At 64.4% G+C, this 56172-nt stretch carries 58 protein-coding genes, 1 tRNA gene and 4 pseudogenes (2 of these 63 running past the window's edge); 24 read left to right on the plus strand and 39 right to left on the minus strand.

Features of this window, described 5'->3' with window-relative positions; genetic code table 11:
• The 4 genes and pseudogenes from DC31_RS02615 to coaBC form a co-directional block, all read right to left on the minus strand.
• Positions 1-811, minus strand: partial view of a Re/Si-specific NAD(P)(+) transhydrogenase subunit alpha gene (locus tag DC31_RS02615; RefSeq protein ID WP_036276612.1) — the 5' portion only. It extends 761 nt beyond the left edge of the window; only the first 811 of its 1572 coding nucleotides appear in the window; it begins with the start codon at positions 809-811; its stop codon lies off the left edge, out of view.
• A 196-nt stretch (positions 812-1007) separates the two neighbouring features.
• On the minus strand, positions 1008-1466 hold the full coding sequence (locus DC31_RS02620) for a hypothetical protein (protein WP_036276614.1): 459 nt from the start codon (positions 1464-1466) through the stop codon (positions 1008-1010).
• Positions 1467-1488: 22 nt separating this feature from the next.
• A pseudogene (locus DC31_RS20115) lies at positions 1489-3640 on the minus strand (ATP-dependent Clp protease ATP-binding subunit).
• 175 nt (positions 3641-3815) lie between these two features.
• Complete coding sequence (gene coaBC, locus DC31_RS02630; protein ID WP_036276616.1) at positions 3816-5036, minus strand: bifunctional phosphopantothenoylcysteine decarboxylase/phosphopantothenate--cysteine ligase CoaBC; 1221 nt, start codon at positions 5034-5036, stop codon at positions 3816-3818.
• Between the two features lie 52 nt (positions 5037-5088).
• Between coaBC and DC31_RS02635 the strand changes: the two genes are divergently transcribed.
• Together DC31_RS02635 and DC31_RS02640 are read left to right on the plus strand one after the other, a co-directional pair.
• The gene (locus tag DC31_RS02635; RefSeq protein WP_036276619.1) at positions 5089-5799 is read left to right on the plus strand and encodes an NRDE family protein; all 711 of its coding nucleotides are present in this window, start codon (positions 5089-5091) and stop codon (positions 5797-5799) included.
• A gap of 17 nt (positions 5800-5816) precedes the next feature.
• Entirely contained in the window at positions 5817-6269 is a 453-nt protein-coding gene (locus DC31_RS02640) for a hypothetical protein (RefSeq protein ID WP_036276623.1), read from the plus strand.
• Positions 6270-6289: 20 nt separating this feature from the next.
• Here DC31_RS02640 and DC31_RS02645 read toward each other — a convergent pair whose 3' ends face one another.
• Both DC31_RS02645 and DC31_RS02650 read right to left on the minus strand, forming a co-directional pair.
• Positions 6290-7561, minus strand: a complete 1272-nt coding sequence (locus tag DC31_RS02645) for a glycosyltransferase family 4 protein (RefSeq protein WP_036276626.1) — start codon at positions 7559-7561, stop codon at positions 6290-6292.
• Positions 7562-7563: 2 nt separating this feature from the next.
• On the minus strand, positions 7564-8823 hold the full coding sequence (locus DC31_RS02650; protein ID WP_036276628.1) for a glycosyltransferase: 1260 nt from the start codon (positions 8821-8823) through the stop codon (positions 7564-7566).
• Positions 8824-8946: 123 nt separating this feature from the next.
• On the opposite strand from DC31_RS02650, the gene DC31_RS02655 reads away from it, so the two are divergent.
• From DC31_RS02655 to DC31_RS18000, 3 genes are read left to right on the plus strand one after another with little or no spacing between them, the layout of a single operon-like run.
• Positions 8947-9534: a hypothetical protein gene (locus tag DC31_RS02655; RefSeq protein ID WP_036276630.1), complete on the plus strand. Its 588-nt coding sequence runs from the start codon at positions 8947-8949 to the stop codon at positions 9532-9534.
• Between the two features lie 49 nt (positions 9535-9583).
• Positions 9584-10942 carry a DUF2252 domain-containing protein gene (locus DC31_RS02660; protein WP_051606339.1) on the plus strand — a complete coding sequence of 453 codons (1359 nt, stop codon included), beginning with the start codon at positions 9584-9586 and terminating at the stop codon, positions 10940-10942.
• A 48-nt stretch (positions 10943-10990) separates the two neighbouring features.
• Positions 10991-11644: a Pr6Pr family membrane protein gene (locus DC31_RS18000; protein ID WP_152545315.1), complete on the plus strand. Its 654-nt coding sequence runs from the start codon at positions 10991-10993 to the stop codon at positions 11642-11644.
• A 213-nt stretch (positions 11645-11857) separates the two neighbouring features.
• Here the strand turns inward: DC31_RS18000 and DC31_RS19020 are convergent.
• From DC31_RS19020 to DC31_RS19030, 4 genes and pseudogenes are all read right to left on the minus strand, one after another.
• A pseudogene (locus tag DC31_RS19020) lies at positions 11858-12034 on the minus strand (FAD-dependent oxidoreductase); the annotation flags it as partial.
• A 329-nt stretch (positions 12035-12363) separates the two neighbouring features.
• A complete protein-coding gene (locus DC31_RS02675; protein ID WP_081813691.1) occupies positions 12364-13008 on the minus strand; it encodes an FAD-dependent oxidoreductase in 645 nt (214 codons plus the stop codon).
• Between the two features lie 161 nt (positions 13009-13169).
• The gene (locus DC31_RS19025) at positions 13170-14066 is read right to left on the minus strand and encodes a hypothetical protein (RefSeq protein WP_235201281.1); all 897 of its coding nucleotides are present in this window, start codon (positions 14064-14066) and stop codon (positions 13170-13172) included.
• Positions 14054-14800, minus strand: a complete 747-nt coding sequence (locus tag DC31_RS19030) for a hypothetical protein (protein ID WP_235201282.1) — start codon at positions 14798-14800, stop codon at positions 14054-14056. Before DC31_RS19030 ends, DC31_RS19025 begins: the two co-directional genes overlap by 13 nt.
• 237 nt (positions 14801-15037) lie before the next feature.
• Between DC31_RS19030 and DC31_RS02685 the strand changes: the two genes are divergently transcribed.
• Positions 15038-15256, plus strand: coding sequence for a hypothetical protein (locus DC31_RS02685; RefSeq protein WP_235201283.1), 219 nt, complete (start codon positions 15038-15040; stop codon positions 15254-15256).
• Position 15257: 1 nt separating this feature from the next.
• Here the strand turns inward: DC31_RS02685 and DC31_RS02690 are convergent, their stop codons facing one another.
• The 5 genes from DC31_RS02690 to DC31_RS02710 all read right to left on the minus strand — a co-directional run bounded on the left by DC31_RS02690 (position 15258) and on the right by DC31_RS02710 (position 20745).
• Positions 15258-16238, minus strand: coding sequence for a LacI family DNA-binding transcriptional regulator (locus DC31_RS02690; protein WP_036276636.1), 981 nt, complete (start codon positions 16236-16238; stop codon positions 15258-15260).
• 76 nt (positions 16239-16314) lie between these two features.
• Positions 16315-17316 (minus strand): ABC transporter permease, encoded by a 1002-nt coding sequence (locus DC31_RS02695; protein ID WP_200872856.1) that lies wholly within the window; start codon positions 17314-17316, stop codon positions 16315-16317.
• Positions 17294-18850 (minus strand): sugar ABC transporter ATP-binding protein, encoded by a 1557-nt coding sequence (locus DC31_RS02700; RefSeq protein WP_036276922.1) that lies wholly within the window; start codon positions 18848-18850, stop codon positions 17294-17296. Before DC31_RS02700 ends, DC31_RS02695 begins: the two co-directional genes overlap by 23 nt.
• A gap of 29 nt (positions 18851-18879) precedes the next feature.
• Positions 18880-19869 (minus strand): sugar ABC transporter substrate-binding protein, encoded by a 990-nt coding sequence (locus DC31_RS02705; protein ID WP_036276638.1) that lies wholly within the window; start codon positions 19867-19869, stop codon positions 18880-18882.
• 6 nt (positions 19870-19875) lie between these two features.
• Positions 19876-20745 (minus strand): MBL fold metallo-hydrolase, encoded by an 870-nt coding sequence (locus DC31_RS02710; protein ID WP_036276641.1) that lies wholly within the window; start codon positions 20743-20745, stop codon positions 19876-19878.
• Positions 20746-20944: 199 nt separating this feature from the next.
• Between DC31_RS02710 and DC31_RS02715 the strand changes: the two genes are divergently transcribed.
• Positions 20945-22135 (plus strand): Fic family protein, encoded by a 1191-nt coding sequence (locus tag DC31_RS02715; RefSeq protein WP_036276643.1) that lies wholly within the window; start codon positions 20945-20947, stop codon positions 22133-22135.
• A 39-nt stretch (positions 22136-22174) separates the two neighbouring features.
• Here the strand turns inward: DC31_RS02715 and DC31_RS02720 are convergent, their stop codons facing one another.
• Complete coding sequence (locus tag DC31_RS02720) at positions 22175-22663, minus strand: nucleotidyltransferase family protein (protein ID WP_051606343.1); 489 nt, start codon at positions 22661-22663, stop codon at positions 22175-22177.
• A gap of 50 nt (positions 22664-22713) precedes the next feature.
• Between DC31_RS02720 and DC31_RS02725 the strand changes: the two genes are divergently transcribed.
• Complete coding sequence (locus DC31_RS02725; protein WP_036276646.1) at positions 22714-23742, plus strand: lactonase family protein; 1029 nt, start codon at positions 22714-22716, stop codon at positions 23740-23742.
• A 46-nt stretch (positions 23743-23788) separates the two neighbouring features.
• Here DC31_RS02725 and DC31_RS02730 read toward each other — a convergent pair whose 3' ends face one another.
• The 12 genes and pseudogenes from DC31_RS02730 to DC31_RS02775 form a co-directional block, all read right to left on the minus strand.
• Positions 23789-24658 carry a dihydrodipicolinate synthase family protein gene (locus DC31_RS02730; RefSeq protein ID WP_036276649.1) on the minus strand — a complete coding sequence of 290 codons (870 nt, stop codon included), beginning with the start codon at positions 24656-24658 and terminating at the stop codon, positions 23789-23791.
• A complete protein-coding gene (locus DC31_RS02735) occupies positions 24655-26304 on the minus strand; it encodes a tripartite tricarboxylate transporter permease (RefSeq protein ID WP_036276652.1) in 1650 nt (549 codons plus the stop codon). The genes DC31_RS02730 and DC31_RS02735 overlap by 4 nt, the downstream gene beginning before the upstream one ends.
• A complete protein-coding gene (locus DC31_RS19035) occupies positions 26301-26621 on the minus strand; it encodes a tripartite tricarboxylate transporter TctB family protein (protein WP_327036796.1) in 321 nt (106 codons plus the stop codon). The genes DC31_RS02735 and DC31_RS19035 overlap by 4 nt, the downstream gene beginning before the upstream one ends.
• A complete protein-coding gene (locus DC31_RS19040) occupies positions 26522-26827 on the minus strand; it encodes a hypothetical protein (RefSeq protein ID WP_235201284.1) in 306 nt (101 codons plus the stop codon). Before DC31_RS19040 ends, DC31_RS19035 begins: the two co-directional genes overlap by 100 nt.
• Positions 26828-26881: 54 nt before the next feature.
• Positions 26882-27850 (minus strand): tripartite tricarboxylate transporter substrate binding protein, encoded by a 969-nt coding sequence (locus DC31_RS02745; protein WP_036276655.1) that lies wholly within the window; start codon positions 27848-27850, stop codon positions 26882-26884.
• 133 nt (positions 27851-27983) lie between these two features.
• On the minus strand, positions 27984-28649 hold the full coding sequence (locus tag DC31_RS02750; protein WP_036276658.1) for a GntR family transcriptional regulator: 666 nt from the start codon (positions 28647-28649) through the stop codon (positions 27984-27986).
• Between the two features lie 62 nt (positions 28650-28711).
• Positions 28712-29137, minus strand: coding sequence for a heat shock protein transcriptional repressor HspR (locus DC31_RS02755; protein WP_036276927.1), 426 nt, complete (start codon positions 29135-29137; stop codon positions 28712-28714).
• A gap of 37 nt (positions 29138-29174) precedes the next feature.
• Positions 29175-30167, minus strand: coding sequence for a DnaJ C-terminal domain-containing protein (locus tag DC31_RS02760; RefSeq protein ID WP_036276661.1), 993 nt, complete (start codon positions 30165-30167; stop codon positions 29175-29177).
• Between the two features lie 11 nt (positions 30168-30178).
• Entirely contained in the window at positions 30179-30802 is a 624-nt protein-coding gene (locus tag DC31_RS02765; RefSeq protein WP_036276664.1) for a nucleotide exchange factor GrpE, read from the minus strand.
• A 2-nt stretch (positions 30803-30804) separates the two neighbouring features.
• A pseudogene (dnaK, locus tag DC31_RS02770) lies at positions 30805-32672 on the minus strand (molecular chaperone DnaK).
• Between the two features lie 134 nt (positions 32673-32806).
• On the minus strand, positions 32807-33172 hold the full coding sequence (locus tag DC31_RS19045) for an alpha/beta hydrolase family protein (RefSeq protein WP_235201285.1): 366 nt from the start codon (positions 33170-33172) through the stop codon (positions 32807-32809).
• The gene (locus DC31_RS02775) at positions 33151-34023 is read right to left on the minus strand and encodes an alpha/beta fold hydrolase (RefSeq protein WP_235201286.1); all 873 of its coding nucleotides are present in this window, start codon (positions 34021-34023) and stop codon (positions 33151-33153) included. Before DC31_RS02775 ends, DC31_RS19045 begins: the two co-directional genes overlap by 22 nt.
• A gap of 81 nt (positions 34024-34104) precedes the next feature.
• On the opposite strand from DC31_RS02775, the gene DC31_RS02780 reads away from it, so the two are divergent.
• Positions 34105-34776 carry a hypothetical protein gene (locus DC31_RS02780; protein ID WP_036276667.1) on the plus strand — a complete coding sequence of 224 codons (672 nt, stop codon included), beginning with the start codon at positions 34105-34107 and terminating at the stop codon, positions 34774-34776.
• Between the two features lie 69 nt (positions 34777-34845).
• Positions 34846-35529, plus strand: a complete 684-nt coding sequence (locus DC31_RS18010; protein ID WP_152545316.1) for a hypothetical protein — start codon at positions 34846-34848, stop codon at positions 35527-35529.
• A 41-nt stretch (positions 35530-35570) separates the two neighbouring features.
• Here DC31_RS18010 and DC31_RS02795 read toward each other — a convergent pair.
• A pseudogene (locus DC31_RS02795) lies at positions 35571-36031 on the minus strand (DUF3817 domain-containing protein).
• Positions 36032-36111: 80 nt separating this feature from the next.
• Here DC31_RS02795 and DC31_RS17420 point away from each other — a divergent pair.
• Positions 36112-37029: a helix-turn-helix domain-containing protein gene (locus DC31_RS17420; RefSeq protein ID WP_036276676.1), complete on the plus strand. Its 918-nt coding sequence runs from the start codon at positions 36112-36114 to the stop codon at positions 37027-37029.
• Positions 37030-37039: 10 nt separating this feature from the next.
• Here DC31_RS17420 and DC31_RS02805 read toward each other — a convergent pair whose 3' ends face one another.
• On the minus strand, positions 37040-38230 hold the full coding sequence (locus DC31_RS02805; RefSeq protein WP_036276679.1) for an MFS transporter: 1191 nt from the start codon (positions 38228-38230) through the stop codon (positions 37040-37042).
• A 229-nt stretch (positions 38231-38459) separates the two neighbouring features.
• Between DC31_RS02805 and DC31_RS02815 the strand changes: the two genes are divergently transcribed.
• Positions 38460-39311: a serine protein kinase RIO gene (locus DC31_RS02815; RefSeq protein WP_036276682.1), complete on the plus strand. Its 852-nt coding sequence runs from the start codon at positions 38460-38462 to the stop codon at positions 39309-39311.
• 72 nt (positions 39312-39383) lie between these two features.
• Positions 39384-40790, plus strand: a complete 1407-nt coding sequence (locus tag DC31_RS02820; protein WP_036276930.1) for an MFS transporter — start codon at positions 39384-39386, stop codon at positions 40788-40790.
• Positions 40791-40793: 3 nt separating this feature from the next.
• On the opposite strand, the gene DC31_RS19050 is transcribed toward DC31_RS02820, so the two are convergent.
• Positions 40794-41366, minus strand: a complete 573-nt coding sequence (locus DC31_RS19050) for a MarR family winged helix-turn-helix transcriptional regulator (RefSeq protein WP_235201287.1) — start codon at positions 41364-41366, stop codon at positions 40794-40796.
• Positions 41367-41466: 100 nt separating this feature from the next.
• Between DC31_RS19050 and DC31_RS02830 the strand changes: the two genes are divergently transcribed.
• Positions 41467-42276 carry a MarR family winged helix-turn-helix transcriptional regulator gene (locus tag DC31_RS02830; protein ID WP_036276684.1) on the plus strand — a complete coding sequence of 270 codons (810 nt, stop codon included), beginning with the start codon at positions 41467-41469 and terminating at the stop codon, positions 42274-42276.
• A gap of 63 nt (positions 42277-42339) precedes the next feature.
• Here DC31_RS02830 and DC31_RS02835 read toward each other — a convergent pair whose 3' ends face one another.
• Positions 42340-42630, minus strand: a complete 291-nt coding sequence (locus DC31_RS02835) for a hypothetical protein (RefSeq protein WP_152545317.1) — start codon at positions 42628-42630, stop codon at positions 42340-42342.
• 52 nt (positions 42631-42682) lie between these two features.
• On the opposite strand from DC31_RS02835, the gene DC31_RS02840 reads away from it, so the two are divergent.
• Positions 42683-43222 (plus strand): alpha/beta hydrolase fold domain-containing protein, encoded by a 540-nt coding sequence (locus tag DC31_RS02840; protein WP_442921844.1) that lies wholly within the window; start codon positions 42683-42685, stop codon positions 43220-43222.
• Positions 43223-43243: 21 nt separating this feature from the next.
• Here DC31_RS02840 and DC31_RS02845 read toward each other — a convergent pair whose 3' ends face one another.
• The gene (locus DC31_RS02845) at positions 43244-43918 is read right to left on the minus strand and encodes a hypothetical protein (protein ID WP_152545319.1); all 675 of its coding nucleotides are present in this window, start codon (positions 43916-43918) and stop codon (positions 43244-43246) included.
• A 52-nt stretch (positions 43919-43970) separates the two neighbouring features.
• A complete protein-coding gene (gene dcd / locus DC31_RS02850) occupies positions 43971-44576 on the minus strand; it encodes a dCTP deaminase (protein ID WP_036276941.1) in 606 nt (201 codons plus the stop codon).
• A 77-nt stretch (positions 44577-44653) separates the two neighbouring features.
• Here dcd and DC31_RS02855 point away from each other — a divergent pair, with 77 nt between their 5' ends.
• The 4 genes from DC31_RS02855 to DC31_RS02870 all read left to right on the plus strand — a co-directional run bounded on the left by DC31_RS02855 (position 44654) and on the right by DC31_RS02870 (position 49119).
• Positions 44654-45877 (plus strand): NAD(P)/FAD-dependent oxidoreductase, encoded by a 1224-nt coding sequence (locus tag DC31_RS02855; protein WP_036276689.1) that lies wholly within the window; start codon positions 44654-44656, stop codon positions 45875-45877.
• Between the two features lie 130 nt (positions 45878-46007).
• Positions 46008-46078: transfer RNA gene (locus DC31_RS02860), tRNA-Gly, on the plus strand.
• A 217-nt stretch (positions 46079-46295) separates the two neighbouring features.
• On the plus strand, positions 46296-47882 hold the full coding sequence (locus tag DC31_RS19055) for an HNH endonuclease signature motif containing protein (protein WP_036276692.1): 1587 nt from the start codon (positions 46296-46298) through the stop codon (positions 47880-47882).
• A gap of 133 nt (positions 47883-48015) precedes the next feature.
• Positions 48016-49119 (plus strand): magnesium and cobalt transport protein CorA, encoded by a 1104-nt coding sequence (locus tag DC31_RS02870; protein WP_036276694.1) that lies wholly within the window; start codon positions 48016-48018, stop codon positions 49117-49119.
• Between the two features lie 20 nt (positions 49120-49139).
• Here the strand turns inward: DC31_RS02870 and DC31_RS19820 are convergent, their stop codons facing one another.
• The 3 genes from DC31_RS19820 to fdhD are packed head-to-tail and all read right to left on the minus strand — an operon-like array spanning position 49140 to position 52352.
• Entirely contained in the window at positions 49140-50396 is a 1257-nt protein-coding gene (locus DC31_RS19820) for a molybdopterin dinucleotide binding domain-containing protein (RefSeq protein ID WP_268748204.1), read from the minus strand.
• Entirely contained in the window at positions 50378-51475 is a 1098-nt protein-coding gene (locus tag DC31_RS19825) for a molybdopterin-dependent oxidoreductase (RefSeq protein WP_268748205.1), read from the minus strand. The genes DC31_RS19820 and DC31_RS19825 overlap by 19 nt, the downstream gene beginning before the upstream one ends.
• A complete protein-coding gene (gene fdhD / locus DC31_RS02880; RefSeq protein ID WP_036276697.1) occupies positions 51459-52352 on the minus strand; it encodes a formate dehydrogenase accessory sulfurtransferase FdhD in 894 nt (297 codons plus the stop codon). Before fdhD ends, DC31_RS19825 begins: the two co-directional genes overlap by 17 nt.
• Positions 52353-52442: 90 nt before the next feature.
• On the opposite strand from fdhD, the gene DC31_RS02885 reads away from it, so the two are divergent.
• The 5 genes from DC31_RS02885 to DC31_RS02900 are packed head-to-tail and all read left to right on the plus strand — an operon-like array spanning position 52443 to position 55694.
• Positions 52443-53645, plus strand: coding sequence for a molybdopterin molybdotransferase MoeA (locus DC31_RS02885; protein WP_036276699.1), 1203 nt, complete (start codon positions 52443-52445; stop codon positions 53643-53645).
• Positions 53642-54235: a molybdenum cofactor guanylyltransferase gene (gene mobA / locus DC31_RS02890; RefSeq protein ID WP_036276714.1), complete on the plus strand. Its 594-nt coding sequence runs from the start codon at positions 53642-53644 to the stop codon at positions 54233-54235. The genes DC31_RS02885 and mobA overlap by 4 nt, the downstream gene beginning before the upstream one ends.
• Entirely contained in the window at positions 54228-54512 is a 285-nt protein-coding gene (locus DC31_RS02895) for a DUF6457 domain-containing protein (protein ID WP_051606346.1), read from the plus strand. Before mobA ends, DC31_RS02895 begins: the two co-directional genes overlap by 8 nt.
• A 13-nt stretch (positions 54513-54525) precedes the next feature.
• Complete coding sequence (locus DC31_RS20120; protein WP_327036791.1) at positions 54526-54897, plus strand: hypothetical protein; 372 nt, start codon at positions 54526-54528, stop codon at positions 54895-54897.
• Entirely contained in the window at positions 54885-55694 is an 810-nt protein-coding gene (locus tag DC31_RS02900) for a MalY/PatB family protein (protein WP_327036792.1), read from the plus strand. The genes DC31_RS20120 and DC31_RS02900 overlap by 13 nt, the downstream gene beginning before the upstream one ends.
• On the opposite strand, the gene DC31_RS02905 is transcribed toward DC31_RS02900, so the two are convergent.
• Complete coding sequence (locus DC31_RS02905) at positions 55695-56126, minus strand: MarR family winged helix-turn-helix transcriptional regulator (RefSeq protein WP_036276732.1); 432 nt, start codon at positions 56124-56126, stop codon at positions 55695-55697.
• 12 nt (positions 56127-56138) lie between these two features.
• Positions 56139-56172 carry the end of an FAD-dependent monooxygenase gene (locus DC31_RS02910; RefSeq protein WP_036276746.1) on the minus strand. 1853 nt of this gene lie beyond the right edge of the window, so 34 of the gene's 1887 nt are visible here — the last part of the coding sequence; its start codon lies beyond the right edge, outside the window; the stop codon is at positions 56139-56141.

Raw genomic sequence — 56172 nt, forward strand, 5'->3', positions numbered from 1 at the left:
CGGTGATCAGCCGAGGAGCAGCGCGTCCGGGGATCAGAGCCGTGGTGATGATGATGTCGACGTCGGCAGCCTGCTCAGAGTAGAGCTCGGCCGCGCGGCGGTTGTACGCCTCGCTGGTGGCCTTGGCGTAGCCATCGCTGGAGACCTCTTTGTGCTCCTCGGGAACGATGACCTCGAGGTACGAGCCGCCGATCGACTTCACCTGATCGGCAACCTCGGGGCGAGGATCAGTCGCGCGCACTATCGCGCCGAGGCTGGAGGCTGCGCCAATGGCCGCAAGCCCCGCAACACCGGCACCCGCGACGAGCACCTTGGCTGGCGGCACTTTGCCCGCCGCTGTCACCTGACCGGTGAAGAAGCGACCGAACTCATGCGCTGCCTCGACGACCGCACGGTAGCCGGAGATGTTCGACATCGAGCTGAGCACATCCATCGACTGTGCCCGCGAGATTCGCGGCACAGCGTCGAGGGCAAGGGCCGTGATTCCCCGTGTCGCAAGCGCCTGTCGCAGCTCTGGCCGTAGGTTGGGGCTGAGCTGGGCGATCAGCGTTGCCCCGTCCGCGATGCGCGTGATCTCGGCATCCGTCGGTGCGTCCACCTTCAGCAGAATCGACGATGCCCACGCCTCATCCGCGTCGACGATTGTCGCGCCGGCGGCAGCGTACGCGTCGTCTGGGTAGGCAGAGGCGACACCTGCGCCGCTCTGCACCACGACGTCATAGCCGAGTGTGCGCAGCGCGCCCACCGTCTGCGGTGTCGCGGCGACCCGCGTCTCACCGACCTGTTCTTTCACGATGCCGATTCGCATCAGTTCCTGCTCCCTTGCATGTCACGTGCGTGCGTCGATGAGCCGGGGGCGCCTGGTGAGGCTTCGCGGCTGGCACATGAATTACACAGACTATGGGTGCGACTCAGCTAACTTACGAAAAATGACTCGTCGGAGAACCGAAAGAATTGTGATCCTTTAGAGAAACGTAAGTCGGCGCTGTTCTCACATCGGGTTCGGCTCACATCCGTGGCGGCACCCTGCGCGCCTCGGTGATCCCGACCACGGCGGCGATGACCTGCCCGATGTAGGCGATCACGGCGACTCCGGCGGCGAACACGAAGAGAGCCATGCTCGCGTCCGCGGTGATGAGACCTCCGTGAGAGAGCACCGATTGAGCAGCGGAGTCGCCGCCGTCGGTGAGCGTGAGCATCATGATCAAGAACATTGCCCACAGCACATAGCTGGCGACGTTGTACATACGACGAGTGTGGCGAGTTGCGCGTGCGTCGCGATCGAAGAGAACGATGATCGGCGGCACGTACATCGGCACCGCGACGAACGGCACCAGGATCAGTCCGAACGCTGCGATCCAGCCCGACGGGGCACCGAATATCTCCCGCCCGTACAGCACCAGTAACGGCAGTACGAGCGGAGCGATCCAGTGGAAGACTCGTACGAAGCGTCCCGAAAGTCTCATACCTCCGATGCTATGCGCTCGTTCAGATCGTCGCCGAGGTCAGCACCAGCCCTGCACCATCGGCTGAGACATCCACCCGCACAGTGTCGCCGTCACGGACGCCACCGGAGAGCAGCGCCGTCGCGAGCTTGTTCTGCACCTCGGTCTGGATGAGCCTTCGCAGTGGACGCGCGCCGTACACCGGGTCATAGCCACGCTCGGCCAGCCACGATCGGGCGTCTGGCGTCACCGCAAGGGTGAGACGCCGATCGCGCAGCCGCACCTGCAGCTGGTCGACCGCGAGTTCGACGATCTGCGCGAGGTCGTCCTCGGTGAGCGACTGGAAGATGACAATGTCATCGAGGCGGTTGATGAACTCGGGCTTGAACGCCTGGCGCACGAGCGCCTGCACGCTTTCACGCTTGTCGTCGAGCGACAGCATCGGGTCAATGAGAATCGTCGAGCCGAGGTTCGACGTGAGGATCAGGATGACGTTCGAGAAGTCGACCGTCCGTCCCTGTCCGTCGGTGAGGCGACCGTCATCCATTACTTGCAGCAGCACGTCGAAGACTTCTGGGTGCGCTTTCTCCACCTCGTCGAGCAGCACGACGCTGTACGGCCGCCGCCGCACAGCCTCGGTGAGCTGACCGCCCTGCTCGTAGCCGACGTACCCCGGGAGGGGGCGCCGACAAGACGCGACACCGAATGCTTCTCGCCGTACTCGGACATGTCGATGCGCACCATCGCGTGCTCGTCGTCGAAGAGGAACGCGGCGAGCGCCTTAGCGAGCTCGGTCTTTCCGACACCGGTCGGGCCGAGGAAGAGGAAGGATCCGGTCGGGCGCCCAGGGTCGCTGATTCCGGCACGCGAGCGGCGCACAGCATCCGCCACCGCCGTCACGGCGTCCTTCTGACCGATCAGTCGCTTGCCGAGCTCGGCTTCTAGATGCAGCAGCTTCTCGCTCTCGCCCTGCAGCAGGCGACCGACGGGGATGCCGGTCCACGCGGCGATCACGCCGGCGATGTCTTGCTCGGTCACCTGGTCGCCCACCATGCGACCTTCGCCATCGCTGTCGGCATCCTCGGACTGCTCAGCCTCAATGACCTCGCGCTCCAGCGCCGGGATCTCGGCGTACAGCAACCGGGATGCCTTCTCAAGGTTGCCCTCGCGCTGCGCGCGTTCGGCGTCGATGCGGGCAGCATCCAGTTTGGTCTTGAGGTCTCCGACGCGGTTGAGTGAGGCGCGCTCACGCTCCCATCGCACCTGCAGCTCGCCGAGCTTCACCTGCTGCGTGGCGAGGTCTTCGCGGAGAGTGGCGAGGCGCTCCTTCGAGGCGGCGTCCTTCTCCTTCTTCAGCGCAAGCTCTTCGAGCTTGAGGCGGTCGACGTACCGGCGCAGCTCGTCGATCTCGACGGGGGCCGAGTCGATCTCCATCGCAGCCGGGACGCCGCCTCATCGATCAGGTCGATGGCCTTATCTGGCAGCTGACGGCTGGGAATGTAGCGATTCGAGAGGGATGCCGCGGCGACCAGCGCGCTGTCGGAAATGGCGACCTTGTGGTGCGCCTCGTAACGCTCCTTGAGCCCGCGCAGGATCGCGATCGTGTCTTCAACCGTCGGCTCACCGACGTACACCTGCTGGAATCGGCGCTCAAGAGCAGCATCCTTCTCGATGAATTCGCGGTATTCATTGAGGGTCGTGGCACCGATCAGACGTAGCTCGCCCCGAGCGAGCATGGGCTTGAGCATGTTGGATGCCGCGACGGAACCCTCGCCCCCACCGGCGCCCATGAGCGTGTGCAGCTCGTCGATGAAGGTGATGACCTGACCGTCGGACTCAGTGATCTCTTTGAGAACCTGCTTGAGGCGCTCTTCGAACTGGCCGCGATACATGGCACCGGCGACGAGGGCAGAGATGTCGAGAGTGATGAGTTCTTTGCCTTTGAGCGATTCGGCGACGTCGCCCGCGACGATCCGCTGCGCAAGCCCCTCCACGACAGCAGTCTTGCCCACACCGGGCTCACCGATGAGCACCGGGTTGTTCTTGGTACGGCGGGTGAGCACCTGGCTGACACGTCGAATCTCGCTGTCTCGGCCGATCACCGGATCGAGCTTGCCCTGGCGGGCACGATCGGTGAGGTTGATGCCGAACTGCTCGAGAGCGGACTGCTGGTCGTCGTTCTGTGGGGTGGTCATCTGTCCTCCTGGAGGGCTCCTTCTAAGTTGAGTCGTCTTGACTCAACTTTACCTGCATCGGCGGCTGGAGGGCAAGGCCTGGTCCTCCTTGGAAAACAAGGATCATCTTCGGTCCGCCCGGCGCGTCCACACGCGACACTCCGCCGCGCGATCAGATCGTCCGCGTTTTCCCATCTCACCCGCGCAGCGCGGCCACGGCGTCCCAGATGGCGGCGGCGACCTCGCGCTTCGACCCCTCAGCGGATGCCACGACCACCCCTTCCGCGCCAATGATCTCCACGGCGTTCTCGGCACGCTCGAACCCGTGCTCGGCATCAGCGAGATTCACGGCGAGCAGGTCGACGCCCTTGCGCTCGCGCTTGCGGCGGGCGCGCTCACGGCGCTCCCCTGCGTCGCGCAGGGTCTCGGCGGCAAAGGCGACAATCACCTGTCCGTCTGGAGCATTCCCATCCGCACGGGCCGCGGCGAGCGCGGCGACAATGTCCTCGTTCTCGACGAGCTCGATGCTCGCGAGTCGACCACTCTCTTTGGTGAGCTTCTGCGTCGCAGCCTCGGCCGGACGGTAGTCGGCCACCGCCGCAGCCATGATCAGGACATCGGCATTTGCTGCGGCATCCTTCATCACACTCGAAAGCTCGGCGGCCGTGCCAGCGTTCTGCACGTGGATGTTCGGATGCCGCGCCGCAGCCAGCACATCAGTACCGATGTGAGCGGCGACGAGCTCGACTTCTGCGCCTCGAGCTGCGGCCTCCGCCGCGAGAGCTACGCCCTGCCGGCCGCTGGAACGGTTGCCGAGGAACCGGACGGGGTCGATCGGCTCGCGCGTTCCGCCCGCCGAGACGACCACGCGCAGCCCCTCAAGGTCGCGGCTGCCGCCGACGAACCGCAACGCCTCGGCGGCAATCTCCTCCGGCTCACTCATACGCCCAGCGCCGGTATCCCCGCCGGCGAGCTCCCCCTCGGCAGGACCGACCACGTGGATGCCGCGTTCCCTCAGCGTCTGGATATTGGCCTGCGTTGCCGGATGCTGCCACATCTCGGTGTGCATCGCGGGAGCGATCACGACCGGGGCCGTGGTCGCCAGCAGAGTTGTTCCGAGCAAGTCGTCGGCAAGACCGGCCGTCATCTTCGCGATCGTGTTGGCGGTGGCCGGCGCCACAATCATCAGCTCTGCGGCCTGCCCGAGCGCCACGTGCCGCACACGCGCGACGTCGTCGTGCACGCTGGTGGTGACCGGGTGACGGCTGATCGCCTCCCAGGTCGGCAGGCCGACGAAGCGCAGCGCATCCTCGGTAGGGATCACCGTCACCTCGTGACCGGCCTTGGTGAGCAGGCGCACCAAGTGCACCGTCTTGTACGCGGCGATGCCGCCCGTGACTCCAACGACGATGTTCATGTCTTGATTCTGCCCCAGGCCCCGACATCCGACCGCCCCTAGACTGGCGACCGTGTGCACTGTAGTGATCGACTTCACGGATACGGGTGAGGCACGCCTCCTGGCTGTGCGAGACGAGGATCCGCTACGCGAGTGGGATGCCCTCGGCGAATGGTGGCCAGACGCGCACCCAGGAGTGATCGGCATCCGCGATCGCCGCGCCGGCGGCGCCTGGCTGGCAGCGAACCCTGCCGAGCGGCGCATCGCGGTTCTTCTGAACCGCGCCGACCTGCTCGATGCGCCAGAGGATGAAGTGCATTCCCGCGGCGGGCTGGTACTCGAAGCAGTCGAGGGACGCCGCCCCATCGACCTGCCCCACACCCACGGTTTCAATCTTCTCCAGGTCTCCCCCGAAGGTGCTGAGGTGCTCTCCTGGAACGGCGTCGAGCTGCGAACGACCCCGGTGACACCCGGTGTGCACATGATCGCGCACGATGATCTCGATGATCCAGCGACTGCGCGCATCGCCGAGTGGCTACCGCGATTCCGCGCCGAACGTCCTCGTGCGGACGCTGAGCAATGGTGGCCGGCATGGCTCGAACTGCTCGCGCAGAGCGCTGAGCTCCCGGCGGAAGATGACCGCGCAATCATCCGCGACAACCGTTCGCACGGCTATCCCACGCTGTCGCTCCTGTACTGTCTCGCAGCGGTGACCGCCGACGGCATCCGCCTGCACGACGTCGCACTCGCGCAGCCGGGTCACCTGTCGCCGAACGAACGCTAGACGTTAGGCTCGTCGGCATGAGCGACCCGCAACAGCCGCACCTCCCGCCGTTCGTATCCCACCCGGGTCAGCAGCCCCCACAGCCGAACTACCAGGCCCCCGCACAGCCGCAGGCCCCACAGGGCTATTACTCCCCACCTGCGCAGACAGGTCCGGGCAACACCAACACCCCCGGAAAGATCGGCCTCATCATCGGCCTGGTCTCACTCGGGCTCGGCCTGTTGATGAACGTCATCGTGCAGATGCTGGTTCGCTCCGTCGGATACTCGATGGTCAGTGTGGTTGGCGGCGTCGGGACCTTTCTCGTGTTCGCGGCATCAGCGGCCGCGCTGATCCTGGGCATCATCGGACTCCGGAAGGCGGGCGTCCCCCAGGCACAGGCTGGCATCGCGACCGGGCTCGGCTTCGCCGGAGTGGTCGGCGCAATATTCAACGTCCTGTTCAGCCTGACCGCGTCCCTCTACTACTGAGCGCTACGACTGAGCGGTTACTACCGAGCGCTCAGTACCCGCTGGTAGACGTCGATCATCGCCGCCGTGCGCGATGACTGGTGAAACGCCGCCGCAACCTCCGGATTGGGGATCGGGGCAGTGCCTGCCACGATGTCGGATGCCGCGCGCTGCAATGCGTCCGCAAGAGCACTGACCGAAGCATCCGCCACCGTCCACAAACCGCCCCGCAACTCGCCGGCGATGTCGGGGTCACTCACGATTGTGGGTGTGCCGAGTGCTGCCGCTTCGAACGGTGTCATCCCCTGCGTCTCGAATCCGATCGAGGTCTGTACGACAGCATCCGCAGCCGCGATCCGCGCGAGCGTTTCGGCGTAGGAGAGGCGGCCGGAGAACCGGATGCCGTCATGCCTGCGGGCGATCTTCTCTGCGGCACGCAGTTGCCCACCGCCGCCGATGACCTCGATGTCGGGATCCACCTTCGAGGCGACGACGGCCTCCAGAAACGGCAGCAGCCGTTTCTCTGGACTCATCCGCCCCAGCCACACAAAGCGCGGGCGGCGCAGGCCTCCCGCTGAGACATCACTTTCGCCATGAGACACCGGGCCAGCAGCGATGTCTCGCGCAGAGTCTGATGTCTCAGCACCGGCACGCACCTGAGTGAGCAGCTCATCGTCGATGCCGTTCCAGACCACGTCGACGTGGGCGAAGACATTGTGCTGCTCTAAGCGGCGCGCGAAGTGGCCAGAAGGGGCGGTGACAGCCCCGGCGCCCTGCGCGATGCCACGCAGATAGGCCCAACCATCGCTTCCTGCGACGGGGGCGCCGATCCCCCGCATTGCCACACGGCGCCACAGGTTCAAAACGGCAAGCACCTGGCGGTGCAGCGGAGTCACGGCGGCGATCCCGACATCCACTCGGTTGTGCATGGTGTGCACCACCGGGATGCCGTGGCGATACGCGAAGCGGTGCCCGATGAATGCGCCCCAGAAGTCGGCCTGCACGTGCACGAGGTCCACGGGCGGCCGATCTCGCATCGCTCGATCGAGGAAGCGGTCGGTACGGCGCCCCGGCCACGACATCGAGTACTCCCGATCGAGGGTGATCGGAATCGACGGGAGATCAAGGTACCCGGCGTCCACACCCTTCGCTCCATGAGCCTGGCGAAGGGTCGAAGGGGTCGCGTGCATCTTGGGGGCAACAGCGGTCACCGTGTGACCCGCGCGCTCCAAGAATCGCCGCTGCAGCCTCATCGACACCTGCGCTCCGCCGAGGGATTCCAGGTGCTGATCGCCGAAGAAGACGATGTGCATGGCTACGCTGGCAGCGGTTCGTCGCGGTACAGCGCTTCGAACGTGTCGAGCGTGCGATTGATGTCGTGCACGAGGACGCCATCAAGTGACGCCCGCTGCATCCGCTCGTACTCTGCGGGCCCCGCCGTGAGCACGTCAGTCAAGCGCGCAGTGAGCTCTTCAACGTTGCCGGGTTCGAACAGGTAGCCGTTCTCGCCATCATGTACGAGGTGCGGCAGTGCCACAGCATCCGCCGCGACGATCGGCAGAGCGGACGCCATCGCTTCCATCGTCGCGATCGACTGCAATTCGGCGATCGAGGCGATCACGAAGAGGCTCGCGCGCGACAACAGGGCGCGGAGTTCTTCGTCAGTGGTACGGCCATGGAACGTGACTCGATCTGCGAGGCCGAGGTCGGCCGTGAGGCGTTCGAGGCTCTTGCGCTGGTCCCCGCCGCCGACGATGTCGAAGGTGGCGTTCAGCGCTGGATCGAGCTTCGTCATCGCCTGCAGGATGACTTCGATCTGCTTTTCGGCCGTCAGTCGCCCGACGAAGACGATGCGGTTCTCGGTGCGCGGTGCAACCACCGGCGTGTATTGGGTGCGGTCGATGCCGCAGCTGATCGGGATGACTCCCTGCACGCCGACAGTGCGCTCGAGGAAATCCGCGGCGCGACGGGTCGGGGTGGTGATGGCGCGTGTGAGGTCGAAGGTGCGCTTGGCATCAGACCAGGCGAATTTGAGCACCAGATCGTCGATGAACTTCGGCATGGTGGTGTGGTCGAGGATGTTCTCGGCCATGACGTGGTTCGTGGCGATCACCGGGATGCCACGCTCATGCGCGATGCGTGACAGACCACGCCCGATCACAATGTGCGACTGGATGTGCACGACGTCGGGGTTCACCTGATCGAGCACCCTGCGCGCGTAGTGCTTGGTGCGCCATGGCCACACGAAACGCACCCAGTCGTGCGGAGCCCAGCGCACGGACGGCAAACGGTGCAGCGTCATCGGCTCGCCTTCGATGACTTCGGTTGCGGGCGCTGCCCTGCGGTACTTCTGGTTCGGCGCGACGACGTGCACGTCGTGCCCGCGCTGCACGAGACCGGCGGCGAGACGCTCAGCGAAGCGGGCGGCACCGTTGATGTCGGGGGCGAAGGTGTCGCACCCGATGACGATACGCAGCGGGCGCGCATCGCGCGCCGAGTCGGACTTGGTGGTGGGCTCGGGGGCGCTCGACGGGTCGACCTGTTCGATCGGAGCGTCAGAGGAGGTCACGGATATGCAGCCTTACGGTACGCGGCAGAGAAAGGGGCCCTTGATCAGGGCGCTGGCAACTCTACCCGAGCGGCCTGCGCGTGCCCTTCTCCCCCGCCGCCTCTCGGGTTCCTGCCCTAGCTTGGAGGCATGCGACTGATTTCAGATGCCGACCCCAAGCTGTGGATCCCTGTGACGGACTCCTTCGGCTGGAGGGGCCGACGCCATCGCAAGGCGGCAATTCGGATGCTGTTGGGCCAGGCCACGCAGGCCCTCGGCGCGACCGCGCGCCCGGGGTCGAAGCTCGGGGCGTGGGCGATGAGCCAGGCTGCGCCCATGCTCATGCGAAAAGCCAACGGACGCGTTCTGGTGTGGACGTGGCGCGCCGATCCGGAGCTCGTCGTCGCCATGGCCACGACGCAGGAGCTGACCAACGAAGTGCGCCGGGCTCGCGCCGCGATGCCCATCGAGTACGACGACACCGAGTCGTTCGCCTCGCGGCTCGGAGCTGGCGAGAAGTTGCTGATGCCAATCCCGGCGACACCGTCCGCGCCCCCGTTCGCGACCTACACCTGGGACACCGGTACGCACCTGATCACGTTGACGGCGCTCTGCAGTGATCGTGAGCGGTTCGGCACGCTGTTGCCTGCGCTGGATGACCTGGCGCGCAGCATCCGCATCGCCGACGATGTGACTGGCGGCGAAGCGCCAGAGGTGCTGCGGATAGATCCCGCTTAGCTCTGCCAAAATCGCACGCGGCGAGTCGTCCGCGGTGCCAAGATGAGTCATGAGCACCGAATGGTTGCGCCCGCCGTCTCGCGCCGATTTGCTTGAGCAAGGCAAGAACGCCCGCCAACATACGCCCAGAAGCGACCTGGCGAAACTGGCACGCACCGCCCGCAATCCCCTCGCGATACTCGCCGAACAGGACGCGATCCGCCTGAGCGATCTCGTCGCGCTGCGCGCCGAACGCATGTCGGCGAGCCCGTTCGCGTTCTATCGAGGAACGGCGGCGCTGATGGCTGCTGACTTCGCAGATGCCCCGCACTCGGGCATCATGGTCGCCTCCTGCGGCGACGCGCACGTGTCGAACTTCGGGTTCTACGCCTCAGCGCAGCGCAACCTCATGTTCGATCTCAATGACTTCGATGAGGCCGCGTGGGCGCCATGGGAGTGGGATGTGAAGCGCCTTGTCGGCAGCATCGTCGTCGCTGGGCAGGCCACGAACCGAGAGGATGCCGTGGTCGAGCGCGCCGTTCGCGCTGGGGTGCGGGCCTACGCCCGCAGCATCCGCAACAACACGACGCTCAGCCCGACCGAGCGCTACTTCACGCATTTCAATGTTGAAGCGACCAAGACGATGCTCGATCGCGCTGCGCTTCGGGCGATCCGCAAGGCCGTGAAGCAGGCGACGCGTCGCACCGGCGAGCGCGCGGTGCAGCGGATCACGGAGACGGATGCCGCGGGCAAGCGTCGGTTCGTTCATCAGCCGCCGACCACCACCGAGCTGGACCCGGACATCCGGCTGCTGGTCGACGCCGTCGTGGATGAGTATCGCCGGAGCGCGAGCAGCGATATCGCGCTCCTGTTCGAGCACTTCGCTGTGGCGGATGTCGCGCGCAGGGTCGTCGGAGTCGGCAGCGTCGGCACACGCTGTGACCTCGTGCTGCTTCAAGACGGCGAAGACAACACCCTGCTGATGCAGGCGAAGCAGGCATCAGAGAGCGTGTTGGCGCAGTACGGGCGCATCACCCAGCCGGAGACGTTGACGGTGATGATCGCGGAGTCCGGCGAGGGCGCCAGAGTCGTCGCGATGCAGCGCATTTTGCAAGCGCTCTCTGACCCGTTCCTCGGCCATGCGCAAAGCTCGAACGCAGACCTCTACATTCGCCAATTCCACGATATGAAGGGCGGGATCGAGGTCGAGGCGCTCGATGACGGCCCATTCGTCACCTATGCCCAGGCGTGTGCGGGAACACTGGCACGCGCACACAGCCAATCGGTATCAGCGAGCGTCGTCGCCGGATACATCGGCAACGGCCGTGCGGTCGCCGACGCACTGTTGGAATGGAGCTTGTCGTACGCGGCCGTCTCACTCGCCGACTATCGGGCGTTCGTCGCGGCTCGAAGCTTTACCAGTCCGTAGACTCGCCGGGTGACGCGTTAGCCGCGTCGGAGAGGAGTCAGTGGAACGGTGAGGACACGAAACACGTTTGGCGTGCTTCGTTTGGTCACGGCAGCAGTGTGCCTGGCCGCACTTATCCACCGACTTTTCTGGGGCCTCAGCTCCCAGACGATCGCCGGTCGAAATTTCTTTGCCTACCTCACGGTGGAATCGAACTGCGCGCTCGTTGTCTTGCTCATCATCGGCGGCATCCTGGCGTTTCGGCGCGATGATGATCCGCGCTGGTTCAGCATCGCCCTCTCGCTCGTGCTGACGTGGACCACTACGGCAGGGCTCGCGTTCGCACTGATCGTCTGGCAGGCAGGACTACGCGGCATCCGCGTCGATGTGCCATGGTCAGATCAGCTTCTGCACTTCTGGCTGCCAGCGCTCACTGCCATCGCCTGGACTCTCACACCAGGGCACCACTCGGTGCCATGGTGGATCATCCCGGGCTCTTTGGCGTTCCCTCTGGTCTGGGGCCTGGTGACGATGTGGCGCGGGCCGCTCATCGGCTGGTACCCGTACTACTTCCTTGACCTCAGGCAGGTGAGTGGAATCGGAGAGTTCCTCGCGACGAGCGCCATCGCGTTGGCGATCTTCGCGCTTGTCGCAACCGTGCTCGCTGTGATCAGCCGGGTCAGCCCGTCGCGGCGGAAGGCAAGAACGATTCAAGCGATGTGAGTGCCGCCGCCAAGGCATCGTTCTCTTCGAGGGCGGCGAACTTCTCGGCGGCGTCGCCGCGACGATCCCCACCAGCACGTTCTCACCGGTGACGGGGAGCAGGTTGATCCAGGTGCGCACCACGGAGTCGCCACCGACGACGTGCCAGATCGTCGCCTCGGTGTCCCAGAACGGCGCATCGTCGTAACGCAGCCAGATCGTCTCGATGTGGCCCATGCCGAGCGCATTGATCGCGCCGCGGTAAGCGAAGGGAAGCGGTGGATTGAAGTCAATGCCCTCGTGCTGCAGCACGCCGAGCGGCACGGTGATCACGACGCGATCGAACGAGGTTGACTCGCCCGTGCTGAGGCGCAGGCTGACTCCCGAATCGTCGTAGGCGACGCGCGTCACCGGTGACGACAGGCTGAGTTCGGCGTCTCCCAGCAGCTCCTTGACGAAGGGCGTCAGATCGCCGAGGACACCTCGCGTGGTCTCGGCAGGCAGGTGTGGTGGGAACCAGGAAGAGGTGTTGTCGGCATCCGCACCAGAGGTGGTCGCAAGGTACGCCAGCAATGCCGCGAGCGCGGGTTCCTCGGGGTCCGCACCGGTGTCGGTGAGCGCCTCGGTGAGCGCGATATCTGCGGGCAGTGCCTGTGCGGCGGTGATGGCGGCCTCGAGCGTGACGTTGCTGGCTGGCTCGATATCGCCGTCTGGAGAACGCCAATGTGCGGATGCCAGTTCTACGGCTTGTGCAAAACCGTGGCGTCGGCATCCGCTCCGTAAATCACGGCGTCATCAACGACCGTCCCGTCAGCCTCCGCCGCACGCGCGCCGAGCAGCCAGGAGCCGAGCTGAACTGGCATCGGCCAGGAATCGTCGAGCTGCGAGTGCACGCGCCCCCCGATCCGATCTCGCGCCTCAAAGACAGTCACTTCGACGTCGGCGCCCGCGAGCTTCGCTGCCACCGTCGCGCCGGCAAGCCCCGCACCGATCACGGCGATCCGCTCACCGCTCACCGCGGCCGTACGCACGCGCATGGCCGCACTTTCTCCCGAGCGAATTGCACCGCGCATCGTGCCGGGGTTGTCGACATCGATCGCTTCGCCGGCGAAGAACAACCGGCCCTCGATAGGTTCGGCCAGCGTCTCGCGGGTCGCCTGCTGCACACCGAAACGGGTGTAGCTCACCGCCCCCTGCGAGAACGGGTCCGCCGCCCAGGTGCTGCGCATGCTCGCGGCGGGCAACGGCACATTGCTCGTGGGGAGAGGAAACGGCGAACGGGTCGGAGTCGGAGTGGGCTTCGGCTCGGGTGTGCAGGACACAAGAAGCACGCCGAGGGCGCCAGCTCCGGCGCCGATCAGCAACTCGCGACGCGTCATCCTCATCGGCGCAAGACTACCCGGTTCCGTTGAACTTCACCGTGCGTGAGAAACCACTTCCAGCGCGAGGCGGTGCTTTCTGCGTGAGACACCACGCCGTGGTTAGTGTCTCACGCAGAAGAAGATATCCAGTGCGGGAAGTGGTTTCTCGACGGGGCGCGGGCGCCTCAGATACTCACGTCGCCGACGAGGTGCACCTTGATGCCCATGCCGGCGAACATCGCAGCCTTCGCCACGAGCGCCTTGTCGGCGGTCTCGGCATCCGGCGCGTAGACGAGCTGTGCGTGGTTCGCCTTGTGGCGTGCCATGAACTGGTCGCGAGAGACACCGTGGAGCACGACGTGGGCGATCGGCCACTCGGGGTTCGTGGCATCCTTGCGGCGCTGGGTTTCCTCGGCCGGAAGCTCGACGACGGATGCCCGGAAGATGTCAGCCTGCAGGATGCCGTCGGCGATGAACACGCGCGAAAGCACGATCTCGCCGGGCTTGGAGACGCCGTTGAGCGTCGCGCCGCCTGCGGGGAAGAACACGTGACCCTGGCGCCAGCCTTCGGCCTTGTCCCAGCCGCCGAGGTGCGAGGCCGGCACCGAGCCGGAGATCTCGTAGGCCCAGACGAACTGACCGTCGTAGTCTTCACCCCAGCGCACGTCGTGCAGGGTGTTGTCGGGCACAAGACCCATCGCGCGCCAGACGCGGTCGGTGACCAGCGCGTCGACTGCGACGCCCTCGTCGGCCTCGTTGAAGTGCGGGAACGCGCGGCCCTCGTGCAGCACGCGCGAACCGTCGCGCGAGGTCACCGGCGGGCGCTCGGTGGAGTTCAGGATGCCCTCGGCAAGGTCGGATGCCGGAACGAGGTCCTTCAGCCCCTGCTGGTACTGGATGCCGACGGCATCCAGACCGAAATCGTCGGAGATGCGCAGGGCGGCGATGTACATCTTCATCTGCCACTGCACCTGCTCGCGGGTGAGCTCGGTGGTGCCGTCCTCACCGAAGTGGAACGTCATGCCGTGCTCGACGAGCCAGTCAAAGGCCGCGTCAGCCTCGTCGTCCTTTACCTCGAGCATCTCGCATACAGAGCCGACTGCGACAGGCGCTCCTTATAGATGCCGGTCTGGTTGAGCAGCTCATCGTCGAAGATGGCGTTGTACATGCCCATGCAGCCCTCGTCGAAGACGCCCATGATCGCCTTCTCATCACGAAGCTGGGCGGCGAGTGCCTCGCCGAGCTGCTTCTCCGGGCTGTCCGGGAGCTCAGGCAGCGCACGCACGTGGGAGGAGTCGTGGGTGATAGTGCCGGTCTCGATCCATTCCTTGATGGTCGCCTTGAACCATTCGTCGGAGAAGTCGACTGACCAGGTTGACGAGTACGGCTTGTCCATCTTGGTGAGGCCGGCGTTCAGGCCGAGCAGGCCGACCAGGCCGGGCCAGTCCGGCGCGAAGTTTGCGGTCGTGAGGATCGGGCCCTCGTGGGTGCGCAGACCTGCGAGCACGTGGTGCGAGTACTGCCAGTTCGCGATTGCGACAATCAGTGGGGCATCCGTGGGGATGTTCTTGAAGACTTCCATGCCCATGCGCTGGCTGGAGATGAAGCCGTGGCCGGTTGCCGGATCGACGTCGAAGGCGCGGATGACGCTCCAGCCGAGCTCTTCGAAGACACCGGTGACACCGGCTTCGAGCGCGACCTGGGTCGGCCAGCCGCCGATGTTCGCCGCTTCGCGCAAGTCACCGGAGGTGATCAGGTACGCGGTCTTCGGCGCTGTGGTCGGACGGGATGCCGAGGTGGGCAGGGTGTAGGTCATGCTGTTCTCCATTGCTGGTGGGACTCCGAGGGTGCAGCACATGACGTGCGCGATCGCGGCTCACTCACGACCCTACGCGAAATCGATTTCATGCCGCAAGCGCGATACCGAGAAGCGCCACTCCTCCTGCACAATTTCATGTCCAGGCTGGTTCTCCACAGATCGCGCGCTCACGCTCATGTCGGGGCGCTCACTAGTGACAAACTCCTGGCAAGAGGACAGGATGGAGGTATGGAGATGAACGATCCGCAGATCTGGACGCTCATCGGCGTGTTCACGGCGACCATGCTTGGCGGCATGACCTTGACGACAACCATGATGACCCGCGTGATACGTGCGGAGGTCGGCGGGCTGCGCGGGGAGTTGAACGCCCGCTTCGACACGGTCGAGCACAAGATCGAAACTCTCGACAAAGAGGTCGCGACGCTGGCTACGCGCTTCTGGGGCTCGCGCTAACTCACCGCTGGGCGCTGGCCGCTTGCACTTCGTTGCGCAGCACGACTGTACGGGCGGGCTGCCGAGCTCCCCGAATGCGTTCGAGCAGCATCCGCGCGGCGGTGACACCCATGTGGCGCGCGGGTAGGCGCACCACTGTGACCGCGGTGGGCGAGAGCGTCGTGAATGGCAGCGAGCCGATCACTGCGACGCCGAATTTCGGCGGGGTGAGTCCGTGCTCGGTGAGCACCTGGATAGCGCCGACCCCGATGAGGTTATTGCCGGCGACAACGGCGTCGGGGGGTTCCGGCAGCGCGAGGAGTTCTTCCATCGCCGCACGCCCGCCGTCGACACGGAAGGTGGCGAAGCGGAGCAGTTCAGGGTCAACCCCGCGGTCGGCCTTGGCCAGCGCCTCACGCCATCCGGTCGCACGTTCGGCTGCGGTGTCGATGTGCTCGGGGCCGCCGATGTAGGCGATGCGGCGATAGCCGGCAGCGATCAGATCTTGGGTCGCGCTCAATCCCGCCGCACGGTTCGCCATGATTACGCCGTCGATGTCATACGCTGTGGCTCGGTCGACGGCGACGACCGGACGGCCTGTGGCGAGGATGCCGTCGAGCTTCGATTCCGCGGATGCCGTCGCGATGATCACTCCCGACATGTGCTCGGCCATGGCGATGTCGAGATACGTCGATTCTTTCGCCAGCACCGAATCGGAGTTGCAGAGCACGACTGAGTAGCCGGCCTCGGATGCGACATCCTCGACCCCGCGCGCCATCTCTGTGAAGTACGGGTTCTCGATATCAGGGATGATCAGTCCGATGACCTCAGAGCTCTGCCGCCGCAACGTGCGGGCCGTACGGTTGGGGACGAACTTCAACTGTTCCGCGGCAGCTCGCACCGCCGCTACCTTCCCCGCGGAGACGCTCGTGCCGTTGAAGACGCGCGACACCGTCGCCGGCGAGACCTGCGCGAGCGATGCGACGTCATAGATCGTGGTCATGGTGGATTTCACTGTAACCGATTTCAGCATGTGCTCGCCGGGGCGCCCACGATGATGCGGTGGGCACGCGAGGGTTCTATCTTCGGGCGTATCTTCGCGCGATCGTCGAAAGTGCGACAGCGAGCACCAGGATGCCGCCCTTGAAGATGTACTGCCAAAAGGTCGGCGTGCCGAGCAGCGCGAGACCGTTGAATCCCACGCTCACGACGAGCACCCCGACGAGTGTGCCAAGAATGTGGAACTCACCGTCGCGGAGAGTCGCGGAGCCGAGGAACACGGCGGCGAAAGAGTCCATCAGATACCCGTCGGCCGCGCTAACCGTGCCGCTGCCCAGTATCGAAGCCAGCAGCACCCCGGTGAGAGCCGCACACGCTCCAGCGATCACGAACGCCGTGATCTTCGCCCGGTCGACCCGGATACCGGCAAGACGCGCGGCTTTCGGGTTGGCGCCAACCGCCTGGATCCGCTGGCCCATCGCCGTCCTGTTCAGCACGAGCCACAGAACCGCAACCACGATCAGCATGAACCAGATCGGATTCTGCACGCCCATGAAGCGAGCGAGCGTTATCCAAGTGAACTCTTCGGGTAGCTGGGTGATAGGAGATCCTGCGGTGTACCCGAATGCGAGGCCGGTGAGGATCGTGCCGACGCCCAGCGTTGCGACGACGGCGTTCACTCGCGCTTTGGTAACCAGAATCCCGTTCGCCGCACCGATGCCGCCACCGATGATGAGCGTGACAACGACGGCGAGCAGAATCGGCAGGCCCTGGTTTGCGATGAAGCCCGTGACGAGGACACCCGCAAGGCTCGCCATGTAGCCGATGCTGAGATCGAACTCGCCTACCACGAGCACCATCGTCAACCCGCACGCAATGATGGCCGTGAGAGAGGACTGATTGACGATGCTCAACAGGTTATTGGCGGTGAAGAAAGCGCCGTTGGGAACTGTGATGGCGAAGATCACGAGCATGATCGCCATCGCGATCAGCGTCCCATACTTAGAGACGATCAGAAGGGCCGTGCCACCCGCTCTGCTTCGGGGCCGGATCACGGCCTCAGGCGCAACGGACATCGTCATTGGTCTTCCTTTCGTCCCCGTGCTCGAAACTGAGCGACAGAATTCGGTCTTCCGTGATCTCACGGCCGACAAGTTCTCCAGTCACACGACCTTCAGCCATCACGATGACGCGGTCGCACAATCCAACGAGCTCCTCGCTGTCCGATGAGATCGCCAGGACACCGGTGCCCTGGGAAGCCAGTTCTCTGACCACGCGATGCACCTCGGCTCGGGCACCGACATCGACACCACGCGAGGGCTCATCAAGGATGAGCAGTCGCGGACGCTCCACCAGCCAGCGCGCGATAGCGACCTTCTGCTGGTTTCCCCCGGATAGAGACCCCACCGGATCTGCGACGTCCCTGGCCTTGACCGTCACAGCATCTGCAAGCCGCCGGGCTCGACGACGACTTTCACGCATTCTGAGAAACGGCCAGAAGCGTGAATGTCGTAAACTGCCCAGGCTGGACACGTTGATGTTGAAGTCGATGGATCGCTCCAGGAAGAGACTTTCACTGCGTCGTTCTTCCGGAACAAGACCAATGCCCGCACGGACAGCATCTGCCGGTTCCTTGAAGCGGACCTCCTTGCCATCCAGGACAACGCTGCCGCCAAGACGCGGACGCGCTCCGTAGATCAGGCCGGCCAGTTCGGTCCGCCCTGCGCCGACGAGACCACCGATGCCGAGCACCTCACCGGAGTGGACGACCAATGAGACGCCATGGACTCGACTCCCATCACGCGCATCGTTCACGACAAGGATGGGAGATCCATGCTCAGCCGGCTCCTGACCGTGTTCGGCGATCTCGAGGTCTCTGCCCACGATCGCTCTCACCAACTCAGCCTTCGGCACTGACTCCCCCACGCGCCGATCCACTACCTGCCCGTCTTTGAAGACCGTGACGTCCTCACACAATGCACTGACCTCGTCGAGTCGATGCGAGACGAAGATCACGGCAGTGCCAGAGGCTGCGAGTTCCCGGATGATGGTGTGAAGTCGTCCGGCCTCTTCCGAGGACAGGGAGGCCGTCGGCTCGTCCATCGCGATCATTCGCGCATCGCGCATGAGAGCTCTGCCGATGAGCACCAACCACTGATCTGCCGGGCCGAGATCGTCGACAGAGATGTTCAGTCCGAACTTCATGCCGAGCCGTTCGGCGACAGCGCGAGCGCGAACCCGTGCGGGACGCCAATCGATGAGGCCAAGGCGCGTGGGAGGATCTTGCCCGAGAAGCATGTTCCGCAGCACGCTCCACCCGGGAATCAGGCTCATCTCCTGGTGGATGAACGCGAGGCCCAACGCGGAAGCATCACTCGGCGCAGCGATCTGCACAGCGACCCCATCGACGATGATCTTGCCGGAGTCGGGATGCTCGATGCCCGCAAGGCACTTGATCAACGTCGACTTGCCCGCGCCGTTCGCCCCGACAAGCCCGTGCACCACGCCCGCCCGGATGCTGAAAGCCACGTCACGGAGAGCGTGAACTCCACCGAACGATTTGCTCACCTCTTTGATCGAGATCAGCGGCCGCTCCTCCGCCTCCGCTCTCGTCACCTCGGACTGAACTCCGACTGTCGACGGCACTAGTCGAGCGCTTCCGGGTGCTCGGCGAGGAAATCGTCGATGTTGTCGGCCGAAACGAGGATGCCAGGAACATCGACGGTGCGAGAGCTGAAATCACCGGATTCGATTGCCGCCGCAGTCTCTTCGAACATCGTGCGCCCTTCGGCCCGCGCATCCTCAAACACTGTGGCAGTGAGCGTACCGTCCTGCACGGCCTGGATCGCCGTACTGGACCCGTTGATCCCATAGGTGAGGATGTCGGTCCGCCCCTGCTGTTTGATCGCCGAGATCGCGCCGAGAGTTGGGTCCTCCCAGCATCCCCACACAGCGAGGTTCCCGCTGCCCTCCGGATGCGCCGCCAACCACGCGGTCGCGTAGCGCGCACCATCCTGCAGGAACCCAGGGATATTGACCTCGTTCTTCGTGACGTTGACGTCAGGAGCCTGCTCAGCCATCATCTCGTCGAACAGCACCTCACGATCACGGCACACCTGCCCGGTGCGGTAGGTGAGCGCGAGCACTTCGCCGTCACCTCCGATCGCATCGATCATCGCGTTCGTCGCGGGCTCGGCGAATGGCGCGCCGTCGCCTGCCACGACCACAATTCCCTTACCCGCACCTCCACCCCAGGTTGCGACCGGCACATTCGCCTGCGCAGCGGCGTTCAGCCCTGCCCCCAGTGAACTCGCCGGGAACACAAGGTTGAAGATCATCCCCGCGTCTTTATTGACGAAGTTCTGGATCGCCGTGTTCGCCTGATCTGCGTTGCCCGCAGCGTCGACGACTTCCACTGTCCAGCCGGCAGCTTCAGCCGCCTCTGTTGCTCCCTCGATGACGCGGGCGTTGTTTGCGTCGGTCGCGCTGATGGTGACGATGCCGAGGAGCGTGCTGTCATTGGCTGCGATATTCTCGGAGCCAGCCCCGCTGCTGTCGGGCACGCTGCACGCTGACAGACCGAGGACGACCGCACACGCGACCGATACCGTAAGAACGGCTTTATTCTTCCACATGGTTTTCTACTTTCTCGAAGGAGTGATTCGTGATGGCTCCCCAGGTGCGAGGAGAAGTTCCGCGACCGAGAGCCGATCGTCGTACTGACGGGAGGGGTGTCTTTGGAATGTGGCGGACTCGTGGACGATCACGAGCCGGTCCGTGTCACCGGCGGTGCGGGACATCTCGTCGATGATCTGGAGGCCCCTCCATCCGCTACCTCCTCCAAAGCCGATGTTCACCGGAGTGCCTGAGCCGCCGATGCCTTCTGCGTTCTCGTAGGAGTACAGCGCGTCGCCGGTCACGACCCAGTTCTCGTCGCCATCCTCGACGACGACGTACTGACCACCCATCGTGTGGGTGTCGAGCGCAGTGCGAATGTGCAGCCCTGGATACAAGTTCTCCACAGGACCGTCGAGGAGCTTCAGTCTTCCCTGCTCCGCCATGTCCTCGAGCAACCGCACGTCTTGCGGGTCGAGGGCGCCGATGATCGACTCATACAGGTCGGCGTTATCCAACGCCCATCGCGAACTCTCCAACTCGATCCGCTGGAGGTAGAAGGTCGCGTTGGGGAAATAGCGAACCGCTCCCGCATGGTCATAGTGCGCATGAGTGAGGATGACGGTATCGATCTCTTCGGGCGAGACACCGAGCTTCGCGAGCACGACGTCCGGGGCCTGAAAATCGACGATGTTGTTCACATCATTGAATGCACGGTTCGATCCGCGATTGTCGTGCCCGACGTCGACGAGGATCTTGTGCCCGTTCCCCTCGAGGTAGACATAGGAGTAGGCGAACATACGCGTCGAGCCGTCCCACGTCCCGTAGAAAATGCACCCCACGGGATGTTCCAGGCAGTGCGAGTACTCCAGCATCCACATGGAGTATGACTTCATCGTTTCCTCATTCCGCTTTGCCGACTTTGGCCGCTGAAGCGACTCTATGGACGGTTCGTGTGCGCGGTCAAAGCCGTGAACGACTGTTTGACGCGGTATCGAATGCAAGCTCGGTTGTACCTTCGGAATGTCGTGAAGTCGACCTCAAGGAGGCGCTTATTATCGGTTAGCTACTTATCCAGACGGGTATTGTGAACGTATGACAGTGACGGGCGAGCCTTGGAAGGCGGTCGCATACGAAGAGCGGCAGTGGCATCCCGCCGCTGACGTCCGCGACTCGTTCAGTCCACACCTCGCCGCTCCTGGCCCCTACCGCGCATCGGTCCCGCTGCTCATTGCAGAGATCTCAGTGCATCTCGATCCAGACACTGTGAGCCAGGCGCACGATGCGACGGCAGACCTGATCCGGCTGGACTCGGAACTCGGACGCGAGACCCGCGCGCTCGGACCGCTGCTCCTGTTGGCGGAGTGCTCCGCGAGCTCGGCAATCGAACGGGTGACCGCGTCGGCGCTCTCGGTCACCCTGGCGGAGATCGATGAGACGCTGGAGCCCCATGCCAGGCAGGTCGTCGCTCACATGCGGGCAGACGAAATCAGTCTCGCACGCGCGGGCTCCATCGACGAAGACACCATCGTGCATGTCCAACGCACGCTGATGGCCGCTACCCGGCCTGACCGACGCGGGCGCTGGCGCAGTCAGCAGATCTGGATTGGCGGTGGATCACGCGGACCGCAGCGTGCTTCATTCGTACCTCCGCATGAGTCTCGCGTGCCCGAGTTGATGACAGATCTGGTGGCGTTCATGCGTCGGCGCGACCTTCCTCCGCTCCCGCAGATCGCCATCGCCCACGCGCAATACGAGACGATCCACCCTTTTCTCGAGGTGAACGGACGCACCGGACGCGCAATCCTCCAGGCGATGTTGCGCCGCGCCGATCTCACACAGTCGACGGTGCTACCGGTCTCGGCTGGGCTGCTCCAAGACACGGCCGGCTACTTCGACGCCCTGACCCGGTACCGAGCCGGACACGCCGCTGACATCGTCGATGTCTTCTCCCGAGCGGCACACACTGCCGTCGCGACCACTCGTGTGCTTATGGATGACCTAGAAGCCGTCCAGGATTCCTGGCAGGCCCGACTAACTGCGCGGCGCGGCTCGTCGGCACGACGACTCGTCGACTTCCTGGTGCAACAACCCACCCTCAGTTCAAGGGTCGCCGTGTCACATCTCGGCGTCACCGCGCCGAACGCACTGCTTGCGATCGACCGTTTGGTCGACGACGGCATCCTCACGCAGATCGGCTCCGGAAGGCGAAACCGCACGTGGGCTGCTTACGATGTGCTGCAGGCTGTCGATGCGCTCGCTGAGCGCTCCCGCCGTCAGCGCTGAAGCCCACAACCTCAGCGAGCAGTTCGAGCGATGTACGACTCACAGCGGCACCGCCTCGGCAAGCGCACGCTGACGCATGTATTCGGGCAGGTCTCGCACCGGCACGACATCGACGTGGGTATCGAGAACTGCGGACAATTCGCGTTCGAGCCGCGCCAGCGTACCGAGGCTCAGCACGCCCGGAGTCTCGACGAGCATGTCGATGTCGGATTCCGATGTCTCCGTTCGTTTCGCGACGCTCCCGAAGATGCGGGCATCGGTCACGCCGTACTTCGTGAGCACATCCGCCACCTCCGGCCGCCGATGGGAGACACGCAAGGCCAAGGGTCCCGGAGGCTTCTGACGCAGTAACCGAGACACTTCAGGCTGGCTTCGGCGTACGATCCGGGCGATCTCGCGCTGAGACAGCCCTGCGGACGAGGCGCGGTGCACAGCACTGAGGAGCACGTCGCGAGAATCACGCTGCAGAGCATCTGCCCGCGCTGCTTCTCGGCTCACCTCGTCGGCCAGTCGCATCTGCGCGTTCATATAGCAAATGCTATCACCCGCACTTCCCACACTCGCCCTACGATCGAAGGATGACCACCTCTCCGCTCGTCCTCGTCGCCAATGCTGGCGACGGATCCGTCAGCACCTTCCGCCTCGACAACGGGCGGCTTGAGCGCCTGGCCGTCACGGAGGGGCTCGATGGATGCTCGACCTTCGCCGTCGACGCCAGCCGCGATCTCGTCTACGCCGGAGTGAAGGGTGCGCCAGCCGGCATCCTGACTCTCTCACTTGATCGCGAGAGCGGACAGCTCACGCCGAAGTCCCGTCTCGATCTCCCCGATGGCGGCATGAACTATCTTGCGCTCACGAGCGATGGCACCGGGCTGCTCGGTGCCGCATACAGCGGCGGCTACGGCATCAGCTGCCAGGTCTCGGACGGCGTCGTTGGCGAGCCCGTGTCGAAGATCGAGTTTCCAAACCTGCATTCCGTACTGCCGAGCGCCGATGGCAACTTCGCCTACTTCGCGTCGCTGGGTGCTGACCTGGTCGCACAATACGCCCTGACCGATGACCGCCGGCTCGTACCGCTGCAGCCCGAAACCGTGGCGGCGCCGGCCGGTAGCGGCCCGCGCCACCTCGTGCTGAATAACGCGCAGGATGCGGTGTACGTGCTCACCGAGTTCTCCGGTGAAGTGCTGCACTTCAGCCGCGACGCGCACACCGGAACGCTCGAGCTTCAGGATGCCAGCACCGCATACGACACGTCGAAGGGCCTCGGGCACAGCGTTTTCGGCGCTGACCCACTCACGAACCACTACATCTGGGGCGCCGACCTGCACTTCGGAGCCGGCGATAGCCGCTTGTGGTGCACTGAGCGCACCGAGAACACTCTGGGCGCCGTGGCAGTGACCGACGACGGATCGGTCTCAGCTCCCGAGCGCTTCACGGTAACCGAGACCCAGCCGCGCGGATTCGCCATCAGCTCCGACGGCGCGTACCTTGTTGCCGCCGGAGAGATGTCCACGACCGTCTCGCTCTACGCCGTGCACGACGACGATCTCGAACTACTCCAGCAGTCCGAGACCGGTCACGGTGCGAACTGGGTCCGCTTCGTCTGAGCGGTCACCCCAGCGCGTTCTAGGCTAAAGCGACTTCAGCGATACCTCAGCGGTACTGCTCAACAACCCGGCGCACGTCCGCGCGCTCAGCATCAGTCGGCTCGGCGATGGCCATCCGGCAGTGCGTGTCAGTCACGCCCAGCACGCGGTAGCCCTCTTTCATGCGAGCCATGTCGCCGCCGATAAGCGATACGACGTCGTCAACGGACTTCTGCGCCGCGGCGATCGCCGAAGCATCGCCGGAGCGTCCGGCATCCGCCAACGCACGAAACGGCTTGGGCGTGACAGACGAGACGCCCGACACCACACCCTGAGCCCCGACCTCGACCGCAGCGATCAGGTCGCGGTCGGCTCCGGTGTATAGCTCGAAGTCAGCAGGAACCACAGCGCGGTAGGCGGCGATCTCGTCGAGCGACAACTCGCTGATCTTCGCGCCGACAACGTTCGGCAGCGCCGACAGCCGCACCAACAGCTCCGGCGACACCGGGTTGCCACTGCGCGCCGGGTAAATGTAGACGTACAGGCGGCCATCGCCGACAGCATCCGACACTGCCTGGTAATAATCGAAGATCGAGTCGTCGGTCGAGCGCAGGTAGTACGGAGTGAGGGCGGCGAATTCCGTCGCACCGAGGTCACGGGCGATGCGTGTGACCCGCACAGCTTCGAACGCACTGGGCTGGCCGACATGCACGACCACGCGCATCTTGTCGGCGAGTTCCGCGAGTGCGGCCTCGACGAGAACGCGGAACTCCGCAGCATCCACCGCCGGGAACTCCCCCGTCGTGCCGAGCACGAACGCGCCCTCGTTGCCTGACTCGCCCACAAAACGGAAGATTGCACGAGACCCGTCGAGGTCAAGACTCCCATCGCGGTGGAACGCGGTCGGGATCGCGGTGAGGATGTCGTAACGGGTCACTTCTTGTTCTCCTTCGACTTTCGGCGCAAGCCACGCCGCGTGGATGGGTCAGGGTTGCGCACCGTTGAGGTGAGCAGGTCTGGGTCGGCAGCGAGTTCGTTGTGCGCCTTCGAGATCTGCTCGAGGCTCTCGGTGTCGAGTACTGAATCGGCGAACGAGGCACGTTCCCCGCGCGGCTTACGGGCCGAGCGGATCGCCGGCATCACGATCGACAGCACGGCGAGCACGAGCAGCACAATTGCGATCGGGCTGACCACCTCGAAGAACGGCTTCGTCGGGAGGATTGCGAGAGTTCGCGCGAGGTTTTCCTCCGCGAGCGGACCGAGCAGCAGCCCGAGAACGACGGGTCCTGCAGGAACTTCCATCCGTTTGAGCAGTACACCGACGACGCCGAACACGAGCATCGTGACCACCGTCGCGAGGCTGTTTGATGTTGCGTATGTGCCGATGATGCAGAAAATCAGGATGCCGGTCCATAGATACGGCTGCGGCACATCAAGCAGCTTCACCATGCCCTTCATCCGCACGAGGCTCAGCCCCAACGACAGCAGCGTCGCGACGAGCATGATGCCGACGATCGAGACAACGAGATCCGGTCGTTCGGTGAAAAGAGATGGCCCAGGGGTAATCCCCCAGATAATCATCGAGCCGATCATCACGGCCATGACAGAGTCTCCGGGGATGCCCAGCGCCATAGTCGTGGTCAGCGATCCGCCGAGCGTCGCACTGGATGCCGTGTCGGATGCCGCGACGCCCTCGATCGAGCCCTTTCCGAACTCCTCCGGATGCTTCGATGCCTTGCGCGCGCGGTCCCAGCCGATAAGACCGGCGATGTCGCCACCGGCCGCGGGGATAAGCCCGACGCCGAGGCCAACTGCTCCGGCGACCGCCGTGGCACGACCACTCTGTTTGAACTCGGCTTTGTTCGGCCACCAGCGACCGAGGCTCGAGATGGGCCGCACGTTGTTCTTGCGGTAGGTGAGCAGCTGATCGAACAGCTCGGCGATACCGAAAAGCCCAATGATGACAGCGATGAAGTTCAGACCTTCGACGAGGTCAAGGGAACCGAACGTGAAGCGCTTGTCTGCTGTCGCGGCGTACGTGCCGACGGTACCGAGCATGAGACCGAAGAGCCCGGCGAGGATGCCCTTGAGCATCGACTTCGACGAAATACCGATCATGATCGCGATGCCGAAGATGACGAGAGCGAACAGTTCCGGAGACTTGAAGTAGTCACGAGCAAAGCTCGCGATCGGCACGGCCGCAACAGCGAAAAGCACCAGAGAGGCCAGGATGCCGACGGCCGAGACGATCGCCGACATCGTGAGCGCGAGACCGGCTCGCCCCTGTTTGGCCATCGGATAGCCGTCGAGCGTCGTGGCGATGGATGCTGGCGTGCCGGGGGTGTTGATGAGGATCGATGGCACGCGGTCACCGAAGTTCGCTGCTACGTAGATCGTCAGCAGCACAGCGAGACCCTGCACGGGCTCAAGCGTCATAGTGAATCCGGCGGCGAGCGCGACCGCCATCGTGGCGGTGATGCCGGGGAAGGCACCAACCATGAAGCCGAGCAGGAGCCCCACGAGCATGTAGAGCAGAATCGAGATGTCAAGGAGCGAGTCGAGCCCCTCCAGGAACGGGGTCATAGCGGGATCCTCAGGAGCATGCCGAACACGACGTAGATGAACGCCGTGACCGAGGCGGTGTAGATAACGAGACTCAACCAACGGCGGTGCCCGTAGACGAGCATGAGCGCGGCCATCAGTAGCGCAGCCGCGATCGGGAAGACCTCGATGCGGTAGCCGAACAGGATGACGGATCCGAGCGACCAAAGTGCAACGAAGACGCACGAAATCACGAGTGTCACGACCACGCGCATGACGCCGCCGGGCTGAATCGCCTCGACGTCCTCGCGGCCGGGCGGGGGCTTCGTGATCGCGTAGACGAGGATAATGATCGAGATGACGACGCAGTGACGCCGAGAACGAGCGGCCAGAAGCGCGCATCGATCTGGCCGGGCGCCGCCTCGCGGCGCAGGTGAATCTGAGTGGACAGCGCAAGAAAACCAGAGGTGAACGCGAGCGCGGCAACACCGAAGATGATCTCCATCGCCCGCGAGGGACGCGCCCCCTGGTATTCGTCGCTACTTGCGACCTCTGCGTTGGACATATGCTTCCTTCGACGAGTGCGGAGGCCGGGGCATCCCGGCCTCCGCGAATAGTGTCAGCCCAGCAGATCCTGGAACAGAGTGAACTGATCGCCGACGAACTTCGTGAACTCGGCAGAGTCGCGGTAGACGACGAGGTTTCCAGCATCCTTCTGGAACTTCTGGTAGCTGTCCGAATCGACGGCTTCCTTGATGGCTGCCTCGAGCGTGGCGTGCACGTCATCCGGCAGGCCAGCAGGTGCGTAGATGCCGCCCCAGCCACCGAAGATCAGTTCAGTGCCGATGGCCTCTTCTGCGGTCGGCGCGTCCGGAGCATCCGGGTGGCGCTCGTCGTTCATCACGGCGAGGATGCGTACGGCGTCGCCCTGCGAGAGCGCCTCGCCGAGGCCCGACACGGCCGCGATCGTTTCACCAGATGCTGCTGCCGCAACTGCGGGTGCTCCACCGTCGTACGGGACCGGTGTGACCTGACCGCCGGTCTCCTTGCCGAGGGCGATGCTGGCCGCCTCCCAGATGGAGCCCGCGCCAGAGTTGGCGACGGTGATCGGAGCAGTCTTGGACTGTGCGACCAGGTCTTCGAGGGTCTCGATGTCGCTGGCGGCAGAAACGGTGATGACGCCCGGTGCGAGCATGATCTGCCCCAGCAGGTCGTAGTTCTCCGGCAGCACGTTGGCGTCCTGCGTGGTGTTGAGCATGGCGATCTCAACGGGGCCGAATCCGATGACGTAGCCATCCGGATCCTGCTCGGCGACGTACTCCATCGCGAGGGCGCCGGCCGCGCCGGGCATGTTCTCTGGGATGACGCTGACGTCGAGGATTCCCTCGAGCTCTGTGGCGAGCGCGCGGGACGACAGGTCAGAGCCGCCCCCGGGATTGGCCTGGATGATCAGCCGGATGTCTTTCTCGGGGAAGCTCGATCCGGCGTCGCCGCCCTCTTCGACCTTCGTACATCCGGACATGACCAGCGCTGCGGCAGTGAACACCGCGGCTGTGGCCAGCACGCGGCTCGTGCGCTTATTCGACATCTTCGCTCCTCTTTGAGTGCAGGTTTGGTTTGAGTGCAGGTTCGGGACCTTGCCAACGGGGCGAGCGTAGCAGTGTTGACTGTTAACAGTCAACGTTCCGTCGCGGAGACTGCCGACTAACCCACAACGAAAGTCAGGATCGCCGCTGGGCGAGTTCGCTCAGCATGCGACCCCGTGCGCCGTCGAGGTGGGCGGCAAGTACGTCCGCGGCTTTCTCAGGCGTACCGCTACGCATAACGTCCATGAGCCGGACGTGGTCACCGGATGACTCGTGCAAGTCTTCGTCATGGTTGATTGTGACCTCGAGCAGCGCCGCGAACGTGGGCAGGTACTGACTCCATGCCCCTGCGAGTCGCGGATGGTCAGCTAGAGCGTAGATCTGCGAGTGAAACTCAAGGTCCGCTGCCACGAAAGCAGCGTGATCACCAGCATCTGCCGCTGTCCCCATCCGCCCAACGGCCGCAGCCATTGCCGTCCATCGCGACGGGTCATCCACCCGCATCGCGCGTGAGAGAGCCAACTGCTCTAGAGCGCCGCGCAGGCTGTATAGCTGATCGACGTCGTCCTGGGTGAGCCCGACAATGTAGACACCGCGCGGACGCTGTACCTCGACAAGCTTTTCAAAACTTAACTGCGTGAGCGCATCGCGAATCGGGCCGCGACTCACCGAGAACTCCTCGGCGAGCGCTTCCTCAGTAATGCGTTCGCCAGGGCTGAGCTCACCTCGAACGATGCGTTGCCGCAGCACACGGGCAACCTGGGCGCCGAGCGATTCACCGCGCTTCACTGTCTGCGTCACGCTGACCTCCTGTCAACAGTTGACAGAATACACACTGAACGCGCTACAGACGTGCGTCCCGGTTACTCCTCGTGACGCCCACCCGGCCGCCACAGCACGACATCAGTCGACCGGCGGATGCGACGCCCGCTCGGCACCGGAAATACTCCGCCTGCGCCGGCGGCGAAGACTCGCACTCCTGGACGGTTCTCGCGCTCGGAACGCAGCGCACCTTCAAGCTCAAGCACTCGGCGCCGCAGCATCCGCACTTCGTCTTCAAGGTCGAGGAGACGGGCGATCGCAGGAAGACTCATGCCATCGGCGGATAGTCGGGCGACCTCACGCAGCTGCTGAATAGTACGCACCGAGTAGCGGCGGGAGCCGCCGCGCGTGCGACCCGGCACGACGAGCCCGATGCGGTCATACTGACGCAGAGTCTGCGGGTGCATACCCGCGAGTTCGGCGGCAGCGGCAATCGCGAAGACTGGAGCATCTTCATCTTCAACCATCGCGATCACCTCCGCCGCTCAAACTTGCTTGCACTTGTTAGCCCCGCGCTTTCGCCATCATTTCGGCGCGCGGGTTCTCTTTCGGCTCTGCCGCTTGGAAGGCGAGTAGCGCTTCACGCGCTGCATCGTCCAGATGCGTCGGCACCGCGACCTGCAATTCGGCAAGCAGATCGCCCGTGCCCTTCGCCGTGGCAACACCGCGGCCTTTGACGCGCAACACACGCCCAGAAGGCGTTCCCGGTGCGACCCGGAGCTTGACCACGTCACCGGCGAGAGTCGGCACCTCGATCGTTGCTCCGAGCGTCGCCTCGGTGAATGTCACCGGCACCGTAATGCGCAGGTTCAGGCCATCGCGTGTGAAGACCGGGTGTGGACGCACCTTGATCTGTACGACGATGTCGCCTTTCTCCCCACCATCCGGTGACGGACGACCGCGGCCACGCAGACGGATCTTCTGTCCGTCAGCGACACCAGCTGGAATCTTCACCTTGAACGGCTTGCCGTCCTCTCCCTGCAACGTGATCGTCTCACCCTGCACAGCAGTCGAGAAGTCCAGCGTCGTGCGGGCCGTGACATCGGCGCCCTTCTGCGGGCCACCGAATCCACGGAAACCACCGCTCGTCTGGCCGAAGCGTCCGTTTCCGAAGCCGCCGCCCTGCCCCTGGTTGAACATCGCGAAGATGTCCTCGAAGTCGGGATTCTGGCTCTGAGCACGGCCGCCGCCTTGACCGAATCGACTGAACACGTCCTCGAAGCCACCCGCACCGGCGCCGCCGGCAGTAAAACGAGCCCCCGAGCCCATCGCCCGGATCTCGTCATACTCCTTGCGCTGCTCCGCATCGGAGAGCACCGAGTACGCCTCGCTGATCTCCTTGAACTTCGCCTCAGCCTTGGTATCACCCTGATTGGAGTCCGGGTGATACTTGCGCGCAAGCTTGCGATATGTCTTCTTCAGGTCCGCGGCAGTGACCTCCTTCGAGACGCCAAGCGTCTTGTAGAAGTCCTTGTCGAACCAATCTTGGCTAGCCATCGATCACCTGCCTACTCGGCCGGGACGGCGACGACGACCTTCGCAGGACGAAGCTCGACATCACCCAGGCGGTAGCCCACCTCGACGACCTCGAGGATCGTCGGTGCTTCGGCATCCGGACTCGGCTGCTGGAAGATCGCCTCGTGATGCTGCGGGTCAAAGGGCTCGCCCTTCTCGCCATAAGCGACGACACCGAGACGCTCGACGATCGCGCGCACCTTCTCGGCGATCACGAAGAACGGGGTTCCGTCTACGAGGTCGCCGTGCTGTGCCGCCCGATCGAGGTCATCGAGCACGGGGATGAGGCCCTTTGCGGCTTCACCCTTCGCACGCTCACTGTCTCGCTGACGATCAGCCTCGGTACGCCGACGGTAGTTGGCGTACTCTGCCTGCACTCGCTTGAGGTCGTGCAACAACGATGTCTCGTGATCAGAAAGCGTCGCATCTTCTGCGGCAGCCTCACCGGTCTGCTCAGCGCCGAGAATGTCGTCGACCGTGAGGTCGTCGTCAGAGCCCTCGGCAGCGGCAGCCTCAGCGGAATCAGGGTTCTCCTGCGACGCGGGGCCGGATGCCGTAGCATCCGACCCCTCGTCCTCAGGAACCTCGCCGTTTGCGTCGAAGTTCTTGTTTGCCATGATTACTTCGTCTCGTCCTCGTCCTCGACGACCTCGGCGTCAACGACGTCTTCCTCAGCGGAAGCGTCGTCACCCTCGGGCGCCTCGCCTTCGGCGGGGCCTGCCTGCGATGCGGCATCCGCCTGAGACTGCGCGTAGATTGCCTCGCCGAGCTTGCCCTGCGACTCGTTCAGCTTGTCGAACGCGGTCTTGACCGCGTCGTCGTCGTCGCCAGCAAGCGCCGTCTTCAGAGCATCGACGTCAGCCTGAACAGTGTCCTTGCGTCGGCGGGCAGCTTGTCCTCGTTCTCCTTGATGAGCTTGTCGATCGAGTACGAAAGCGTCTCGGCCTGGTTGCGCTGCTCGAGTGCGTCAGCGCGCTTCTTGTCGTCAGCGGCGTTCTCCTCCGCCTCGCGAACCATCCGCTCGATGTCATCCTTCGACAGCGACGAGCCGCCGGTGATGGTCATCGACTGCTCCTTGCCGGTGCCCTTGTCCTTGGCGGACACGTGCACGATGCCGTTCGCGTCGATGTCGAACGTGACCTCGACCTGCGGGATGCCACGGGGAGCCGGTGCGATTCCGGTGAGCTCGAACGTGCCGAGCGGCTTGTTGTCGCGGGTGAACTCACGCTCACCCTGGAAGACCTGGATCGCCACGGACGGCTGGTTGTCGTCTGCCGTGGTGAAGGTCTCGCTGCGCTTGGTCGGGATGGCAGTATTGCGCTCGATGAGCTTCGTCATCCGTCCGCCCTTGGTCTCGATACCGAGGCTCAGCGGGGTGACGTCGATGAGCAGAACGTCCTTGCGCTCGCCCTTGAGGACACCGGCCTGGAGGGCAGCGCCGACGGCGACGACCTCATCCGGGTTGACGCCCTTGTTGGCTTCCTTACCGGTCTCGCGCTTGACGAGCTCAGCAACAGCCGGCATACGAGTCGATCCACCGACGAGCACGATGTGGTCGATGTCGGCGACCTTGATGCCGGCTTCGCGGATGACGTCCTCGAAGGGCTTCTTGGTGCGGTCGAGCAGGTCCTTGGTGAGGTCCTCGAACTTCGCGCGGGTGATCGTCTCGGAAAGCGAGACGGGGCCCGAGTCGGTGAGCGAGAGGTACGGCAGGTTGATGGAGGTGCTCGTCGAGGACGAGAGCTCCTTCTTGGCCTGCTCGGCAGCTTCCTTCAGACGCTGGAGAGCGATCTTGTCGCCCGAGACGTCGACACCGCTGGTGTCCTTGAACTGCTTGATGAGGTGGTCGACGAGACGCTGGTCCCAGTCATCTCCACCGAGGCGGTTGTCACCGGAGGTGGAGCGCACCTGAATCGTGGAGAAGTCGTCGTCCTTGCCCACTTCGAGCAGCGAGACGTCGAACGTTCCGCCACCGAGGTCGAACACGAGGATCAGCTCGTCTTCCTTGCCGCGGTCGAGGCCGTAAGCCAGAGCTGCGGCGGTGGGCTCGTTGATGATGCGCAGGACGTTGAGGCCCGCGATCTCGCCGGCCTCCTTCGTGGCCTGACGCTCAGCGTCATTGAAGTATGCGGGGACGGTGATGACAGCATCCGTCACGGTGTCGCCGAGGTAGGACTCAGCGTCACGCTTCAGCTTCATGAGGATGCGCGCGGAAATCTCCTGCGGCGTCCACTTCTTGCCGTCGACGTCGAAGCCCCAGTCGGTGCCCATGTGGCGCTTGACGGACGCGACCGTGCGGTCAACGTTCGTGACGGCCTGGCGCTTTGCGGTTTCACCGACGAGCACCTCGCCATCCTTGGTGTACGCGACCACCGAAGGGGTGGTGCGGAAGCCCTCGGCATTGGCGATGACCTTCGGCTCGCCACCCTCGAGGACGCTGACGACAGAGTTCGTCGTACCGAGGTCGATTCCAACAGCACGTGCCATGTGATTCTCCTTCTGGTTGAAGTGTGTGAGTGAAGAGATGAGGGCGAATCAGTAAACCTGAGTCGCGATGGCTCAACTGTACTCCGACACAGTTCGGGCTGTCAAACCAAAGTTGATATGGCTTCGCTCAACTTTCAACAGCTCGAGTTCGGACGGTGACCGGTGTCGACCTCTGCCAACCACAGCATCAACTCGGGGATGGAGGCATCGGCCGCGAGCGCATGCGTGATTCCGGGGTACTTATGGAACACGACATCCGCGTCCTGCGAGCAGAGCAGTTTCACGTAGTCCTCGGTAGTAGTCGGCACCACGAGCTTGTCGGCAAGGCCCTGCCCCACGAAGATCGGCACGTCGATCTTCTGCCCGCCGGCACTGTTTTCTTTCAACAGCGTCTGCCACGGTTCGGTAGTCGCCGGGTCTGAACGGACGTAGCCACCCACCAGCGGGTCGGCGATGGCATGGATCTCTTTCGTCTGGGTCAGCAGGCACAACGCAGCCATCTTCGGCGTCGCCGCGAGGCCAGCGGAGTGAGGATGCCGTCGATCTCCGCCTTCGAATAGCGGCCGGAGTAAGCCGCCTCGTAGGCCGGGATCGCGAACGAGGCAATCGTGGTGCCGGAGAGGTTCACGATGTCGTCCGACATCAGCGCGCTGAGATTTGCTGCCGGTGCAGCTACGGCCACGCCCTCCAACGTCAATTCCGGTGCGTAGGCCGCCGCTCGCTCTGCGGCGAACAGAGCGGCTTGCCCGCCCTGCGAGTGACCCCAAAGCAGCAATCGATCACTCGCTCCGGTGTCGGTCAACGCTCTCGCCGCCCGCGCTGCGTCGAGCATGCTGTTCGACTCCGGGATGCCGAGCAGATAAGAGGATGCTCCGTCGACGCCGAGCCCCGGGTAGTCAGTAGCAGCAATCGCATAACCCGCAGCAAGCAGCTCGTGCAGCCCCTCGATCAGCTCGAACGGATCACGGGCGAGCGACGGTGCGCACTTCGCAGCGGCACCGGTGGTGGGGTGTGCCCAGGAGACGATCGTGCGGCCGCCGTCCGGGACAGGGCCGTCCGGCACGATGACCACACCAGACACCGCGATGTCATCGCCAGTCAAATCGCGGGAGTGATAGAGCACCCGCCACGCTTTCGACCCGGTGGGAACACTCGCGATCGGCTCGCTGCGGATGATCGTGCCAGGCGCCGCAGTCGGCAGCGGCGTCGGCAGCACATAGAACGGAGCATCCGTTCTCTGCTCGGCAGAGCCCTCGACGACGCGTCGAATCGCCTCGGCTGCGATCAATCCGATGACGATCAGGACGACGGCGACTGCAACAAGAACCCAACGTCGCGAGCGGGTGCGCATGACATATTTCTATCGCGTCAGCTGCGCCAGTGGAGTCGTGTGAGAGATTCCTCTTTTTCCTCGAACGCTAGGCTTGCCAGCATGAGCACGAATAATCTCTCGTTCCGTCTGGCCGCTATCGCCGTCGTCACGCTCGCGACTTTCCCGCTCAGCGGATGCTATCCGGGTCGATCCCTCCCTCCGCGCCCCGCTGCTGAAGAGTCGACCAGCAGCCCGGCGCCCACCGTCTCGGATGAGCCGACCGACGCCAGCAGTGACTTGCCTGCGACGCTGTCCTTCGACGACGGCGGCCTGCTGCCCTCTACCACTTACATCGAATGGGGCGACGGCCTCATGGCAGACGACGGCTGGGAGATCACGTCGCCCGACGATGGCAACGGCGGTTGGACGTACGGCACGATCGACGGCACATGCACCGCACAGTTCTGGCAGGGCCTTGCCTCGGACGTCGATTTCACGTCGGGTGACGACAAGGTCGCGTCGGATGCCATGCTCGGCGCACTCCTCCAGACGGATGCCGCGTCCATCTCACCGCACGCGGTTGACGGCGCGTTCGCCTACCAGATCGGCGGAAACGCTGATGTCGCGAATCGGCAGGTCACCGGTCAGGAAGACGGCCGCACCTGGATCATGGCCGCTCGCGCGTTCACCGCAACGGGTGCCGGGGTCTACGTGATAGTCGACTGCACCGGCGGCGACGTCAAGGCCGTGCTGGCAGACGTCATCGACAAGAACGCCATCGTCGTCTACTGAGTCACGCGCTCAGCGGGAGTTATCCACAGCCCCCACGGATCCTCAAGCGGGTGAATAAGCTCGCTGGGCATGAGACGCAGCATCCTTCGCATTGCCAGCATCGCGATAGTTACCGCAGTCGCGCTCGGAGCGAGCGCGTGCGCCCCGAGGTCAGATCTGGCGGACGCCTCCGGGCCGAGTCCAACACAGTCCACGAGTCCAAGACCCTCCGCAAGTCCAACGCCATTCGCGATCCCGTACTCACCCTCGGGCGCAGCATCCGTTCCGCCGCTGACATTCGCGGATGGCGCCACGCTGTCGCCAGACGTAGAGATCTTGTGGGCTGATGGCTTTGCCAACGACGACGAATGGCAGCACGTCGACGACGCTGCCGCACCGGGGCGATGGACATATGTGAACGTCGACCTGAACTGCACTGCAGCGTTCCGCAAGGGCCCGCTCGGCGATGCCGGCGACATGGACGATCGCGAAGCGACCGATGCGGTGATCGCTGCGCAGCTGGACGAAGACCCAAGCGAGCTCAGCCCATTACTGAGCGACGGGTACTTCTTGCTCGGAGAGCACCGCGATTCGGGCGTCGAGCATCGTCAGTTCTCTTACACAATCAACGACGTGGGGCACTTCATTGCGGCACGCGCATTCGTAGCGGTCGACTACTCGGTTCACGTATCCGTGAAGTGTGTCGGCACGGATGTCGACTCTCTCGCAGGCTACGTGATGTCGAAGAATTGGATCGTGATCGAACCCGAGTAGTGCGGGCAACACCGCCCAGCGCTTATTTGCCGCTGGGAGGCTCACTTGCCGCCGGGAGGACCAACCGTAAGCAGGATCACGTAGAGCGCCACGACGGCGACGGCGATGAGCGCCACCAGCACCCACGCACGACGCAGGAACCAGCGCATCGTCCGGTCGTACCAGGTGCGATCCTGCGGGTGGTCGCTCTCTTCGAGACGCCAGTTGCCCTTTAGCCGGCCAGTACGGTGCAACCAGATCTCCATCGGAATGGTCGCGTAGGGGACGATGGCGCTGACGACAGCAAGCACTCCGACCCCGATCGACCAGCGCTGGTTGAACGCCACGAGGATCGCCGTCGCCCCATAGGAGAGGAAGACGAACCCGTGGATGCCGCCGGCGATTGTGACCACGATGCCCGGAGCTCCGACGCGCGGGCGATCAGCGCCGAGATGAGAAGGGTCCAGGTGATCGCCTCGGCGATCGCGAGGACGCGGTACAGGCTGGCGGGCGTGCGGAACATCGCGCTCCTTGTTCGGGGTTAGTTCTTCCACCGTACGTCACCGCGGAATAGCCACCGACCCCGCACCGTTGCGCATAAGCATGACGACGATCGATGCGGACGCCCTGGAGAAGGTTCTCTCTTCCATCGATGTCCGCGTCGGCGATGCACGGCGGATCAACCTAGACGCCGGAGCTACCGCCCCTCTCGCGTCCGGAGCGGTGTGGCTGGTGTTCGTCGCCGAAGGCAGTCTGCACGGGCAACCACCGCTCGCCCCGGCCTGTGCTCTTGATGTTGACCGCACTTCGCCACTCGTCGCGTGCACGCCCGGCGTAGAGCGCGAAGTGCTCGTTGAAGGCGATGCCTTCCTCACGCTGGGTCGACGACCCGTCGCGCTGCAATCCGAGCACGGCGCATCGCTGATGATCGCAGAGCTGCAACTATCCGATACGGCGAGCTTGCTGCGTGACGTGATACCCGAGTTCGTCACAGTCACAGATTTCGCGGGTCTTGAGCCCGCCGCGGCGGCTCTTGCCCGTAACCTCGGGCCGTCGGAGGCGGGTGCGAGCGCGCTGCGTTCGGGTAACCCGATAATCTGCCGCATGATGGCCACCACCGTGCTGTTGTCGGTTATCCACGCCTGGGCCGAGAACGGCTGCGCACCCGCCGGGTGGCCGTCCCGCTCGAACGACCCGTTCCTTGAACGTGTGGTCGATGCCATCCATGAGCAGCCGGGCCGCGATTGGACAGTCGAGACACTCGCCGGAGTCGGCGCGATGTCGCGCTCAGTCTTCGCTTCGCGCTTCCACTCCGCGCTGGGCCGCTCCCCCGCCAGCTACGTCACCGAGGTGCGGATGGAGTCGGCGAAGGGGATGCTAGACGCCGGCCGCTCCGTGTCTGAGACGTCCCGCAGCCTCGGCTACGGCTCGGACGAAGGCTTCAGCCGTGCGTTCCGGCGGTCGACGGGAATTGCCCCGTCGCAGTGGCGGTCGAGTCGGCGCGCGCCGATTTCCGCGTAGTCACCGCGGTTCAGTTGCGCACTCGGTTTGAGGCCCCGAACAACACCGCGCCGACGACCAGCGCAGCCGCTCCGAGGCTGTACGAAGGCTCCACGCCGATGCTGTCGACGAGGATCCCGCCGAGCCCTGCGGCGAGCATGATCGCGAACTGGAATCCGACGACCACCAGGCTGCCGCCGGCCTCCAGTCGATCGGGCATCTGGTGTCCGACCCAGGTGTTGACGACGATCAGCCACGAGGCGAAGAAGAAGCCCCAGACGAATACCGCGACCCCGACGCCGAGCACCGAGCCCGACATCAGAATGGTCGCAGCCACCGCCACCGCGATCACGGCGGGCGCGAGAACCGCGAAGAACCTGAATGATCGGTCGATGATCAGGCCGATGCTGAGGTTTCCCACCAGTCCGCCGATTCCGAAGATCGCGAGCAGCATGACGATCGTGCCGGCGTCGATCTCCGGCATCCGCTCAAGGGCGAGACGAATATAGGTGTAGGCAAGGAAGTGTCCGAGCACGACGAAGACGTGTCCGATCAGCCCGAGCCCGACGCCGGGTCGGCGAATCGTGTCGAGGAGCAGTGTGAAACTCGAGACCTGTGCGGGCGGAACCGGCGGAAGCATGGTGCGCAGTGCGATCGCCAACAGCCCGGTCACGATGCCGGCAACCGCGAACACCGCACGCCAGTCCATGATCTCGCTGAGCATGACGCCGACGGGAACGCCAGCAACGGTGGCGAGCGACGTGCCCGCTGAGGTGAACATCACCGCGCGGCCGAGTCGCTCTGGTCCGGCGATCCGCACGGCCACAGTGATCGACATCGACCAGAACGTGGCCAGCGCCGCACCGAGCAGGGACCGCGCGAGCAGGATCAGGATCAGGCTCGGTGCGACCGCGACGATGAGGTTCGAGGCGGCGGCGGCGAGCGCCATCCAGACCAGCAGTGCCCGACGGTCGAGGCGAGGAAAGACCATCCCCACAGTCGGCGCGACGATCAGGCCGATGAGCGCAGTCACCGTGACGGTCTGCCCCGCCTGACCGGGCGTTACTCCCAGCTCGGCTGCCATCTCTGTGAGCATCCCGTTGGGCAGGAACTCCGCGGTGACGAGGACGAAGCTCAGCAGCATCACAACGATGAGGGCACCGTACTTGATACGCTCCGCGGGGTTCGGGGCGGCGACGGGGATGGACGCGGTCGTTGTCATTGTTCTACTTTCGCAGGAGCGTCGATGCTGCGCCCGACCACTCGTCCGCAGCATCCGACCGATCGTCCGCCGTCGTGTATCGTCAAAGGTCACCGGGATGTCCCGGGAAGAACCGAACGGAAGGAGCCGTGACATGAACACTGTCGTCGTCGCGCTTCTCGCCGACCATCTTCCCCTCGAGGCCACCCACTCCTGATCTGCGCGTGGCCTCCCTTTCGGAGCAACCACCTTGACTGATTCTTTCGCGTCCTTCGACGCATCCCTCTTTTTCGACGAGTCCCTTACTTTCGCCGACGTCGAACCCGGCGATGACCAGCGCTGGTCCACGTGGCCAGCCATCACGCCGTCCGAACGCGGGCCTGAGCCGTGGCCCGAGTGGGTCGTGACTTCTGCCGGCGCGATCGACACTGAACTCGGCATCCTCAAGACCGGCAAGGAGGCAGACGTCTTCCTCATCGAGCGAGCCGTGCCTGACGAGCCGACGCAGCGCACGCTGCTGGCGGCGAAGCGGTATCGCAGTACCGAACACCGCAGCTTCCACCGCTCGGGCATCTATACCGAAGGCCGAGAGGTCCGCGACTCACGCGCAGGTCGTGCCATCTCGAAGAAGACCGCGTTCGGCCGCGAGGTAGCCGCGGCCGAGTGGTCATTTGCCGAGTTCCAAGCACTGAGCCGCATGTGGGAGCTCGGCGCCCCAGTCCCCTATCCGGTGCAGGTGAACGGATCGGAGGTGCTGATGGAGTTCCTCGGCACGGATGCCACGGCTGCACCACGACTGGCACAGGTGCGCAGCGACCGGGCGATGCTGGCCGACTACTACGCGCAGATCGTCGAGATCATGCGCGTCTTCGCCGCGGCAGGCTTCGCCCACGGTGACCTGTCTCCGTACAACCTGCTGGTGCACGAGGGCCGAGTACGCGTGATCGACCTGCCGCAGATCGTCGACATCATCGCGAACCCGCAGGGGCTCGACCTACTGCACCGTGACTGCGTGAACGTCTGCGACTGGTTCGCCCGACACCGGGTGGAGTGCGATGCCGAAGAGCTCTTCGCAGAGCTGCTCGCGTCGTCCTATGCGTGAGGAGCGGTGTTGTCGGCCAACGCACCGGCGCGCCGTCACCGCCCGTCCACCGGACCCGGCCAGACTTCGAGCATGAGCGCTCCTGAGCAGCCGGTGCCGGATTCCCGGGGCAGGTCGACCACGCCCAAAACGATCGATCCCGTAGAGGCCGTCCGCAAGCGCGGTGTGCTCGCCTGGGCTCTGTGGGATTGGGGATCAGCCGCCTTCAACGCTGTGGTCACGACCTTCGTTTTCAGCACGTTCTTGGCCAGCCAGATGTTCGTGGATCCCGCAATCGTCGCGGCAGCCAATGGCGACGCCAAGGACCCGGCGCTCGTTGCGGCACTTGCCGGCAACGCCAGCCTGATCGGGTGGGCACTCACCATTGCGGGAGTGCTCATTGCCCTGCTCGCCCCCGTACTCGGCCAGCGCTCTGACGGTTCAGGCCGTCGGAAGCTCTGGCTCGGCATCAACACTGGCGTCGTCGTACTCGCCATGGCTGCGATGGTCTTCGTCGTCGGCGCCCCCGAATATCTCATCCTCGGCGCCACGCTATTGGCAGTCGGCAACATCTTCTTCGAGTTCGCCGGCGTGAACTACAACGCCATGCTCGTGCAGGTCTCCACGAAGGAGAACATGGGCCGAGTCTCCGGCTTCGGCTGGGGCATGGGCTACGTCGGTGGCATCGTGCTGCTGGTCATCCTGCTGGTCGGGTTCATCGGACTCATCTCGAGCCCCGGCCCGCTCGGCGTCACGACGGAGGGTGGCCTGCACATCCGCCTTGCTGTGCTGGCATCCGCCGCATGGTTCGCCATATTCGCCATCCCCGTGCTGCTCCGCGTCCCGGAGATCCCCGCACGTGCGAGGCAGAACAAGGTCGGGTTCTTCCGCTCTTATGCCATCCTCGGTGGCACGATCGCGAAACTCTGGCAAGGCAATCGTCAGGTGCTGATGTTCCTCGTGGCGAGCGCCGTGTTCCGCGACGGTCTCGCCGGAGTCTTCACATTCGGGGCGATCATCGCCGCGCAGGTGTTCGGGTTCTCCAGCTCTCAGGTGCTCTACTTCGCCGTGGCCGCCAACGTCGTCGCCGGCATCAGCACCATGCTCGCCGGGCGCCTCGACGACGCATTCGGGCCGAAGCGCGTGATCATGGTCTCTCTCATCGGGCTCGTGCTCGCGGGCACCGCCGTGCTGTTCATCGGCGACGGGCAAATGGGATTCTGGATCGCAGGACTTCTGCTTTGCATGTTCGTTGGCCCTGTTCAGTCGGCGAGCCGGTCGATGCTCGCGAGAATCACTCCGGTGGGTCGCGAGGGCGAAATCTTCGGCCTCTATGCCACAACCGGCCGCGCGGTGTCGTTCCTTGCTCCTGGACTGTTCGCCCTGTTCGTCGGCCTCACCGGCGACACGCGTCTGGGCATCCTCGGAATCGTGCTCGTCCTGCTCGCCGGATTGCTGCTGATGCTCCCCGTCAAGGCAAAGCAGGCCGTCATCGAGTAGAACTCAAGGCCGCCAGTTGTCGGCGAGCTTGCTGAGCAGTCGGGCAAGCTCCTGGCTCTCGTCTTCGGTGAATGACTCGAGCGCGTGGGTGAGCATTTCGCGCCGTTCCCCGCGCATGCCGCGAGCTATCTTCCGCCCCTCATCGGTGAGCGCGATGCGGGTGCGCCGGGCGTCGTCGGGGTCGGCTTCACGCTGCACGAACCCGCGCTGAACGCCCTGCTGCACGAGCCGTGATGCGCGGGGCTGGTCGACGCCGATCGCTTCGCCGAGCGCGCTGACGCTGAGCGGTTCGGATGCTGCGGCTAGAGCCTCCAGCATCCTCATCCATGCCGGGCCTCCGAGCCGGCCACCCGGGCCGCCCGCCCACGGCGGCGCGCCGAATCCGGGTGCACCACGATGTCCGCGCCCGCGTTCGTGTGAACCGTGCTCGTGTGGGCCGTGCTCGTGTGGGCCGTGCTCTCCATGCGGTCCGCCGTGTCCGTGTCCGTGCAGCCCCATGCCCAGCGGACGCCGCCCGCGCAGGCGCGACAGGGCATTCGCGATCATCTCGGCGGGGTCAGGAATGTCTGTGCTCACGCCCCAACTTTACATGCGACTTGACATGTATCGTCATTGCATGTCACACTACATATACATGCACAGTTACAAGCATAGTTACAAACAAAGGACTTACCCCATGAACTCCATCAACACTGATGAAAACACCCGCCCCTTCGGATTCTGGCTCAAGGCCGTCGATCGCCTCATGGCCATCGAATTCGCCGCCGCCTTCGAATCCGAGGGCATCACGCGTCGCGAATGGCGACTGCTGAACATCGTCGACGGCACCGTCCCTGCACACCGCCGCCAGAGCGATCGCCCCCTTCCCGCACACAAGCTCGGCCGGCTCATCGAGCTCGGTTGGGTGACGGATGCCGAAGGCACCTGGACCCTGACCGACGACGGCCGCGCTGCCAAAGAGCGCCTCGGCGGCGTCGTCGAAGGCATCCGTGCGAAGGTCACCGACGCGGTTCCCGCTGAGGACCTCGCCACCACCATGGCCACACTCGAGCAGCTTGCTCGTGCGTTCGGCTGGGATGAGGAGACGCCTCTCCCCCGCGGACCGCGCGGCGGCTTCGCCGGACGCGGCTTCGGCCCGGGCGGCTTCGGTCGCCGTGGGCACGGCTTCGGTCGTGGACACGGCTTCGGTCGCCCCGGACGCGGCTTCGGCCACGAGGAACACGAACCGCACTCCGGCCACGAAGGACACGGCTCACCTGAGATGAGCGAGCGCGAAGGCTGCCGCCACGGCGAGCACCACCTCAATCACGAGGGTCGCGATCACATGGGTCGCGATCACGAGGGGCACGGCCACGAGGGGCACAGCCATCGTGGCGGACCGCGTGGCCACCGCGGCCACGGCGGCGGACGCATCGCGCACTTCGCGCAGGGTGCCTACGAGCGCGGCTTCGACGCCGGCTTCACCCGCGGGCGCGACGCACAGTAACGCCCACCAAGAGGGGCACGGATGCTTGGGCACCCGTGCCCCTCTTGTCATACCGCGTTGCGCTCAGGACACTGAAGATTCAGTTGTCACGGCCATGGGATCGGTAATCCCCGCGAGCTCATGCTCACTGCCAGGGGCTCCGATAAAGGCCAGCAGTACGGGTGTCCCGGAGCGATCATGCACGATGCGACCGGCATAAAGTGGCGTGCCGGCGATCAACTGTGCGTCATCGACTCTGACATCTCCGAGTTCGCCGCGGACAGACACCATCCACACGCCGGATGCGTCAGCTGCACCCTGCCGTTTGTCGGTGCGCCGTGGCCCGCAGAAGAGCAGTACCTTCTCACCACCCACCTCTGCAGTCTGAAGAACCTCCAGATGCGGAAATTCCGCTGACGGTATACCCATCGGAGGCTCGACGGTCCACGTCTCAAGATCCGGCGAACGGCTCGTTCTGCATGGAGTGAGCGCCGGGGGCGGACTTGCCGCCGGCGTTGCTGTGCTCGCGCGTGACCGCCAGGGGCCTCGCATGCTTGGCCAGATGCTCATCTGCCCGATGCTCGACGATCGCAACGACTCCGACTCCGGCCACCAGATGACCGGTCAAGGCGCATGGGACCGTACTGCGAATGAGACTGGCTGGAATCTGTACCTGGGCGATATCCAACGCGACGAGGTGCCGATTTATGCTTCCCCTGCGCGCGCCGACGACCTATCCGGGCTACCGCCCACGTTTATAGACGTCGGGTCAGCGGAGACCTTCCGCGATGAGAACATCGCTTACGCATCGAGAATCTGGGCGTGCGGCGGAGATGCCGAACTCCACTTGTGGCCGGGTGGCGTGCACGGCTTCGATGCACTCGCTCCCGACGCAGCGTTGTCACACGACGCACGCCAAGCCCGGGTCCGCTGGCTCACGCGGCTGCTCGGAACCCCGATCGACTGATCGGTTTCCCGAACCAACCAATCAAATCGGCAGCACGTGGCCACTCGGCGCGAGCATCACCTGGCCGGCGGCCCCGCCGGATAGGCCCAGCGGCAAGTTATTGAAGAGGTACCCCAGTAGGACGATCGCGCCGATGAGCAACACCGCGAGGCCGATGAAGATCGTGATGGTCCAGCCACGGTAGCTGCCCTCGGGCGTGCCGCCAGCGGCGGGACTCACGAAGTCGCGGTTCGCCGCTTCGCGAGCCGTCGCAGCGCGTGATGCGGCGGCGCGTGATGCGGCTTTCTCTGCAGCGGTGGGCGGCACGATCTCCTGCTTGTGGGCGGATGCCGAGGTCCACGTGTCGTCGGGTGCCCAGGTGCTGCGCTTTCGAAGCGCGGGGGCGGCCGGTGCATCAGCATTGTCTGATGGTGCCGGTGGAATGACGGGCGCGGGGCTCGGCGACGGCGGCACCGCCCCGAATGTGGGGGGCGGTGGCACTTCGAAGTTTTCGATGGCCGCTTCGGCATCGGGAATCTCGACCGTCTCCGGTGTTGGCACGGCGAATGGCTCGACGCCCGAAACGGCAGGCGGCGCGGCTGCGGCAGGTGGAGCGGCGGCCGCGGGCGGCGCGACCGGTTCACCGCTAGACACGGGCGCGTCGGTGGGGGCATCCTCGCCGGGTTCTTGCAGATTCTCCGTATTGTTGCCGCTCACGTTCCTGATCATACGTGTGCGGGCGCAAACGGCATCCGGTTGGCGGGTATCGTCAGCCGCCGAGCGAGCCGATATCGGTATAGCCGACGTCGGTGCGGTGGAAGTTCTGGAACGAACGGGATGCCGTCGGCCCGCGCTGCCCCTGATAGCGATTGCCGTACGGGCCAGAGCCGTAAGGGTTCTCCGCGGGCGAAGACAAGCGGAAGAAGCAGAGCTGACCGATCTTCATCCCTGGCCACAGCTTGATCGGGAGCGTGGCGACGTTCGCGAGCTCGAGGGTGACGTGGCCGGTGAAGCCGGGGTCGATGAAACCGGCGGTGGAGTGCGTGATGAGGCCGAGGCGCCCCAGCGAGCTCTTGCCTTCGAGGCGAGCAGCGATGTCATCCGAGAGTGAAACCTGTTCGAAAGTCGCACCGAGCGCGAACTCACCGGGGTGCAGAATGAACGGCTCGTCCGGCGCGACCTCAATGAGGTGCGTGAGGTCGGGCTGATCCACCGAAGGGTCGATGAACGGGTACTTGTGGTTGTCGAACAGCCGGAAGTAGCGGTCGAGGCGCACGTCGATGCTGGAGGGCTGGATCATCTCCGGTTCGTGGGGATCCAGACCAATCCGGCCGGCTGCGAGTTCTGCCCTGATGTCACGGTCACTGAGAAGCACGTGTTCAGCGTATGGCATCGTCCGAAGAGCAGATGCTTCTGGCATCCTGAGGTCATCGGTCTCATACGGAGGTTGCAATGGTGCACTCGATCGTCGTCGGTGCAGGAATGGTCGGACTCGCCACGGCCTGGCATCTGCAGGAGCGCGGCGTCGAAGTCACTGTTCTCGATCGCTCCGGTGTCGCTGCTGGGTCTTCGTGGGGAAACGCCGGCTGGCTCACGCCGAGCAAGACGATTCCCCTCGCCGACCCGAGCCTGTGGACGTATGGCCCGAAAGCGCTGATCGATCCGGATGCTGCGCTGCACGTGCCGTTCCGGGTGGATGCTCGGCTCTGGAGCTTCTTGGCACGGTTCGCCGCGCACGGCACCAATCGCGCGTGGGATCGCACCATGGCCGCACTCACGCCGATCGACAAAATCGCCCTGGAGTGCTTCGACGAGCTCACCGACGGTGATGTCGATTCGTGGACGAGGGAGGGTCCGTTCGTCATCGGCTTCACAGAGCAGGCACATGCCAAGGGGTTTCTGCGCGAGATCGCAGGGGTGATTCGGCACGGACAAGACGCACCGCTGGAGCGCCTGCAGAACCCGCAAGAGCTCGCGCCGATGCTGTCGGATGCTGTGACCGTCGCCTACCGGCTGGACGGGCAGCGGTTCATCGAACCCGCACCGTTCGTGCAGGCCCTGGCCGATGCGGTCGTCGCTCGCGGAGCGACTCTTCGCTCGGATGCGGAGGTCGTGGATGTTCACGGTGCCGGCTCGCCGAGCGTGACACTTGCTGACGGCGAGCGCCTGACTGCGGAATCGGTCGTCATCGCGACGGGCGCCTGGATGCCGGCACTCACGCGCAAACTCGGAGTGAAGGTGCCGGTGCAGGCCGGTCGCGGATACTCTTTCACCGTCGACACCGATGAGCCGGCAACGCATCCGGTGTACCTGCCATTGCAGCGCATCGCCTGCACACCATATGAGGGGCGCTTCCGCATCGCGGGGACGATGGAGTTCCGTGGACCGGACGAACCATTTCAGGCTCGACGTATTCAGGCGATCGTCAACCAAGCACGGACGATGCTGCGCGGAGTCAACCTCGATGAGCGGCACGATGAATGGGTCGGATCGCGGCCGGTAACACCCGACGGGCTGCCATTGGTGGGAGCGACCCGCGCGCAGGGCGTCTACGTCGCCGGCGGTCACGGAATGTGGGGAATCGTGCTCGGCCCCGCGACGGGCAAACTGCTCGCCGCGCAGATTATCACCGGCAAGACGCCCACCGCGATTGCACCATTCGACCCACTGCGGTGACGGTCGTTCACCTGTCGAGCTACCCAGGTCGCTGAGCCTGCACGCCCCGGTTGCTGAGCCTGTCGAAGCGTCCGCAGCGACGAAACTGCATGCGCAAGTTTGTTATGCTGGCCGAACGCCGCAAGGCCTCGGGACTGTAGTTCAATGGTAGAACTTCTGCTTCCCAAGCAGATAGCGCGGGTTCGATTCCCGTCAGTCCCTCCGACTTTTTCGCAGCGCGATAGCGTCCTTAAGACAGGGCACACGTGTCGCGGTCACCGGATCGATCCGCGAAATACGGGTTGCTTGCCGCGCGCGACGCGCCCATTGCCCAACTCGGCGTCGATCTCGCGATCCTAGATATCTAACTAGTTATTAAGAGCTAATTTGACTACTGAGAATCCTTTCTTTTATCGTCATTTTGTTCTAGTATAGGTCTATGGCACCGATCAGTCCGACGCTCCAGGCACTCGAGGAATCCCTCGTGGTACGCGGCGAGCTCCTCGACGATTGGGTCGGGTTGGGAAGGCAGATTGCCGCGCTCGAAGCACGGCGTGCCGAGAAACTGGCTGCGCGGCTCGACCTACTCGCGCAGGAGCGATCGTTGGATCCGAGATCGGATGAATTCGCATTCCGATCGATGTGCGCCGAGTACGCGGCGGCCGCACATATTCCGCCAAGCACGGCCGGTATCCACATCACCAATGCGTGGTCCCTGGTGCGGCAGTTCCCCGCAACTCACGCTGCGCTGACGGCGGGAACGATCAGCAAGCGTCACGCCGACGTCATCGTGGCTGAAGTACCGAACGTGAGCGGTCACCCCGACGCTAATGAGCTGCGCGAAGAGTACGAACGCCAGGTGGTGCCGTTTGCAGAGAAAGACACTGCTGCTCGCACACGCACGCACGCACGCGGCGTCGCCGCGACGGTGTTCCCCGAGGGGATGGCTGAGCAGCATCGCCGGGCCCGCACCGAACGCAGCGTCACGGTCAAACCTGATGGCGACGGCATGGCGGTGCTGACTGCGATCCTGCCCGAGCTTCTCGCCTACGCCATCCATGATCGCTTGACAGCGATGGCTGGCGACGTCGTCAAGGCTCGCCCAAAGGGACAGCGCCGACCGCGCCAATCCACACTGGCGAAGATCAGAGCCGAGCGAGATGCCGCGCGTGCCGAACAGGCCCCGTCCGATCCCGAACCGTCAAATGATCTTGACGATGCATTCCAGTACACGATGAATGAGCGTCCACCGTGGGAGAGCGGTACACCAGAAGATTCGGCAGAAAGTCCGGCACAAGATTCGGCCGAAGACGTCGGTGCTATGGCTTCCGATCCTGAGGGCGATGAGTTCATCGATGACTCCGATCTCATCGAAGACACCACCGACGGACTCTTCCACGAATCCACACCGATGCACGACGGGTACGGACCGCTCACGCACGACACCCGCACGACGGACCAATTGCGGGCCGACCTACTCGCCGACCTCCTCCTGACGACCACACCGACCAGCGTCACGACGACAGCGCTTGAGTCCGTGAAAGCAACTGTCCAGATCACCATCAGCGCCTCCACCCTCGCCGGGGACAACAACGCGATGGCTGAACTCAACGGGCAAGGACCGATGACGCCAGATGCGGCCCGTATTCTTGCCGGCCACGCCTCCAGCTGGGACAGAGCGTTCCTCGATCCGCGAGGCATGGTCACCGAGACAGACAATTACGTCCCCACCTCAGGGATGAAACGCTTCTTGCGAACCCGTGACCAGCATTGTCGATTCCCCGGCTGCCGCACGCCCGCACATCGCTGCCAGATCGATCACAATCACGACCATGCCAAGGGCGGACCCACCTCCCTCTGCAACCTGTGCTTGTTTTGCACCAGCCATCATCCGCTCAAGCATCCAGACGTCGACAGCCGAGACCGCTGGACGGCCACACAACTCGACGACGGAGTCGTCCTATGGACCAGTCCGCTCGGTCGAACCTACGCTGATCAACCAACACTGCGCGTCATGTTCGCCTGATCAGTAAACGCGGCGCGCGACTCTGAAGCCCCGGTGAGTCTGAATTCCTCTCCGCATCTTTGCCCCAGCCCGACGCATGGGCGAGACTGAGCGGGGCCGCTATGCGGCAGCGAGCGCCGAAGGAGCACGACCGATGACTCAGCAACCCGGTGAGGGATCCGCACCACGTCGACCCGGCGTCTTTCGTCGACGCCCCGCCGCCGACCCGCTAGAAGACACCAACGCGACACGTCGCACGCGGTATGTCGAGGACGGCCACCTCACCCGCGCTCCGCTCGACACGTCGGTAACCGACGCAATGGCCTTCGCCGATGGCAACGATTCCCGCACAGCGCTCCTGCTCTACCCGGCACCGACGAGACTCGAGATCGAAGAGCTCGCTGGTGCGTGGAAGCTGCATCCGCTGCTCATCGAAGACCTTCTGCATGCCGGGCAGCGTCCGAAGCTGGAGCGCTACGGAGATGTCCTCTTCATGGTCGTGCGGTCGGCACGGTATCTGGATGACGCCGAAGAAGTGGACTTCTCGGAGTTCCACGTGCTGGTCAGGCCGCATGCGATCGCGGTGCTCTGCCAGGACGGCAGGTGGATAGACGGCGTCGACGCCGGCGATGCATCGGCTGCCACAGATGGCGGCGAGCACACGCTACTTGACGACGAGCACCTCTTACACCTCGGACCCGAAGCGGTCGCGTACCGTCTGCTTGATGCGATCGTCGATGGATACGCACCGGTCGTCCGCGGCTTGGAGATTGACGGGGAACAGATTGAACGCCAGGTTTTCAGTGGTGACACCACCGTCACCGAGCGCATCTATCGCCTGAGCCGGGAAATCATCGACCTTCGGCAGGCAACCTACGGTCTCACCGAAGTGTTGGAAGGTTTAAGAAAGGGCTTCGACCGCTACGAAATCCCCGATCCCTTGCAGGCCTATCTCCAAGACGTGGCCGACCATCTCCACCGCGTCGACTTGCAGGTTGTTGAGTTACGCGACTCGCTCTCACAGATTCTGACCGTCAACGGGACGCTGGTCGCCCAGCGGCAGAACGAAGATATGAAGAAGATCTCAGGGTGGGCCGCAATCCTCTTCGCCCCCACGCTGATCGGCGCGATCTACGGCATGAACTTCGACAACATGCCCGAGCTGCACTGGGCCTTCGGGTATCCGCTCGCGGTAGGAGCAATGGTCGCGTTTGCCCTCGTGCTGTACGTGCTCTTCAAACGCCAGAAATGGATGTGAAAGTCATGACATCCCGAGCGTCAACCTGAGCGCGCCACGCGAACATGAATGCTTTTCATCAGCGGCTGGTCGCTCTGCGCGCTGTAGTCGGCCTGGCCAATGAGCACGTTCATCTCTGGCATATAGCCCGCCGCGCTTCCTCGCGGGGTGTCGTACGCGACCGCACGGTACTTCCGCAGCTCGCGCTGCGAGCCGTCCTTTGATGTCGAGACGATGTCGACAAAGTCGCCCTGCTCGATTCTGCGCTCGCGCATGTCGGCCTCGTGCATGAAAATCAGCTCACGCAGATTCTTCACGCCGCGATAACGATCGTTGTTGCTGTAGATCGTGGTGTTCCACTGATCATGCGAACGCATGGTCTGCAACACCAGCATGTCGTCCGCGGCAGGCAGCACGTCGTAGAGCGCCGGCGCAGAGAATTCTGCCTTGCCCGAGAGCGTGCGGAAGTCGAGCTCTCGCGCCGGTTGCGGAATGCGGAAACCGTTCGGCTGTCGCACGAGCTCATTGAACCCCTCGAAGCCCGGCAGCACCTTCGCCATCACGTCACGGATGCGGTCGTAGTCAGCCGCGTACGCCTCCCACGACGTCGCACTGTCTGGCATGGTGGCGCGCGCCATCCGGGCGATGATGTCCGGTTCAGAGAGCAGATGCTCAGAGGCCGGCTTCTTCTTGCCGACGGAGAGGTGCACCATGCTCATGGCATCCTCAACAGACTGCCCCTGCAGTCCACCAGCCTGTTCGTCTCGCTCGGTGCGCCCGAGGCACGGAAGGATGAGCGCCTTCTTCCCGTGCACAAGATGGCTGCGGTTGAGTTTCGTGCTCACCTGCACCGTCAACCTGCATCCGCTGAGCGCCTCTGCCGTGTAATGAGTATCGGGAGCCGCGAGCACGAAGTTGCCGCCCAGGCTCACGAAGACTTTGACCGCACCTTCGTGCATTTTGTGGATGCTGGCGACGGTATCCAGTCCGGGCTTACGAGGCGAAGTGATGCCGCAGACCTCGTCGAGGGCGTCCAGCAACCAGGCGGGTGAGTGGTGGTTGATGCCGCAGGTGCGGTTGCCCTGCACGTTGCTGTGACCGCGCACGGGCGCCGGACCCGCACCGACACGACCGATGTTGCCCCGCAGCAGCAGCACGTTCATGAATTCGCGCACCATGTCGACGGCGTGCTCCTGCTGGCTGATGCCCAGGCACCAGCTGATGATCGTCTTGCCTGCGTTGAGATAGAGCTGGCCGGCGGCGCGCAGCTGCGTCTCAGTCAGGCCCGCCTGTTCCACCAGCTCGGCCCAGGGCGTCGCCTCAACGATCGCGCGATAGCGTCGAGGCCGGTGGTGTGCTCGGCGATGAAATCAGCATCCAGTGCACTCGGGTCGGTCTCGGCCGCCTCGAACACCACTTTCGCGATGGCGCGCATCAGCGCCATGTCACCGCCGGGGCGCACCTGGAGGTCAAGCGTCCCGGTCTCATGCGTCTTGAACAGCGCCATATCGACGAAGTCGTGCGGCACAGTGGTGCGCCTAGACGCGGCCTCGATCAGAGGGTTGACGTGCACAACCTGCGCGCCGTTCTTCACCGCATCCGACAGCGCGGTGAGCATACGCGGAGCGTTCGAGGCGGCGTTCACCCCGAGGAGGAACAGCAGATCGGTCTGCTCCCAGTCGTCGACCATGGTGGTGCCTTTGCCACTGCCGATCGATGCCGTCAACGCCCGACCAGACGCCTCGTGGCACATGTTCGAGCAGTCCGGCATGTTGTTCGTGCCGTACTCACGAATCATGAGTTGGTACAGAAAGGATGACTCGTTGCTCAGCCGACCCGAGGTATAGAACGTGGCCTCATCGGGGCTCTCGAGCGCGCGTAACTCTTCGCCGATCAGCGCGAAGGCATCGTCCCAGCTGATCGGTGCGTACCGATCAGTCTCGGGGTCGTAGACCATCGGCTCGGTGAGACGCCCGGCGTTCTCGAGATCGAAGTCCGTCCAGGTCGAGAGCTCGCTGACGGTGTGCTTCGAGAAGAACCCGCTGCCGACACGTTTGTGGGTCATCTCCCACGTGACGTGCTTCATGCCGTTCTCGCAGATGTCGAGCTTGAGGCCCTTCTGATCGTCAGGCCACGCGCATCCGGGGCAATCGAAGCCCTTGATGGGATGGTTCATCGTGAACATCGCCAGCGCGCCACTCACCGGACGTTGCGATTTTACGAGCACTTCGCCGACCGAGAGCGCCGCTCCCCACGCCGCTGCGGGGTGCAGATAGTCGCCCTGCGACCACGCTTTGCTCGTCACCGGGCCGTAGCCACCCTGCCGAGGAGTCTCTGGCATTAGGCCGAAAGCGACCCCACTATTGAGACTGGTCATCGCCTGCTCCTTCCGACACGAGCGCCGCTGTCGGCGCCGTCGATTCCACCCGCACCCGATGTGGATGGGAATACACGTTCATCGTCTGCCCACGCACGAAGCCGATAAGGGTCAGCCCCGACTTCTCAGCGAGCTCTGCAGCCAGAGACGACGGAGCTGACACCGCGGACAGTACCGGGATGCCGGCCATCACCGCCTTCTGCACAAGCTCGAAGCTCGCCCGACCCGACACCTGAAGCACTGTGCCGCGCAGCGGAAGGCGATCATTCAGCAGTGCCCACCCAACGACTTTGTCGACTGCGTTATGGCGGCCGACGTCTTCGCGCAGTACGAGCAGTTCGCCGGTCGCGATGTCAAAGAGCGCGGCCGCGTGCAGCCCGCCGGTCTTGTCAAACACATCCTGCTGTTCACGCAGTCGGTCCGGGTACTGGGCGATGTCCGCAGCATCTACGACGATGGCGTCCGCGCTGACGTCGTAGCGTGAGACCGTCTCGACGGCGTCGATGCTAGCTTTGCCGCAGACTCCGCACGAACTGGTCGTATAGAAGGAACGCGCCAGCTCCGGCGCGGGCAAAGCCACTCCGGGCGCCAACGAGACGTCAAGAACGTTGTACGTGTTCTCAACCCCGCCTGTGCCCGGCCCACCGCAGTGGATCGCAGACTGAAACTCGCCACCCACGCCGATCACAGCCTCGGAGACGAGAAACCCGGCAGCGAGTTCGACGTCGTGGCCAGGCGTGCGCATCGTGACTGCCAGTGGCGTACCAGCGACCCGGATCTCCAGCGGTTCCTCGACGGCGAGAGTATCCGGCCGACGGTGGGTGCTGCCGCCCACCGTCACCTTCAACACCGACCGCTTCGTCGTGATTCGACCCATACCTCGAGCGTAGCCCCCGACGACCGGCCCTCAGCCTGTGCGAGCACAGGCTCGCCAGTCGCGCTAGCGTAACGACATGGGACCTTCTCGATGATCACCGTTGATGAGCATCGCGCGCGCATCCTGGATGCCGCTCGCCCCACGCCCACGGCCATGAGCGAGCTCGCCGATGCCCTCGGATGCATCCTGGCTGCGGACGTCTTTAGCCGCTGGCCGATCCCGCTCTTTGACAACTCGGGAATGGACGGTTACGCCGTGCGTCGCTCAGACGCCACCGCCGGCACATCTCTGCGAGTCGTCGCCGACGTCGCTGCAGGATCAGCGGACGATCCTGCGATCGGACCCGGAGAGGCCGTGCGCATCATGACGGGGGCGCCAGTACCTGCCGACGCGGATGCGATCGTTCCGCTGGAGCTGACCGATCTCGGAACGGTCGTCCGCGAGAGCGCACCAGAGAAGGTCACCATCATCCGTCAGCCCGCGCCCGGTGCGCACATCCGTCGGCGTGGAGAGGATGCTCCGGCCGGAGCGCTCGCAGTCGGCAAGGGAACCCCCCTCGGGCCGTGGCAGCTGTCGAGCATCGCGTCGGCAGGCTACGGGCGGGCGCTGGTGCACCGCGCTCCGCGGGTGGCGATCATATCGACGGGGAGCGAACTCATCGCCCCCTCGGACACTCCGCAACGCGGCCAGATTCCCGAATCGAACTCGGTGCTGCTGGCTGCAGCAGTCCGCGCGAGCGGCGCGACCATCATCTCGGTGCGCACGATCGCGGACGACCCCGCAACACTGCGGCGAGCGCTGAGTGAGGTCGACGCTGACGCCGTGATCTTCTCCGGCGGAGCGAGTGTTGGCGCGTTCGACGTGGTCAGGACTGTGCTCGGCGGAGAGCTCGGAGTACGGTTCGACAGCGTGGCGATGCAACCGGGCCGCCCGCAGGGCTTCGGTGTGCTGGAATCGGGAATGCTCGCATTCTGTCTTCCGGGTAATCCCGTCAGCGTTGCAGCTTCGTTCGAGATGTTCGTGCGCCCCACGTTGCGAAGAATGGCTGGTGCCGTAGTGCTTGATCGACCCCGGGTCACCCGAATGGCCGCCACCGGATGGAACTCTCCATCGGGGCGCGTGCAGATCCTGCCCGCGATCTTCGACGAGAAGACGGTGCAGCCTGCCTCCCGCGGCGGCAGCGGTTCTCACCTGGTGACTTCACTCGCTGCAGCGATGGCGTTCGCCGTTGTTCCGGAAGATGTCGAACGGGTAAGCATCGGTGATCCAGTCTCTGTGATGGTCCTGTCATGACGCCGCTGGTTCCTGTCGCGGCGATCGTGCTGACCGGCGGGCGCGCGTCACGGCTCGGCGGCATCGACAAAGCGTCCATGGAGATTGACGGCATCCCCCTCGTCAACCACGTCTATGCGGCTGTGCATGACTGCGCGCCGATCATCGCGGTCGGGCCGGATGAGACGGGCCGCCCAGGCGTGCGCGTCGTCCGCGAGGAGCCGCGCTTCGGCGGGCCCGTGGCGGCGATCGCGGCCGGGCTCGCCGCGCTTGACGATTCGGAAGCTCTTGAGACGTGGATCCTCGCCTGTGACCTGCCACTCGCACCGACGCTCGTTGAGCGGCTCAGCCAGGTGCCGCTCTCATCGAATGCGGATGCCGTGATCGCTGTGGATGTTGACGGACGTGAACAGTGGCTCGCCGGGCGCTACCGCATCTCTTCGCTGCGCAAGGCGCTCGCGCAGTTCTCGGACCCGGCCGGCGCTTCTGTGCGTGCGCTCGTTGCACCTCTCACGCTCCTCACTGTCACCGACGAAGGAAGCGCACGCGACCTTGATACCTGGGCTGACATCGACGAGCATCGGAGTAGGCGAAAGGATCAAAATGTCTGACTCACCCGCTGGACTCGACAGCTGGGTCGCGTCGCTCGCCGAGGCGCTCGATCTCCCCGAAGGAGAGGTACCGACGAACCTTCTGCTCGACCTCACGCGCGACGCCGCACACGGGATCGTGCGGCCGGCGGGCCCGCTCACGACCTACCTCGTGGGTGTTGCGGTTGCACGCGGAATGTCGGTTGATGACGCGGCTGCTCGCACACGCTCGGCGATTGCCGCGTGGGGTGCGGCCGCAGCCGCTTCTCCTGCCACCGATCCTCCGCCGAGATCGTGACTACGCTCGACATATGACGCACCAGGACATCGACGCGATCACGAGAAGCGACCTGCGCCGGGCAGGCAGCATGAAGTGGACGATGTTCCCCGACATGATCGGCGCGTTCGTCGCAGAGATGGACTTTGGTCTCGCCCAGCCGATCAAGGATGCTGTGAACGCGGCGATGGACCGCGGACTCACCGGCTACCTCCCCGAGCATCTTGCGAACGACCTCGCGCAGGCAACGGCCGACCGCTACTCGCGTGCCCACGGATGGAACGTGCCGGCGGATCGCGTGCACCACGTCCCCGACGTCATCGCGGCGTTTGAGTTCGCTATCGAGAATTTCACGAAGCCGGGGTCGGCTGTCATCGTGCCGACGCGGCGTACATGCCGTTCCTGATGGTGCCGCAGATGCACGGCCGGCGCGTCATCGAAGTGCCGAGCATCGAGCTCGATGGTCGTTGGCAGATCGACCACGATGCGGTGGCAGCCGCGTTCGCCGACGGCGGCGAACTGTTCGTGCTGTGCAATCCGCACAACCCACTCGGTACGGTCTCGACACGTGAAGAGCTCGAACTCATCACTGCGACGGTCGCTCGCGCTGGCGGGCGGGTGTTCTCCGATGAGATCCATGCGCCGCTCGTCTACGCCCCCGCCGAGCACATTCCGTACGCCTCGATCTCTGAGATTGCCGCTGGCCACACCATCACGGCAGCATCCGCTTCGAAAGCCTGGAATCTCGCCGGCCTGAAGTGCGCACAGATCATCCTCTCCAACGATGAGGATGCTGAGGTCTGGGATCGCGTCGGCGGGTGGGTAGGCCACGGCACCTCGACGATCGGCGCCGTCGCGAACGTCGCCGCGTACAACGAAGGCGAAGAGTGGTTGAACGAGGTCGTCGACTATCTTGCCGGCAACCGCCGCCTGCTTGCCGAACTCGTCGAAGAGCACCTGCCCGACGTGCGCGTGACGATGCCGGAGGGCACCTACATCGCCATGCTCGACTTCCGACAGAGCGGACTCACCGGAGACCTCGGCGAATGGTTCCGTGAGCATGCCGGCGTCGCGATGACCGACGGCGCAGCCTGCGGTGTCGCAGCCATCGGCTTCACCCGCTTCGTGTTCGCCCTGCCCCGCCCGCTGCTAGTTGAGGCCATCACTCGGATCGCGGACGCGCTCAACAAACGCCCTCAGTGATTAGTCGCCGGTCTCCAGCATCGTCCCCAATAACCGCCGGAGAACCACCTGCTCCTCGTCCGACAGCGCCGAGGTCAACGACTCGTTCATCTGCGCCACCTTCGGATCAAGCTCACGCAACACATCGCGGCCGGCCTCTGTGATTGTCAGCACCTTGTGCCGACGATCCTGTTCGCTCTGCACTCGATCTATCAGGCCTTTGCGCTTCAGTCGTTCGACGAGCGCGGTGATTGTCGAACGGTCAAGGTCGAGCGCGCTTCCCAGCTCTCGCTGATTGGCCCCTGGCGCACTTTCGAGCACCGCCAACGCCGCGTATTGGACACTGCCGACCTCGCTCGACACCTCTTGATTCCACAGGGCGACGTGCAACTGCTGCGCCCGACGGATCAGGTGACCGGTATGGCTGAGTCTTTGAATCGGCGGCACACTCATGGCTGAAGTCTCTCAGGCGAGAAAGCCACCGAAGAACTCACTCAGC

Origin of the sequence: Microbacterium sp. CH12i (assembly GCF_000685355.1) — a bacterium.
Lineage (GTDB): Bacteria > Actinomycetota > Actinomycetes > Actinomycetales > Microbacteriaceae > Microbacterium.

What these genes read in the sequence shown, in the direction of transcription:
- DC31_RS02620 (WP_036276614.1), bottom strand. Translation starts at nt 1,466, where the DNA reads ATGAGACTTTCGGGACGCTTCGTACGAGTCTTCCACTGGATCGCTCCG.
- coaBC (WP_036276616.1), bottom strand. Translation starts at nt 5,036, where the DNA reads ATGAACATCGTCGTTGGAGTCACGGGCGGCATCGCCGCGTACAAGACG.
- DC31_RS02640 (WP_036276623.1), top strand. Translation starts at nt 5,817, where the DNA reads ATGAGCGACCCGCAACAGCCGCACCTCCCGCCGTTCGTATCCCACCCG.
- DC31_RS02645 (WP_036276626.1), bottom strand. Translation starts at nt 7,561, where the DNA reads ATGCACATCGTCTTCTTCGGCGATCAGCACCTGGAATCCCTCGGCGGA.
- DC31_RS02655 (WP_036276630.1), top strand. Translation starts at nt 8,947, where the DNA reads ATGCGACTGATTTCAGATGCCGACCCCAAGCTGTGGATCCCTGTGACG.
- DC31_RS02660 (WP_051606339.1), top strand. Translation starts at nt 9,584, where the DNA reads ATGAGCACCGAATGGTTGCGCCCGCCGTCTCGCGCCGATTTGCTTGAG.
- DC31_RS02675 (WP_081813691.1), bottom strand. Translation starts at nt 13,008, where the DNA reads ATGAGGATGACGCGTCGCGAGTTGCTGATCGGCGCCGGAGCTGGCGCC.
- DC31_RS19025 (WP_235201281.1), bottom strand. Translation starts at nt 14,066, where the DNA reads ATGCTCGAGGTAAAGGACGACGAGGCTGACGCGGCCTTTGACTGGCTC.
- DC31_RS19030 (WP_235201282.1), bottom strand. Translation starts at nt 14,800, where the DNA reads ATGACCTACACCCTGCCCACCTCGGCATCCCGTCCGACCACAGCGCCG.
- DC31_RS02685 (WP_235201283.1), top strand. Translation starts at nt 15,038, where the DNA reads ATGAACGATCCGCAGATCTGGACGCTCATCGGCGTGTTCACGGCGACC.
- DC31_RS02690 (WP_036276636.1), bottom strand. Translation starts at nt 16,238, where the DNA reads ATGACCACGATCTATGACGTCGCATCGCTCGCGCAGGTCTCGCCGGCG.
- DC31_RS02695 (WP_200872856.1), bottom strand. Translation starts at nt 17,316, where the DNA reads ATGACGATGTCCGTTGCGCCTGAGGCCGTGATCCGGCCCCGAAGCAGA.
- DC31_RS02705 (WP_036276638.1), bottom strand. Translation starts at nt 19,869, where the DNA reads ATGTGGAAGAATAAAGCCGTTCTTACGGTATCGGTCGCGTGTGCGGTC.
- DC31_RS02710 (WP_036276641.1), bottom strand. Translation starts at nt 20,745, where the DNA reads ATGAAGTCATACTCCATGTGGATGCTGGAGTACTCGCACTGCCTGGAA.
- DC31_RS02715 (WP_036276643.1), top strand. Translation starts at nt 20,945, where the DNA reads ATGACAGTGACGGGCGAGCCTTGGAAGGCGGTCGCATACGAAGAGCGG.
- DC31_RS02720 (WP_051606343.1), bottom strand. Translation starts at nt 22,663, where the DNA reads ATGAACGCGCAGATGCGACTGGCCGACGAGGTGAGCCGAGAAGCAGCG.
- DC31_RS02725 (WP_036276646.1), top strand. Translation starts at nt 22,714, where the DNA reads ATGACCACCTCTCCGCTCGTCCTCGTCGCCAATGCTGGCGACGGATCC.
- DC31_RS02735 (WP_036276652.1), bottom strand. Translation starts at nt 26,304, where the DNA reads ATGACCCCGTTCCTGGAGGGGCTCGACTCGCTCCTTGACATCTCGATT.
- DC31_RS19040 (WP_235201284.1), bottom strand. Translation starts at nt 26,827, where the DNA reads ATGTCCAACGCAGAGGTCGCAAGTAGCGACGAATACCAGGGGGCGCGT.
- DC31_RS02745 (WP_036276655.1), bottom strand. Translation starts at nt 27,850, where the DNA reads ATGTCGAATAAGCGCACGAGCCGCGTGCTGGCCACAGCCGCGGTGTTC.
- DC31_RS02755 (WP_036276927.1), bottom strand. Translation starts at nt 29,137, where the DNA reads ATGGTTGAAGATGAAGATGCTCCAGTCTTCGCGATTGCCGCTGCCGCC.
- DC31_RS02760 (WP_036276661.1), bottom strand. Translation starts at nt 30,167, where the DNA reads ATGGCTAGCCAAGATTGGTTCGACAAGGACTTCTACAAGACGCTTGGC.
- DC31_RS02765 (WP_036276664.1), bottom strand. Translation starts at nt 30,802, where the DNA reads ATGGCAAACAAGAACTTCGACGCAAACGGCGAGGTTCCTGAGGACGAG.
- DC31_RS19045 (WP_235201285.1), bottom strand. Translation starts at nt 33,172, where the DNA reads ATGGCTGCGTTGTGCCTGCTGACCCAGACGAAAGAGATCCATGCCATC.
- DC31_RS02775 (WP_235201286.1), bottom strand. Translation starts at nt 34,023, where the DNA reads ATGCGCACCCGCTCGCGACGTTGGGTTCTTGTTGCAGTCGCCGTCGTC.
- DC31_RS02780 (WP_036276667.1), top strand. Translation starts at nt 34,105, where the DNA reads ATGAGCACGAATAATCTCTCGTTCCGTCTGGCCGCTATCGCCGTCGTC.
- DC31_RS18010 (WP_152545316.1), top strand. Translation starts at nt 34,846, where the DNA reads ATGAGACGCAGCATCCTTCGCATTGCCAGCATCGCGATAGTTACCGCA.
- DC31_RS17420 (WP_036276676.1), top strand. Translation starts at nt 36,112, where the DNA reads ATGACGACGATCGATGCGGACGCCCTGGAGAAGGTTCTCTCTTCCATC.
- DC31_RS02805 (WP_036276679.1), bottom strand. Translation starts at nt 38,230, where the DNA reads ATGACAACGACCGCGTCCATCCCCGTCGCCGCCCCGAACCCCGCGGAG.
- DC31_RS02820 (WP_036276930.1), top strand. Translation starts at nt 39,384, where the DNA reads ATGAGCGCTCCTGAGCAGCCGGTGCCGGATTCCCGGGGCAGGTCGACC.
- DC31_RS02830 (WP_036276684.1), top strand. Translation starts at nt 41,467, where the DNA reads ATGAACTCCATCAACACTGATGAAAACACCCGCCCCTTCGGATTCTGG.
- DC31_RS02855 (WP_036276689.1), top strand. Translation starts at nt 44,654, where the DNA reads ATGGTGCACTCGATCGTCGTCGGTGCAGGAATGGTCGGACTCGCCACG.
- DC31_RS19055 (WP_036276692.1), top strand. Translation starts at nt 46,296, where the DNA reads ATGGCACCGATCAGTCCGACGCTCCAGGCACTCGAGGAATCCCTCGTG.
- DC31_RS02870 (WP_036276694.1), top strand. Translation starts at nt 48,016, where the DNA reads ATGACTCAGCAACCCGGTGAGGGATCCGCACCACGTCGACCCGGCGTC.
- DC31_RS19825 (WP_268748205.1), bottom strand. Translation starts at nt 51,475, where the DNA reads ATGACCAGTCTCAATAGTGGGGTCGCTTTCGGCCTAATGCCAGAGACT.
- fdhD (WP_036276697.1), bottom strand. Translation starts at nt 52,352, where the DNA reads ATGGGTCGAATCACGACGAAGCGGTCGGTGTTGAAGGTGACGGTGGGC.
- DC31_RS02885 (WP_036276699.1), top strand. Translation starts at nt 52,443, where the DNA reads ATGATCACCGTTGATGAGCATCGCGCGCGCATCCTGGATGCCGCTCGC.
- mobA (WP_036276714.1), top strand. Translation starts at nt 53,642, where the DNA reads ATGACGCCGCTGGTTCCTGTCGCGGCGATCGTGCTGACCGGCGGGCGC.
- DC31_RS02895 (WP_051606346.1), top strand. Translation starts at nt 54,228, where the DNA reads ATGTCTGACTCACCCGCTGGACTCGACAGCTGGGTCGCGTCGCTCGCC.
- DC31_RS20120 (WP_327036791.1), top strand. Translation starts at nt 54,526, where the DNA reads ATGACGCACCAGGACATCGACGCGATCACGAGAAGCGACCTGCGCCGG.
- DC31_RS02900 (WP_327036792.1), top strand. Translation starts at nt 54,885, where the DNA reads ATGCCGTTCCTGATGGTGCCGCAGATGCACGGCCGGCGCGTCATCGAA.
- DC31_RS02905 (WP_036276732.1), bottom strand. Translation starts at nt 56,126, where the DNA reads ATGAGTGTGCCGCCGATTCAAAGACTCAGCCATACCGGTCACCTGATC.